Below are 45,669 nucleotides of genomic sequence, written 5' to 3' on the forward strand. Positions count from 1 at the left end.
TCTGCCGCGCAGATCGTCCGATCAAGCAGGCGCCGGCACGAAAGTCGCAAAAGCCGACCTTCAACCAGGCGATCTGGTGTTCTTCGACACTAGCGGTAAAAACAACGGCGGAATCTCCCATGTAGGCATCTACGTTGGAGACGGTAACTTCGCTCACGCTTCCACAAGCAAAGGCGTAATTATCGAGAAGCTGGATTCTTCCTACTACAAGCCGCGCTACGTAACGGCTGCACGCGTACTGGACGAGTCGCAATTTGAGAAATTTATCGTTGCTGCTGAGAAGTAATGATTAGAATAAAGAGGTTGCTCCTAGGAGGGGGCAACCTCTTTTTCGTTCATTCGATTCGACTGCTTGCGTCCTGCCATCACGAGCACGATTAATACGGCAAGCAGTGCAATCACCAAAGCCGAGAGATAGTAGAGCGTCGTTCCCGTCGAATAGCGATCCATGAACCAGCCTGTCACCCGAGGGAATACAGCCCCTCCGACTCCGCCAAGTGCAACCAGCAAGCTTGTTGTCCGTTCCGTCATGCCTGGCAGCAAGCCATTCGCATACACGAGCGCAATGCCGAACACACCGGAGAAGCATAATCCGCTTAGGGCAATCAAGATAAGCAGCAGACCTTGCTGCTGGAAGACGATCATTCCGATAAATACGACAGCTGCAGCCGCAGTCGTGATGAACAAGTAGCTTGCATAGCCGATACGGTCCGCGATAATGCCCGCGAACAGCCTTCCCAGCACCATCGTTCCCCAGAATAGGCTTAGCGCAGCCGTAGCTGTTGAATCGGACATGCCTGTCCGCGATATGAGAATCGAAGGCAAATAGTTCGAAAAGCTCATCTCCATGCCTACATAGATCATGAAAAAAGCCGCGCTCAGCGCGAGAAAAGGAATCGACTTTGGCGCATATCCGAGCCAGCCAGCATGGTTCTTATTCCTCTTTAATGCCGTCGCTTGCTGACGCTCTTCCCCCTGTCCAGGAACAGAACGCTGCGGCGGACTTAAGCTGTCATCCAAGCTGCCGAACGACATCGTCAGCCACAGCACAAAGGTAATGCCCGCCATCGCAGATAGAATCGGAAAGGAAAGCTGCCATACATGCTGCTGTATAAGAAACGCCGCCGTAATCGGAATGAGCAGCGCCCCAATGCCGAAGAAGGTCTCCAGCCTGCTCATGGCCGAAGCCTTACCCTTCATATGATCGATAATGGTCGCCCCAACAATCGCTTCCGTCATCCCGAAGCCAATGCCGGCAATCGGGGCAAAGGCAAGCATCCAGCCCCATGGCAGCAGCAGGCTGTATGCCGCCTCGCTTAAGGTAAGCAGCGCCATGGCGATCAGAACCGCCCCCCGCTTCCCGACCCGGCTGGTCAGAGCCGGCGCCAGCAGTACACCGAACAGAAATCCGATGAATTGATTCATGATCCATTGCCCGCCGTCTTTATAGGTAATGCCGTAATGGGCAATCAATTGCTCCAGCAACGCTCCGCCGACCACATGCGCAATGCCAATAACCAAATATGAGAGGCAGCCCATCCACAGCAGCTTCTTCATTCTAACCGACTCCCTGTCCTTACGCCCGATCGACGCCATCTGCTATAATCAAGTTTATGATATACGATAACCACAACACCTTCTATTATAAACCAAACCAGTCGTTAATGACCATTCAAGCCATGTCCGAAGAGCATGCCCGCTCCCTATGCGATTGGCGCTATGAGCCGCCTTGGGACAGCTACAACTGGCCTGCATGGGAAAACATGAAAAAGGACGGAATCGAATTCGGCGATCCCGTCCTCCGTGCCTCCCAATATGCCGTTGTAATGGACGAACAGAAGTCTCTTATCGGCTTCGTGCAATTTTTCCCGATGGGTCATGTAACCCGATTGGGCCTTGGACTGCATCCTGAACGAATAGGCAAAGGATTAGGCGCTCGCTTCGCCCACACTCTGGCCAGAGAAGCGCTCCGCCGCTGGCCGGAGCACGAGATTGATCTGGAGGTTGCGAGTTGGAATACACGCGCTATCCGCGCATACGAACGTGCTGGCTTCCGAATCGAAGATACGTATCTACGTCCCGCTCCAAGCGGTGAAGTTGAATGCCATTGCATGGTATTCCATCCAGACGGTTTGTCCGATGAGCAAGACTAGCTCTGCTCATTCGAATCTCCTCATCCAGGATACGAAGAACGGCCCCAAACTTCGGAAGGGGCCGCTCGCGACCTTTCGTCCAAGACTTCATACTCCGCGAATGCGTCTCGTATTCAGTACAGTAATCGGCTGAAAACAGGCGCTTTTCTCCGTGTCATATGCGTATCCAAATCACTGGCCTCCATTTGCTCTCATTGAGCTGGAGGTGTCCGGCCTTGTAGTGGTCTCACCTTGGAATCAGATGAGCCTAATAATTTGAATCACATTGTCGCCTTGCGACACTTCAATAACATGGTGTTTGCTATTATACGTAATCGCTCCGCCTCCGATGGCAATAACGGGATCTTCACCCAGGCCAAAAAACACATCGTCGGCCAGGGCCTCTAACACCTCTTGACGTTCCTCCGCAGCCAGCGCCTCCCATTCCTCCGGCTCCATCTCGAAGAACGAATAACTATTTTCGATTTCACCCACAGCAACTGTCAATTCCTTCAATATATCTGCATATTCGCGCGCGTGACGAACTCCCATTTGACAAACAGCTCCTTAAATTTAGTGAACACTTTTGTTTACTATAATCTCAGAATACCCTTTTGACGATATAAATAGAAGTAGACCAGCGTAAACGGCCAAGCCATTTATAATGGCGAAGGCTCGTTTCGCGTAGAAATCTAGGTAACTTTATAAGGGACTGCGTCCTTAAAAGCCTGGATTTACAGCGTAAACGGCCAAGCCATTTCTAATGGCGAAGGCTCGTTTCGCGTAGAAATCCAGGTAACTTTATAAGGGACTGCGTCCTTAGAAGCCTGGATTTACAGCCTAAACGGCTGAGCTATTTCTAATAGCGCAAGCTCGTTTTCGCACAACGAATGAATATGAGACGGGCATACGCTTCGTGCTAATGTCTGCTTATACCATAAACTATTGATAACATGGACGGGGTGTATGATGAAGAACTCAACTATTATTGGTATCGTGGTAGGTCTAATCGCTGTGCTTGGCGGGATGGTAATCAAGGGCGCAAGTCTGACATCTTTGTTAAATCCCGCAGCCTTTATGATCATTATTCTCGGTACGGTCGCCTCGGTTTTGATTGCGTTCCCGATGGAAGAGCTGAAGAAGCTTGGGTCTCTGTTCAAAATTGTATTCTCCGAACAGAAGCTGACATCGCGAGAGGAGCTCATTAGCAAATTTATGGAATGGGCCTCCATTACACGCCGCGAAGGCTTGCTGGCGCTTGAAGCCCGTGTCGAAGAAATCGAAGATTCCTTCCTGCGCAACGGTATGCGCATGATTATTGACGGCAACGACCAGGATCTGGTCCGTGATGTACTGCTGGAGGATATTGCCGCAACAGAAGAGCGCCATAAAGCAGGCGCCCTGATCTTCACTCAAGCTGGTACATACGCACCTACCCTCGGTGTACTTGGTGCCGTAGTAGGTCTCGTAGCTGCATTGTCCGACATGAGCGAGATGGAGAAGCTAGCTCACGCCATTGCCGGCGCATTCATCGCGACGCTGCTTGGTATCTTTACAGGTTATGTTCTGTGGCATCCGATTGCCAATAAGCTAAAACGAATTTCCAAGCAAGAAATTCAAATCCGTCTCATGATGCTGGAGGGCTTATTGTCCATCCAGTCTGGCGTCTCTACAATCGCCATTAACCAGAAGCTGTCCGTCTTCCTAACACCGACAGAGCGGAAGAAGCTGAGAGAGAAGGAGGAAGGGGCCGTTGAGCAAAAAGCGCAAGCATGAGGAACATGAAGAGCATGTAGACGAATCCTGGCTAATTCCTTACGCCGACCTGCTGACCCTTCTGCTCGCTTTGTTCATCGTTCTGTATTCCATGAACTCCGTGGACGTGAAGAAGTTCGAGGATATGTCCCGGGCCTTCAGCATAGCGCTGAGCACGGGAAGCGGCGTTCTGGATATGCCTGCCGTCACCGAGCAAGGAACCGATCCGGACAAGAGCGATAAGGACGCGGATGAGAAGGAAAACGAGCAAAACAAAGAAGATGAAGGCAAGCTCTCCGAAGCAGAGCTGCAAGAGCTCATTAAGCACGAGGAAGCAGAGCTTGAGGATCTGAAGAAGAAGATCGATGACTATATCGATAAAAATGGCCTTATGAGCGATTTGGAGACCAAGCTCAATATGTCTCAGCTGCTGATTACGATTAGCGACAACGCGCTGTTCGCGCCAGGTCAAGCAACGGTCAAGCCGGAAGCGAAGGAGCTAGCGACAGCGATCGCAACGATGCTTCAGCAGTATCCGAAGTATGATATCGTTGTGGCCGGCCATACGGACGACACGCCGGTGAACCGTGCCGAATTCCGTTCCAACTGGGATCTAAGCTCCATGCGCGCCGTTCGCTTCATGGATATTATGCTGGAGAACAAAGAGCTGGAGCCGAAGCGATTCAGCGCCATCGGTTATGGCGAGTACCATCCGGTTGCGGAGAATACATCGACCGAAAACAAAGCCAAAAACCGCCGCGTCGAAGTTTCCATTATTCACACCTATGTGAATGCTTCAAATCCGCAGCAGTTAAAGGTCGAATAGCGAAGTCAGACACACTTCGCATCCATACAGAAAGCCGCCGGGCTTAATCCCTCGGCGGCTTCTCTCTTTTGTACGACACGTTAAACGTACTATTGCGGCGTATATTGAAGCGTATCGAACAGTTCTCGGCGCTCGCCTTCCGTCAAATCCCGCCACTTGCCGACCGGCAGCTCATCCAATCGAATGTTCATGACACGAATTCGCTTCAGACGGCGGACATGAAAGCCGAGCGTCTCGCACATTCTGCGAATTTGCCGATTGCGTCCCTCCGTCAGGATAATTCGGAATGTTCGTTCCGCCACTCTAGTCACTTTGCACGGGAGCGTCATGCTGCCTAATATCTTAACCCCTTGGGACATTCCCCTCACAAAAGCTTCCGTAAGCGGCTTGTCTACCGTTACAATATATTCTTTCTCATGCTTTCCCTCGGAACGCAGGATCGGATTCACGACATCGCCGTCATTCGTCAGCAGAATCAGCCCTTCCGAATCCTTGTCCAACCGGCCAATAGGAAAGATCCGCTCCGCATGCCCTACGAAATCGACGATATTTCCTCTAATATGACGCTCAGTTGTACTGGTTATGCCTACTGGCTTATGAAGAGCAATGTACACATGCCGTTTATGTGCGCCAATGCGTTTGCCGTTCACCCGGACATCATCACCCTGCTCAGCCTGGCTGCCCAACTCGGCTCTAACGCCGTTAATCGTAACTTTACCGCTCTCGACAAGCTTATCGGCTTCTCGCCGGGAGCAATACCCCGTCTCGCTTATAAACTTATTGATTCTCAATTGTGACTCACCCCGCTGTAGCGTATCCTACATGATCAAGTTCTTTCGCGCAACCGTCTAGCCTTCTCTGCGATGATATGCGATGGAATGATGCGCTCTGACGCATCTTCAGTCAACGCCATACTCAGCATCCCCTCGGCTATCTCACGTGCAGTTATGGGCCTATATTTGCTCTTTGTCCCCCCGAACAAGAAAGGAAACTTGGCATACAGCTTAGCAGCAGCCGCTTCCCCGAACCGATGCTCCTGCCTGTCTCCCAGAATAAGTGAAGGCCTGAAGATATGCAATCGGCGCAACTGCAACTGCTGCAATTCCTTCTCCACTTTTCCTTTGACCTTGCTGTAAAAGAAGATGGAAGCTTCGTCCGAGCCCATGGCCGTTACGATCAGCATCCGGGCTGCATCATAACGCTTCGCCAAGCGTCCTAGCGCCATCGGGTAACCATAGTCCACCCTCTCGAACTGCTCCTTGGAGCCAGCTTTCTTCCTCGTCGTCCCAAGCGCGCAATACACATCGCTGTTCTCAAACAGATGATTCGGCAGCTCTTCCAGCCGTTCATAATCCACAACCAGCTGCTCCAGTCGCTCATGCTCCATCGGCAGCTTGCGCCGGACCAGCACGGTTACGCAGCTATAATCCTCGCGGCCCAGCAGCAGCTTGACCAATTCTCCTCCCACCAAGCCCGTCGCGCCTCCGATGACTGCTCTTCGTTCCACTCGCTCTTCTCAGCTCCCCTCACGTTAAGTGTCTCACTCCAGTATATCTCCCTTCCCTTCCCCTTTCAAAGCTGGCAATGTAACTTTTACAGAGGTGCCTACATTGACCTGGCTCTGAATATCAAGCGTGCCTTGATGGCTGCTAATGATCCTCTGGCTCACCATAATGCCGAGTCCCGTTCCTGTCTCCTTGCCCGTAAAAAAAGGATCGCCGATCTTCGAGATCATCTCCTCCGGTATGCCGACACCTTCATCCGTAATCGAGATGGCAATGCTGCCGCCTTTCTTCTGTATCGAGATATGGATCGGCCCTCCCTGAGGCATCGCTTCTATACCGTTCTTCAATAAATTGATAAACACTTGCTTCAACTGGTTCTCCTCGCAGGAGATTAAGCAGTGCTCTTCGGTAATCACGGTACGGAACACGATATTATGCAGATGAGCCTCGCTATCCAGGAAGCGCAGCACGTCCTGAAGCACGTCCCGGACATCCTTCGTTACGAATTTGGTCGCCTGCGGCTTGGCCAATATGAGAAACTCGCCTACGATCAGATTAATTCGATCCAGCTCCGACAGCATCAGAGTAACATGGGATAAGTTCAATGACTTGCTCTGGAGCTGCAGCTGCAGGAAACCTCTAAGCGTCGTGAGCGGATTGCGAATTTCATGGGCGACACCGGCAGCCAGCTGCCCGACTGTCGTCAGCTTCTCAGAGCGTCTAAGCAGCTCTTCCATGCGGTTACGGCTGCGCATATCCCTGCAGGTGCTGGCAAAGGCTCGGATCGTACCGTCCGAATCCCGGATAGGCGATACGGTTACGCTGACAGGGAGGATTTCGCCCGTTCTTGTCACGCGGACTGTCTCTTGCGCCGGAAGCTTCTTACCTGCCAGCAGCAGACCGATCATCTGACGCTTCTCCATGCGATGCGTCTCGGGGATCGTCGGATACTTCTTGCCCAGCACCTCGGCCTCCTCGTAGCCGAACAACTGCTCGAACGCACGATTGACCTGAATAACCTTGCCTTCCAGATCCATCAGATGAATAGCATCGTTCGAATGGTTAATGAAGGATTCCAAGTGCTCCTTCATTCTGCGGTTTTCTTCAAAGGCCTTGCGCAGCTTGTTCATATAGATGCTCAGGTTCTGCGACATGGCGTTAATCTTAAGTGCAAGCAAGCCGAACTCGTCCTTGCGCTTAATCTGGATCGGCTTATGGAAACGTACGGATGAAACCTCGTTAACTTTCCACAAAATATCTTTCAGCGGACGAATCATGATGCCGACCAGCCAGTAGATCACCACAATCATCAGCAGGAGGAAGAGGCCGGTGTACATAAGCGTATAGTCCCGCTTCATCTCGACCAAGGTCGTAATGCTGGCGCGATCATATATGATGCTTACCACATAATTGCTCAGCTTCTCACTCATATAGAAGCTTCTTAAATATTCATGTCCTTCGAACGTCAAATCACGCAGGGCATAACTGCCCGGCTCCGATGCTTGCACATACTGCTGATCATTGTTAGCATCAAGATACATATAAGAACCGTAGACAACCTCTCCGGTTTCCTTGTCGAATACTGTAGTTTCCTTAATATAGGGATTGATGGTATGAAGCATATGGAAGAGAAATGCCGGCGCATGCGACGAGCCGCTTACATTCTCGGCTCCCGATTCCTCGTAAGTCAAAATATACTCGGCAGCCTGGACAGACGTACTCTCCATGGAATCGACCATCAAGCTCTTTATTCCATTGACCATCGAATATTCGCTTAATAGATGGTATAGAATGACTACAGCGAACAACATGAGCGAAATAACAAGGGACAGCTTCGTCTTAATCGACAATGAACGACACACCCTTTTGGCGAGATGATCGGTTGGACATAGATCCAAATGACTATTCACATTCCATACACACAGTCAACAGAAGTTATACACAACAGTGGATGAATTGTGAGTAATTATGTGAATATCGAAAAAGTTATCCACAATTTTATCAACAGTATGTTAACAACGGAATATTTGTTCGTTGAATAAATCACAAAGTAGAACAAGGAGTCTAGTTCATCATGAAGAGAGAAGAAGAAGATCGTCGTTGGATGCTGGAAGCGATCGCCGAAGCCAGAAAAGCCGAACAGATTGGAGAAGTACCGATTGGAGCCGTCATTGTACGCGGCGATGAGATCATTGGCCGCGGCCATAATTTGCGCGAAACCCGTCTTGATCCTACCGCGCATGCCGAACTGGTAGCCATCAGAGATGCCTGTGACCGGATCGAAGCCTGGCGCCTGCTGGATTGCACCCTCTATGTCACCTTGGAGCCTTGTCCTATGTGCGCCGGGGCAATCGTACAGTCTCGGGTGAAACGGGTTGTATATGGCACGACAGACCCCAAGGCAGGGTGTGCCGGAACGCTCATGAACCTACTACAAGAGCCCCGTTTCAATCACGAAACGGAGCTCACAAGCGGCGTCCTTCAATCGGAATGCGCTGGGCTGCTTACCCAGTTCTTTCGTCGACTCCGCGGCCGATAACGCTTATCTATGTTTTTCTCGATGTGCGGCAGTTAATTCGAATTCTGTCCGCTGAATATGTTGGAGCGCAACAATTAGCTGATCTGCTTCCTCGCTGATCGCCAGGACGGCCGGATCGGTCAAACTGCCTCGCACTTCGGCGATCTCATGAAGCTTTTGCCGAAGCGATTGCAACTGTCTAAGCAAGTGATTTTTATCCATGGTCGCTTCGAGGCACACTCCTTATCTAGTAATCATGTGGCAATAGTTCCATTATACTCCGCGAAAATCGAAGTGTTTGTAAAAACATGTCGACGGATGACTACAATTTTTAGGCATTATTCGACAAATAAAGGCTAATGGTTCCATTTTATAGTACTGTAGTCCCAGTGGGGGTGCAAGCCCTCTTTCACCAGCTGGCTTCCAATTGTAATCTAGAAAGCGATACAGTAAAATGACTTCATACCACTATAGAATAGCGGGATGATTATTATGTGCGCAAAAGCAGTTATTCTTGGGTGCAATTATTATATCGGCTTAAGTGCCCTCCGCTGTTTGGGCCAATTCGGCATACATACCGTAGCTGTAGATTATTCAGAGGAACGCGCCTATGGCGCGCTGTCCAAATATACGTCGGAACGCTTGATTGCACCGCATTATAAGAAGGAGAAAGATGCCTTCCTTACTTTTTTGAAGGATTATGGGCGCAGGCAGCAAGAGCCTCCTGTCCTTATTCCTTGCCACGACTCCTATGTAGAGGTCATTGACGAACATCTGGAGGAGCTTCGCGAGCTGTATCGGATTCCTCAGACCGAGCAAGGACTCTATACGAAAGTAATGAACAAAGAGTCGCTTCACCGTATGGCGCAGCAGTATGGCGTGAACGTCCCCGAGACTCTGAGTCCAAGCGACGACCGCTTTCTAGAGCGAGTCGGGTCCGAGCTGGGGTACCCTTGCATCGTCAAGCCGACGGATTCGCCATCTTTTGTCGCTGTATTCCGCCGCAAGATATTTAAGGTGAATAACCAGGCTGAGCTGCAAGAGGCGCTGTCCAAGGTACATGAGGCAGAACTTGAGGTTGTCGTGCAACGGATTATACCCGGATTCGATGATCATATGTATACCTTTGACGCTTATCTGAATCAGGAGTCCAAAATAACTCACTGGGTCACCTGTCAGAAATATCGGCAATTCCCCATTAACTTCGGCGCATCGGTCTACACCGGTCAAAAATATGTGCCAGAGCTTCGACAAACTGGCGGAGCGTTTCTGGAGAATATCGGCTGGAAGGGCTTTGCGGAAATTGAATTCAAGAAGGATGCCCACACCGGCGCCTTTTACTTAATTGAAGTGAATGTGCGGATGACTAACCTGAATGAGCTGTTGCGGCAAGTCGGCATCAACTTCCCTTATGTGACTTATCGGGAGCTGACAGGCACCCCCGTAGAACCGCATGCCGTTACGAAGGATATGAACCGGGTCTTCTGGTACGGCTATGAGGATATGCTGGCTATTCGTGACTATATAAGAAGCAAACAATTAACCATATGGCAAGTACTCCGGTCGCTGCTGAGGCCAAAAGCTTATGCGATCTGGTCCTGGAGCGATCCCAGGCCGGGTCTGGCCTTCGCGTCGATGACGCTGGGCAAGCTGTGGAGCAGATTTCGAAGAAGATAGTTTATAAGAATGGGGCGGATAGCATGCTGCTGGCTTCCTTGATAGAAAAACTTGATTGCACCACCCTGCAAGGCGACTTGCATCTCGATATTACCGACATTGCGTTTGACTCGCGGGAAGTGACGACGGGCAGTCTGTTCGTTGCCGTGACCGGTTTTACGCAAGACGGGCATCACTATATACAAAAAGCCATTGAGCTTGGAGCCGCCGCAGTTCTCGTGGAGAATGATGTCGCGGCTGCAGGCTCGGTAACCGTACTGAAGACAGCAGACACCCGCAAGGCGCTGGCGCTGCTCTCGTCCCGATTCTACGGCCATCCATCCGAGAAGCTGAACCTGATTGGCATTACAGGAACCAATGGCAAGACGTCCACTACTTACTTCATTAAATCCATTCTGGAGCAAACCGGACATACAACTGGCGTCATCGGTACGATTGGCGCTATGGCCGGCAATCAATCGCTCAAGACAAAATCTACGACGCCGACAACGCCGGAATCGCTTCATCTTCAGCATATGTTCGCAGATATGGTGGAGCTGGGCGTACAGGATTGTGTCATGGAGGTATCCTCTCATGCGCTTAGCCTGCATCGCGCTACGGCCTCCAGGTTCAAGATTGGCGTCTTCACGAATCTGACGCCTGATCATCTGGAGCTTCACCGGACAATGGAAGAATATTTTGAAGCCAAATCGATGCTCTTCGATCTGACGACCGACTATAACATCATTAATCTGGATGACGAATTCGGACGCAAGCTCGCCAGAAAGGTAGCCGGATATGACACCAAGCTCGTGACATACGGAGTAACGGATGAAGCTACAATCTATGCGGCAGACATCCGTTATGGTCCTGACTCTACAACCTATGTCGCCCATACGCCTGCAGGCCGCGTCGATATACGTGTGAATCTGCCGGGGCTTATCTATGTCTATAACAGCTTGGCAGCCGTAGCCTGCGCGTATTGCAGCGGTATCGACTTGGAGCAGGCTGCTGCAGGCATTCGCGCCGTGGAGAGCATCAAAGGCCGGCTGGAAGTCGTCTATCAGGATGAGGACCGGAAGATCATCGTAGACTTCGCGCATACGGAAGACAGTCTGGAGAAGGCATTGTCTACGCTCCGCCCGTTCACCAAGGGACGCCTGATCCTCGTATTTGGCGTCTACGCAGCCCCTGGCCAGCTTGGCAGCGGCAAGCGCGAGTCGATGGGCAAGATTGCCGCCGAACACGCCGACTTCTGCGTTGTGACAACCGATAATCCGAAGGACCAGGACCCTGATGCGATCATCGCAGAAGTATCCGCCGCGGTGAAAGCCGCTGGAGGGCCATATACCGGCATTGTAGACCGCAAAGAAGCGATCCGCTATGCCATTGAGATGAGTGGGAAGGACGATGTCATTCTGATTGCGGGCAAAGGCCATGAGACGACGCAAATCATCGGCAAGACGGAGATCCCGTTCAATGAAGGCGAGATCGTACGCGAGATTATGGCTGAACATACTAATTCAACTTCAAAGAAGGTTTGATCATGGATCAGAAAAGCTTAGGCGTAATCGGCGGCATGGGTCCAAAAGCGACGGCGGTCTTCTTCGATAAGGTCATCGAAAATACCGTCGCGCAGTGCGATCAAGAGCATGTCGATATGTTGATACTGAATCACGCGACCATTCCGGACCGCACCACGGTCATTATGGAGGGTACAGAACAACGATTCCTTACTGAGGTCGCCAAGGATTTGAAGCTGATGGAGCATGCGGGCGTGGCGCATATCGCCATTCCGTGCAATACGTCCCATTATTTCTACGACGATATGCAGGCCATGACCACGATCCCGATCATCAACATGGTAGACGAGACGCTCCGTTTGATTCGTGATCGGTACGGAGCTGGTATTAAGGTCGGTGTACTGGCGACATCCGGCACCATGAAGACCGGAGTCTATGCCAAGGCCTGTCAGAAATACGGCCTCGATCTGCATATCCCGAATGAAGCGATGCAAGCGCAGACGATGAAGATTATCTACTCCAACGTCAAACGCGACATGGACTTCTCACCGGAAGAGCTTCAGGTGCAAATTGACGAGCTGCGTACGGAGCATGGCTGCGCTTGCGTCATTCTGGCCTGCACGGAGCTCTCTTGCATTGAGCTTGGCCCGGATTATGCAGAGGGCGTAGTCGACGCGATGCAAGTGCTCGTCGAGCGCTCCATTGTATTATCCGGTCGTACTCCTAAATCAGCGAATTAATTCATACGAGGCACAGCCTCTGCAATCTGTCTTCAACACCTTCAAAGAACGCCCCCATGTCGTAAGCTATGGAGGACAACTTGAAGGTGTTTTTGGCATTACCAACAAGAGTGAATTGCCCCGTGAAAACAAAGATGAAAGCCACTGAAATGAGATTAACAGACGTCCCTGTAAGTGAGATCAGGGATCATTACCGGCCTAACCTTCCAGAGCCGCGGCTACTCCCCCTCCTTACCCATCTTTTCCCTTCGGTAGTCGTTCGGCGTCGTATGGGTCAGCTTCTTGAATACGCGGCTGAAATACTTTTCGTCGTGGTAACCAATCATCTGGGCGATTTGCGTCATGCGAAGATGCGGGTTTAAGAGCAGGATCATAGCTTTCTCAACCCGGATGCGATTAACGTAATCGATCAATGTCTCCCCAAATTCCATTTTGAACTTGCGGGAGATGTACTCCCGGTTCAAATGGAAGCTCGCCGAAATATCCTGCAGCCTAATGTCCTGCGTATAATGCGCCTCGATATAGCGGGCAATTTCGCGCATAGGGCTAATGCTCAGTGTCTGCATGGAGATGAACGTTTTGGACAGCTCGACCAGGTTGTCCGTAAGCAGCCGCTGCATCTCGGGCAGGGACAACCGTCCGGACTCATCCAAGGGAACGATAAACGGGCAATTCTCTAATGACTGCTGCTGCGACCCGTCGTTCTCGCGGAAAAACTCCTCAACCCAGCCGGCTCTCGCCGCATTATATTCGTCCCACCACATCTTTAATTGCTCCAATGAGATATGATTCATCTCGCCGATGACTTGGAACCATTCGCTCAGAACATGCCGGATTTGGTCCGGATTGCCGCTTCGGACAGCCAGACGGGCCTTCTCTTCATATTTGCCGAAGCGAATGGTGCTGACTCGTCCGGACACCTGACTGTATTCGTGAATGGTCTTGCTCGGTTCGAGCAGATTGCGTTTGTACAGTGCATCGGCCGCTTCCATATACGCCTTGTGAAGCCCGTCCGGGAATGCGCCGGAGGTGCTTAAGCCGAATTCCACCGAGCCTCTCAGCGTCCGGTTGATCCCCGCTGCGATCTTCCGCAGCCAATCCGAAGCTTCATCGGGATCTTTGCAGAGAAGTACGACGATTTCATACGGCCGATTCCAATTGCGGAAGGCGAGGCCTCGCTCGGCTGGCTGAAGAAACTCGTTGCAAATATTAAGCAGAGTAAAGAAAAGCAAATCCAGGCTGGCCGCGTATTTGTCGCGGATTGGCTGCTGCAGCGTATGAAGATCGAACACGGCAACCCGGCACGAATCGACGCCGGTCAGATACGGAAATTCGCGCAAATAGGACTCTCCGGCAGCCGGGGCGTTCCCCGAAGCCGCATCCGTAAGCAGCCCCGACAACAGCTTATCCCGGTATAGAGGCTTCAGCTCGTTAACTTCTTTGTTTTTTTCGTGATACTGAAGCCGCTCCCGTTTCGTTTCATTCCAGCTGGCCACCGCTTTGCTAACGGCGTCTTGCAGCTGCTTGCGGTCAATCGGCTTCAGCAAGTAGTCGATCCCTCCGAATTTGACGGTATGACGCACGAACTCAAAGTCGTTGAAGCCGCTGATCACGATTTTTTTGCAATCGAACGCGTTTTTATCCATCCATTCCATAAGCTCGATCCCCGATTTAATGGGCATCATCATATCCGTAATGACAAGCTGGGGGCGATGCTCCTCGATTAACACGGCAGCTTCGGCGCCGTCTTCGGCTTCCAGCACCGTCTGGAAACCGAATCCTTCCCAATCGACCAACTTCAGAACCGTATTGCGAACATGCTTTTCATCGTCAACGATCAATGCTTTCATGGTGTCATGTCCTCCTGCTTAGGAATTGGCAACGTCATCGTAATTTTGAGTCCGCGAGGTTCGTTTTGCGAAAGTTGGAGAGCGGCTTGTTCGCCGTAGTACAAGTGAAGACGGTACATCACGTTCATTAAGCCGATCCGATCGCCGCTGTCGGCGGTAGCCTCGTGCCGAATGTCCGACAGATCAGTCTGGATGGCAGCAAGCCGATCATCAGAGATGCCGATGCCGTTATCTGCAACCGTGATGCGCAGCTTGCCGCCCGCAACGGCTGTGGTGATGTTTACAATGCCGGTATTTTGTGAAATATGAAATCCATGCTTAAAGTAGTTCTCGACGAGCGGCTGAATAATCATCTTCGGAATAGGAATTGCTCCCGCGCCTTCATCCAGATCATATTCGATCTTTAATTTCTCGTCGAACCGCTGCTGCTGAAGCAGCAAATAATGATGGACGTAGTCGAGCTCCTGAGATAAGGGAACAATCATTTCCTTCGTATTCATGCTGTAATGCATCATCTGCCCGAGTGAAGACACAAGCCCGTATACTTCCGGAGCGTCGTTGTCCAAGGCGGAGGCGCCAATGGATTGCAGCGCATTGTTAATGAAATGCGGATTGATCTGCGCTTGCAGCATTTTGAGCTGCGTCGTCTTATTGGCGAGATTCAGCTTGTACTCCCGGAAGATCAGATCATTAATCGTATGCATCATCGTACGGAACCGCGTGGCCAAGATGCCGAATTCATCGTTCCGGACAATGTCGATCGGCTCTTCCAACTGACCGGATTGGATTTTGTTAATGCTTCGGATCAATTGCTTGATCGGATTCGTGAACCGAATCGACACAATGAGTACGGCGACGGTCGCCACGGACAGGAACAGTACAGCAATGACGGTGTTGATCATTGTCAGCTTATGCGCCTCGATATAGAGGTACTGGTCGGGAATACGCTTAACGATCGTCCAGTTCAAATAAGGCTTTTGGATCCGATCATACAAAATAATGCCGTCATATCCAGATTTATTTTTTTCCATGCTGCCGGAAGGCGACGTCCCTTCCAATATGCTGTCGATCCACGCATGTTCCGGCCGGTCGCCGATATCTTGCTCGTCAGAGGCGAAGATGATGGTGCCGCTGCCATCCATGATGTAGATGTCTTCCTGCTCCGGATCGTACAGCTGCGCCGTCATCTCGCGAAGAGCGTCTACTTGCACATCAATGGCGAGCAGCCCGAGCCGCTCTGCAGTTGGAACCTTATACAGCGGACGATAAATAGAAAATACGAGCTCCGGTTTATTCGCCCGAATCGCACGAACGCCGTAATTATTGCTTAAATGAGTTGGCAGAGTGACGGAAGCGTAGGGGGGAATATCCGTTGCAATCGGCGGTGCTTCTACCTGTCCATAGGCGAAATTGTTGGCGTTCATCAAGAAGCCGCTTTGTCCTTTATCGAGGTACAAATAGACTTGATAGATGTTGTTTGCCGCATTCGATACGAGCTGGAGCGCCGTATAGACGTAGGATTGATCCTTATTGTCCGTTACACCTTTTACCAGGATTCTTTCCATCGTCGTATTGGAATACAGAATAAGCGAAGCGTTGTTCACGACGTCTAAGTTATTGGAGATGTTCGTTGTTCCTTCGGAAAGCAGACGAGTATTCTCCACAATCGACCGTTTTTTCACCGATTCCTTTGTATAGACATGGGTAACGATGATGGAAGCGACAATGGGAACTACGATAGAAATGAGCATAAGAGCGATGAGCTTGTAACGCACGCTTGTAGTCAGCAATCGCATGGATTTGTCTGCCCTCCCATTCTAAGCTGTTGTGAACGCCCCAATGTTAGCGTTTTCATATTCTAACACCGCCGGGTCAAAATCGTCCACCTATGTTCTCAAATTAGGGAGTGGGAATCGTTACATGCCCTCTATACAATGAAGGTACTTCACACATCCTAGATAGGAGGAACTAGCTATGAAAAGATGGTTGACCTCTCAGCCGATGCAGCAATCGGTGTTCTTAGGTCCTGCCCTGTTGGTATACGCCATCATCATGATACTGCCGTTTCTGCTCGGAATCTATTATTCGTTCTCCGATTGGAACGGCGTATCCAGCCAAATTAATGGGGTCGGCCTGCAAAATTATAAGACCATATTGACGGACGATCCCGACTTTGGCCGCTCCCTCTGGTTCACAGCCCGCTTTACCGTTACCGTCGTGCTTCTAAGCAATGTAATCGGATTTCTTATTGCCTATGTATTATCGAAGCCGCTGAAATCACGCAATGTGCTGCGCACGATCTTTTTTATGCCGAACGTGCTTGGCGGTTTGCTGTTAGGTTTCATATGGCAGTTTATTTTCACCCGAAGCTTCTCTGCTATCGGACAAGCAACCGACATCGGATTTTTTAATTTGTTCTGGCTCGGAACGGAGTCTACGGCCTTCTGGGGGCTCGTCATTGTCAGCGTGTGGCAAGGTGTCGGTTATCTGATGGTCATCTATATCGCCGGACTCACGAACGTGCCGAGCGATCTGATGGAGGCAGCCGCAATTGACGGCGCATCGGGACTGCAAGTTTTGCGTCATATTGTGCTTCCTCTCATCATGCCGGCGGTGACGATCTGTTTGTTCCTTAGTATCTCATGGGCGTTTAAGTCATTCGACCTGAATTTCTCGCTTACTCAGGGCGGACCGTATAAGTCGACCGAATCGGTGGCCATGAACATTTATTATGAGGCGTTTAAGAGCAACCGATATGGCCTCGGCACAGCAAAAGCGGTTATTTTCTTCATTATCGTGACCATTATTACAATGATTCAAGTCTCGATTACGAAGAAGAAGGAGGTGGAGATGTAATGAACAAACAATCATACGGCATAAAGTGGCTTTCGGTCGAAGTCGTCGTCATCCTTGTGGGACTGTTGTTCCTTGCTCCCTTTTACTTCGTGCTGACGAATTCGTTCAAAGGCTTCGCCGAGCTGCTGGTGGATACATCCGGCTTGCCGAAGAGCCTGAGCTGGGACAATTACGCAAGAGCATGGGAAGTGCTTCATTTCCCGCGCGCCTTTCTCAACTCGCTGCTCATCACTCTGTTCAGCGCTCTGTGCATGGTCGTCGCAGCGTCGATGGCAGCATACCGCTTGCTGAGGCATCCATCCCGCATGAATCGGATATTGTTCTCCTTGTTTGTAGCGGCAATGGTCGTTCCGTTCCAGGCCATCATGATTCCGCTTGTACAGGTCGGCAACTGGCTTAATTTCTTGAACAGCATTCCAGGCATTATTTTTTGTTATACCGGACTGGGCGTTTCGTTCTCGATCTTCCTGTATCACGGCTTCATGAAGTCGATTCCGCTGGAGGTGGAAGAGGCGGCCGTCATGGACGGATGCAACCCGTACGGCATCTTCTGGCGAATTGTATTCCCGCTGCTGAAGCCGATGACGATTACCGTGATTGTGCTGCAAAGCTTATGGATGTGGAACGACTTCCTGCTCCCGCTGCTTGTTCTGCAAAAGCCGGAGCTGCAGACGATTCAGCTCGCAACGAATACGTTGTTCGGACAATACCTGAAGCAGTGGGACTTGGCGCTTGCGGCACTGGTTATGGGCATCGTACCGATTTTGACTTTTTTCCTTGTGTTGCAAAAGCATGTCATTCAAGGCATTACTGCCGGAGCCGTGAAGGGATGACGGTGCTTACGCCAGGCAGAGCAAATTTGTCCACCTAAACAGTCAATGCGATGAGTGTTGAAGCCATGGACAGCTGAACTACAATGAGCTTGTAACCAAACAAACGATAAAGGGGAGGCAGACAGGATGAAAAAATGGTTAACGGTTATAAGCGCGATAATGCTGACAGGCTCCTTGCTGGCCGGCTGCGGCGGCGGAGAGCCCGGAACGGGCACGAGCAACGACAAGCAGCCGGCGGGCAAAGAAGTGACGATCAAGATCATGAACTACAAAGTCGAGATCGCCGAACAGTTCAACAAGCTGAAGGAAGAGTATGAGAAAGAGCATCCCGGCGTCAAGCTTCAAATCGATACCCTATTAGGCGGAGACGATTACAACACGCAACTGAAAGCGCGATTCGCCTCGGGCGAAATGCCGGATATATTCAATAACGAAGGCTACAATGTGATGGATGATTGGCTTGAATATTTGGAGGATTTGTCCGATCAGCCTTGGGTCGAGCATGAAGTCGATATTGCCAAAGAACCGACGCTGCGAGATGGCAAGGTGTACGGCATGCCGGTCGGTCTGGAAGGACTAGGCTTCCTGTACAACAAGGATTTGTTCGCCGAAGCGGGCATTACCGAGCTGCCCAAGACGCTGTCGGAGCTTGAAGCCGCTGCAGAGAAGCTTCAAGCGGCAGACATAGAGCCGTTCGTCAATCATTTCGATACGTGGTTCGGCCTTGGCTTCCATAATTTGAACAACGCGTTTGCGAAGCAGCCGGACCCCAATGCTTTCATCAGAGGGCTGGATGACGGAACGGCGTCGATTGCTGACAACGCCATCTTCCAGGATTGGACGAAGCTGTTCGATGTCGTCATCCAATACGGCAACAAAAACGCATTGACAACGGATTACAATACGCAATCCACCTTGTTCGCCACCGGTAAAGCAGCGATGAATATGGGCGGCAACTGGCTTCAGCCCGTTATCGATAAGCTGAACCCGGGGATGAATGTGGGCATCCTCCCAATGCCGATCAACGAGAACGGCGACTTGAACGACAGGCTGTTCGTGGGTCCAGCCAACAACTGGGTGATCTATAAGAATTCACCGGTCAAAGAGGAAGCGAAGGCATTCTTGAACTGGCTGGTCTCTTCGGAAACCGGACAGAAATATTTGACCAAGGAATTTAAGTTTATTCCTGCGTTCACGAATATTAAGCCGGACCCGGCGGATCTCGGCGCTATCGGAGCCGGAGTGCTGGAATATATCGAAGAAGGCAAAGTCCTTGGCTGGCACTGGTCCAAATATCCGAACGGGGCGGCGCCTGAATTCGGCGCTTCAATGCAGAAGTATGTTTCCGGCAAAATAGATGCCGCCGCGATGCTGAGCGAGTTCCAATCCGCTTGGGATAAGATGAAATCCAGAAAATAAACCGAAACTTATAACTTTTTATTAGGAGGAATTTCAATGAGCTTACAATTTGGACTGCAATTATATTCCGTAAGGGACGAGCTGAAGAAGGATTACTGGGGAACGCTGGAAAAGCTGGCCGCCATCGGCTATCGTAATTTGGAAATTGCCATTCATAATGCGGATGCGGGCCTGGAGCCGAATGCGACGGAGCTCCGCAAACGGTTGGATGATCTGGGCATGAGAGTGGTATCGAGTCATATTCAGCCTCTTGATCGTTACGAGGAAATCATTGCGTACAATAAAGAGCTTGGCAGCACGTCCATCGGACTCGGCATCGCTTTCTTCAAGAACAAACGCGAAGTGCTCGAATGCTGCGAGCTGCTGAACCGTCACGGCGAGGCTTATAAAAAAGGCGGGTTAGATTTCTACTATCATAACCACTTCCAAGAGTTCCAGAAGTTCGACGGCGAATACGTCATGGACATCATTCTGGACAATACGGACAAAGATCTGGTCAAAGTTGAGCTAGACACGTATTGGGCTGTCCGCGGCGGCGTCGATCCGATCGCTTATCTGAAGAAGCTGGGCGACCGCTGCGGTCTCGTTCATCAGAAAGACTTGCCTGCATCGGTAGCTCCGAAAAATTTGCTGGAAGTGACGGGCGAAGACGCCGACATTACGTTCGAGCGGTTCCTGGAGCTGAAGAATGTCGATCACTTCTCAGAAGTGGGCGAAGGATCGCTTGATATCGCGGGAATCATTAGCACTGTACGAGAGATCGGAGCGGCGAAGTATATATTCGTCGAGCAAGATCTTACTACCCGTAACCAGCTGGAAAGCGTAGAAATCAGCTATCGAAACATTTCAAAGTTGTTTGAAGTTTAAGCGGCTAGGAGGAGAGAAACATGAAAAAGGTGAAAGTTGGCATCATTGGTTGCGGTAACATCAGCTCGATTTATTTCGAAGCGGGGAGCAAATTCGACATTATCGAGATTGCAGCCTGCGCGGATCTTGATCTTGCGAAAGCGGTAGAGCAGGCGGAGCAATTCAGCGTGCCAAAAGCATGTACGGTCGACGAGCTGCTGGCCGACCCGGAAATCGAGATCGTTGTGAACCTGACGATTCCTCATGCTCATGCGGAGATTCATATGCGGGCGCTCGAAGCGGGCAAGCATACGTATGGGGAGAAGCCGCTTGCGGTCACGATGGAAGACGGACAGCGCATTCTGGCGCTTGCCAAGGAGAAGAACCTGCTTGTCGGCTCTGCGCCGGACACCTTTCTTGGCGGCGGCATCCAAACCTGCCGCAAGCTGATCGACGATGGCTGGATCGGCAAGCCGATCGCCGCAACCGCGTTCATGATGGGTTCGGGACCGGAGAGCTGGCATCCGAACCCGGGATTTCTATATGAAGTCGGCGCAGGACCGATGTTCGACATGGGGCCTTATTATTTGACAGCGCTGATCAACTTGATCGGACCGGTGCGCCGTGTATCGGGATCGGCACAGATGACGTATCCGGAACGGACAATCACGAATGACATCGATTACGGCAAAAAAATTCCGGTCGAAGTGCCGACCCATATCGCCGGAACGTTGGATTTCGAGAACGGTGCCGTCGGCACGATCATTACGAGCGTGGACGTGTGGGGCTCCAAGCTGCCGCATATGGAAATTTACGGATCGAAGGGTACCTTGGTTGTTCCCGATCCGAACACGTTTGAAGGACCGGTCTATGTGAAACGCCACAACCAAACCGAGTTTTCGGCGATTCCGCTGACACACGACTTCACGGAGAACAGCCGCGGACTCGGCCTCATGGATATGGCTTACGCGATCCGAAACGGGAGAGAGCATCGTGCAAACGGCGAGATGGCTTACCATGTGCTTGAACTGATGCACGGCTTCCATCTGTCATCAGAGCGGGGCATGCATTACACTGTTGAGAGCAGCTGCAAGCAACCAGCCGCGCTGCCGACCGACTTGCCGAGGAACGGGCTGGACGGTTAATCATAGCTCTTGAATGGAAAGGCAGGGTTTCGTTGGTTTACGGCGGAAACCCTGCCTTTTGCGTTAGATAGGAGGGGAAACGGTGGCTCGGAATTCCGCGATAACACTGGTCATAATCGCGTCCGTATGTTACGGACTGCTGGCAACCTTAACGAGAACAGGATTAGCGGACGGAATGAGTGTGGGCCAGATCAATGGCATACAGTTCATCGTAGGGACGATTCTGCTGTGGGGAACTGCCATATGGAAACGCAGGCAGTGGCATAAGCTGTCGTCTCAGGCGGTATTAAAGCTACTCGCGGTCGGTACGTTTATGGGGATGACCACCGCCTTTTTCAATGCGGCCATTCAGCTCTTGCCGGCTTCCATCGCTATCGTTCTTCTGTTTCAATTTGTATGGATCGGCGTATTGTACGAGTGGATCTTCCGCCGTGTGGCGCCTGACGGCAAGATGCTTGTTTCCATTATGATCTCGATCATTGGGGCCTTGCTCGCCGCCAATGTGTTTCACGGGCAGCTACTTCAGATTCCGCCTATGGGGATATTGCTTGGCCTCGGGGCAGCTTTCTCCTACGCAGGCACGTTATATACAAGCGGGAGAACTGCAATAGAAGTCAGCTCTTGGCTGCGCGGACCGATCATGGCGACAGGCGGACTGACAATAATTTTGCTTCTCTATCCGCCTGTAGATCTTCTCCAAGAAGCCGATTGGAACGGGTTCTGGCCGCTTGCCGCTTTGCTTGGCATTCTCGGCATGCTTGTGCCGACACTCTGCCTCATGTTCGGCACGCCGCCGCTCAGCGCTGGATTGACGACCGTGCTGGGATCATCCCAGCTGCCGGTATCGGTTTTTATGGCAGCGACGGTGCTTGCCGAGAAGGTATCCGGGCTGCAATGGATCGGGGTGGGATTGATTATTGCGGGTATTGTGGTAGCGCAGTGGAAGCGGGCCACTCACTCTTGATGCCCAATCAAAAACACCTCCAAGTTGACCTCCATATCTTGCGACATGGGGACGTTCCCTTGAAGGTGTTTTGATTTATCTTACGTTATGAGGTCAGTCCCCTATGAAAACAGATTACATAATGTTTTCTAACTCTCAATTTATTCGGATAAGCTCGAAATGATAGCCGGTATTAATGAATAACCAAAGCATGAGTGCCTAGTGCATCATAGGAAGCAAAAAACTCGTCCGCGTCGTACGTTACTTGGCCTTCCAGCGGATTCATAACATGAACCCGATTGCCCGGTCCGTAGCCGTTCAATACAACGCAATGCAGATTGACCGGCGCCTTGAACAGCTCGCCTGTGTCGCTGAAATACCAGGACGACGTAATCTTCGGCGGCGACAGATCAAGCGTCACCCAGATGACAACCGGATTACCGCGATCGAGCTCGGCATAGATCTCTTCCCGCGTACTGCCGCTAATATCGACAGGCGTATGATCGCCTCCGAATTCATCGAATACTTTGTTGGCCGCATCGATGATCGGCGGCGCATACGAAAACCATGCGATCTGATCACGCGGATTGCCGGCATAAGCCTTGTACGGATTAGCTCCGAACAGCTTGCCGTCCTTGCGATAGAAAGGTTCTTTTGGCAAATATTCGTCCGCCATCACTTCTTTCGTCAGATCGTAGCCCATGCCGTTCAGCACGCTGGTCAGCGATGTAATCTCGCAGCCGTTCGGCAGCTCAGGCTTCTGCATCACCAGCGGAACGTCGATGTAGATCTCGGATACATCCAGCTCTCCATTCTCCGTCCACTCATAGCCTTTTACATAAGCCGGTATCGTGCTGGAGAAGGTGACTTCCCGATTCTCCTGATTAACAGCGCCGCCCACCGCCTGGTTGTCCAGCTCGAACGGCTCCATAATATTGCTTTGCTTGATCAAATAATTAGTCCCGTAATTCAGCTTGGAAGATACGGCTCTTCCATCTGCATCTGTCGTCACCTTCTCGATGACAGCATCCGTCGTGCCGTTCACAATCGTAAATTCCGTGCCTTTGATCGGCAGGGTCGTTGTGCTGTCGGTATGCAAGATCGTGATGACCCCCTGCTTCACCTTCTCGACAACTGCCGGAGTGCTCTCCGCTTGCTTGCCGTCATTTGTGCCTGGTTTGCTGGCTCCATCGCTCCCCCATTGGAACCCGCTCTTCCCAATCAGGACGACCAGCGCCACCAATCCTGCCGTCATAGCAATCAATAAAAGCCTCTTCAATCGTCTGTACCTCCATGCTTCTGTCTATATTAAGTGGATATCATACTACTTGCTAATAAATGTCCGGTAAGCTTCCTCATCCAGCACACGATCAATCTCGCCCATATACTCGGAGTAACGGTCCGGGTAGCAGAAGCCTTCCTTGAACCGGTACAGCCCGTCTGATTGATCGAGCTTGAATACACCGCCAAAGTCATAACGCTTCTTGCCTTGCTCCACCGCCCACTTGATCATTTCCCATTGCAGCAAATGAGGAGCCATCAGATTGCGTTTTTCATTCGCGCTTGCGCCATAAATATACCAGGTTTTGTCGCCATAGCTAATCGCAACGGCCGCGGCAATCGTATCCCCTTCATGCTCAGCCAAATAGACGCGGGTGTAATCCTTGTACGCCTCAAGCATTCTAGCAAAATAGTTATACGGACGATACGAGATGCCATGACGGTTGCTCATGACCACATACAGCTGATGAAACAGCTCCAGATCGGAAGTCTCGGCGCTGTAACGGGTCGTCACGCCCTTGCGTTCCGACAGACGGATATTGTAGCGTGTTTTGGAATGGAAGCTCTCCAGCAGCTCCTGCTCCGTCTTGCCCTTTAGATCCAGCACCATGTTGTAGCGCGGCTGAGTCGTATCCTTGGAGGATACATTCCGGTTACGCAGCACGTAGCCGAGCTCCGCATATTGCTTATGCAGTTCTTCATCATAGGCAGTCTCTGGATCAATCCGCAGCACAAAGGCTTGATGATCGCGTGCGGCCGCCTCAGCTTCCTGAATCAGACGGTCTACGAGCGCCGTATCTCTCGGGTCACATACAGGCCCTTTGCAGCAATAAGCTAACTTCTGCTCGCCTACCGCATTCACCATCAGCACTGACATCGCAGCGATAATCTCTCCCGCTTCCTCCAGGTAGACGTATAGCGGAATCCAGTTGTTTTTGACCTCGGACCAGCCTGTATCCTGTGTGGTTGTCGCGAATGGAGATGTGCGCACGAAGTGCTCGTAACGTGACAAATCCGCTTCATTCGTGATGTCTACGATTGGCATTACAAATTTCCTTTCTGCTCGTAAAATTGTTTGTATCTGTCCTCGTAGCTTTTGTAATACTTGCGCACATGCCACCAGCGCTTAATGGCTTTATCGGCATCGTACTGAAGCGTCATGCAGTACTTCTTCTCCTTGATCAGCCGTTTCATATAGGCGACTGCTTCCTTGTCCTCCGTATACGTCAGCGCTACTTCCTTCGGCACGCCAAGCCACAGATGCTCAGTCTGTGCATACACTGCCGGCTCATCCTTGCCATAGACCAGGCTGTCTACGATAAACTTGGCCAGATTGTACCCGCTTCCTGTTGTGAAGAAGCTGCTTCGGCCTTGGCGAAGGTTAATCTCAAAGATTTTGTACTTGCCGTCTCGCGCATCATACTTCATGTCAAAGTTGGCTAACCCCGTATAACCGATGGCTTCCAGGAACTGCTGGTACTGCTTGTAGATGTCCTCGTTGTATTCGTTGACGATAGCCACGTAGTTGCCTACCAGTGATGGCGTGCAATCCTCCAGCAGCGGTCTGCCGAGACACATGAGGCGAACTTTGCCATTCTGATCCGAATAGGCGTTCAATACGCGCATATGAGAATCATCGCCCGGAATAAAGTCCTGTACAATCATCGTTCCCGTATACGACGAACTGTAGATCGACTTCAGCGTGCGTTCCAGCTCAGCTTGGTCTTTAATAATATAAGCCTTCTTCTTTCCTTCGAAGGATGCTTCCAGGTAAGCGATGCTGTCTGCTGGCTTCAAGGCAACCGGGAAGCCGAACGGCAGCTCCACCTTATCCTTGTTGTCTTTCGTTACCAGATACGTAGCCGGGAAGTCGAGACCGTACTGTTCACACATCGCGTAAAAACGGTCCTTGTAGAGCAGCTCATCAATCCACTTCTCCGCGACGAACGGCAGCTCGTAATGGGCGGCCAGCTTGTCCTGATTGCGGATGACCAGCTCTGCGTAGCTGTCGCTGCTGGCGATCAGCACAAGCTTCTCCGCCTCTTGCTTCAACTCGCTTGCAAAGTCGATCATCGCATCCGCGAATACGTCCGGCTCATCCAAGTTCTCGACGACCTTAATCGTCGTAATATCGGAGAAGTTCGTCATGAATAGACGACCCTTGCCGATGCAGCGACTCGTAACGCCGTATTCCATATGGAAGGAACGCGCCATCCCGTACGCGTTAATATCTGTGCCCAAGATTACCGGGATGAAATCCTGCTTTGCCACGAGATCAAACCCCATTTCCTACATATCAATGAAAAATCGCTTATACCATACCAAAAATACATACGTCGTCCACACATAACGAGCACGGTTCTTGCGGCCATGATAATGGTCATCCAGATAGCCGATTAATACTTCGGTATTAAAGAATGCCTTGGCATATTCCGCAGAGAAGGTTTCCTTCACCAGGTTGTAGTACCGCTCCTCGCGCAGCCAGTGACGGACCGGCACCGGGAAACCCAGCTTCGGACGATTCGCCCATTCCTCCGGCAGATCCTTGAGCGCTGCCTGACGAAGCGCATACTTCGTATCGATTGCATTGACTCGGTAGCGTGACGGCAGCTTCTTGCCGAGCTCCATCACCCGTTTGTCCAGGAATGGCACCCGCAGCTCGATGGAGTGGGCCATACTCATTTTGTCCGCCTTAAGCAAAATATCGCCCGGCAGCCACAGATGAAGATCGAGATACTGCATCTTCGTCACGTCGTCTGCGCCCTTCACCCGGTTGTACACCTTGCCGGTAATGCTGGATACAGAAGGTCCTTTGCGGAACTCCGGCGTCAAGACGCCCAGCGCATCCTCCTCGCTGAAGATAACCGCTTCGCCGATGAATCGCTCCTCCACCTTCTGGCCACCCTTGACCATGAATTCAGTAATCCGGTTTTTCGGGAGCTTCCTCCCGAGATGGTGAGCTGCACGGCGGATGCCGTACGGCAGCTTCTCGTACTTCTCCATCTTCGGCGAATTCTGATACCATGGGTAGCCGCCGAATATCTCATCGGCGCCCTCACCCGACAGCACGACCGTAACGTCCTTGCGCGCCAGCTCTGCCAGGAAGTAGAGCGGAAGAGACGACAGGTTCGAGTGAGGCTCGTCCATATGATATTGGATTGTCGGGAGCGCGTTAAAGCATTCCTCCGCCGTCACCATCTTACGCTCATTCTGTACATTCAGTTGTTCGGACAAGTCCTTGGCCAGATTCGTCTCGTTGAACATCGCTTCATAGTCGGCGAAGCCGACGGAGAACGACTTGTTCGGACGAAGCAGCGAGGTAATATAGCTGGAGTCGATACCGCCAGACAGGAAGGAGCCGACCTTCACGTCGCTAATTTTATGCGTCGCTACCGATTCCTTCATCGTCTCGTGGATTTCCTCTACGTAATGCTCCAGCGTATTCTCTTCCTCGCGGAACGCCTTGTCCCAATACTTCTCGATTTTGATCTCGTCGTTCTTAATGACCATATAATGCGCTGGCGGCAGCTTGTACACGCCCTTGAAGAACGTCTCGTCCATCGACGAATATTGGAATGTCAGGTACGGCCGAAGCGCGTCCTTGTTCAGTTCCTTCACGAAGGAAGGATGCGGCAGGAACGACTTGATCTCCGAACCGAAGATAAAGGTATTGTCCACGGTATGACGCGTATAGTAAAGCGGCTTGATACCGAACCCGTCGCGTGCGATAAACGTCGTATCGTTGCGCTTATCCCATATACAGAACGCGAACATGCCGCGCAGACGCTGCATCATCTCTGTACCGTAAGCGAGATAGCTATATATAAGCACTTCGCTATCCGAGGATGTGCGGAAGTTGTAGCCTTGCGCTATTAATTCCTCGCGAAGCTCCTGGAAGTTGTAGATCTCTCCATTGAAGACGAGCACAATATTGCCGTCTTCGCTATACAGAGGCTGGTTCGCAGCCGTAGACAGGTCAATAATGCTCAGTCTGCGAAAGCCGAGCACGACGCTCTCATCCTCATGCACGCCGCCGCTATCCGGCCCGCGATGGATAATCGTTTCAAGCATATGTTCCATTACAGATGAATGATCAATTGTATTTTTTCCTTTTATATATCCGACAAAACCGCACATATTATTTCACCTCTATGTTCATATCCATACCATTTTACCATAGGCGAACCTATTCCCCTACTATACCGACAGCAAAGGAAAACTATGCCTTTTCATAAGGCATTTAGCCCTCTTCCATGATACCTTCTGGGAGGGTGGTTGTCGACTTATGGCGGTTAGAATCCCCTCATTTCTAAACGAGCTTTAACCGCGTCAAATAATTTCTACTTTTTCTTCATAACCAAGCCTTAAGTCTAGTACCATTCACCGACGGAGGTCTGTTTTGCTGGAGGATGCTTTTCTCTATAATAAATAGCATGAGTTAAATTATGGATACGTTGGGGGCGAGCAAGCCCTCGTAGTGGTTATAAACAATTAGAGTGGAAATGGGGATCTACTATGAAAAGTTATCAAAAAATAAGTCTGCTAGTTACGGCCACCATGCTGGCCATTGCTCTGACCGCTTGCAGCAGCACTGTTAACAAGCTTACGGATAAAGTCGTTATTGGCGAAGGATCTGGCTCAGGGGAAGTCGTCTCCAAGGGCAAACATACATTTGAAGCTAATGAATTTGAGAGCATAAAAGTCGCTACAGAAGCCATGTTAATTGACATCGTGCGCAGCAAATCCGAGCAAGCCGAAGTTGAATTGATGGCTGACAGCAAGGTGGAGAAGGATATTACCTTTAATGTCGCGATCAAAAATAACGTGCTTGAAATTGAAACAAAGGAAAAGAACAGCAAAATCATCGGTGATAATCGCGGAGAGCGCCGGTTGATTATCTCTTTGCCTGAGAAACAGTATGACAAAGTCACCATCAACAATAACTTCGGTGCGATTGAGGGTTCGCAGCTGCATGTGAATTCGCTTAAAGTTAAAAACGATGTAGGCTCGATCCGATTGAGCAGCATTGTAGGGGCGATGCATCTCGAAACAGCTACCGGCGATATTCAAATCGATGATGTTAGCCTGAATAACGACCTTACTACCAAGACGGAGGTAGGATCCATTCGTGTTCAATTGAATGAATCTCCCGCTGCAGCTAACGTAAGCCTGAAGAGCGAGGTCGGCAACGTTACCAGCAATTTGGAGACGATTGAATACACCGCGAATACCAAGCGAGCAATAACGGGCACAATCGGCTCGAAAGGACCTCGGTTGGAAGCATCCGTATCTGTCGGCTCCGTTACAGTAGAAGCATAAAACCTATCAAAAAGGGGTTGGCCGAATTATGGCCAACCCCTTAACTTTATTCTTGTAGTATACGGCAACACTGGCGGCCCCGAGATGAATCGAACATCCGACACCACGTTTAGGAAACGTGTGCTCTATCCGCTGAGCTACGGGGCCACAGCAATTTTTATTATAGCATAAGTATCGGCTACAGCAAAAAGGGATTTATGCGATTGTTACGCCAGCAGCATCCGTAAATTTTTTTAAAGAGAAGAAGATCGTATCGCCGACTAGGAAAATATGGTATTATTTATAGCAAATACATAGTACTGCGCTATCCCTCATAACGAAGCCACGAGGTGTACAAGATGAGAGACGAGTCCATGCATGTAACTCCCCAACCTTCTTTGCATTTCGGAACAGTCCAACGGCAGTCCAACTATGATCGGAAGTACCAGGAGAGCTTATTGAACTGGCCCATTCCTTATACCTCCTCTTTTGTGGCTACCCGCTTCGGGTCAACCCATGTTATTTCATGTGGTCCGAAGGATGGGGAACCTCTTATCCTGTTGCACGCGATGGGATTCAGCTCTACGGTCTGGTTCCCGAACATTGAAGTGCTGGCAAAAAAACAACGCGTCTATGCGATTGATTATATTGGCGACTTGAACAAAAGTGTCCCAACCTCAATACCTTCCAACCTGGAAGAGTGTGGGGAGTGGCTGGATGATGTTCTTCGTGAGCTGCGGCTGGAAACCTTCTTGCTAGGCGGTATTTCGTATGGCGGTTTTCTAGCCTTGAATTATACAATATATGCTCCGCATCGAGTCCGAAAGCTTTTTTTGCTCAGCCCCGCCGCCACTTTTGTACCGCTTCATCAAACATTTATTAACCGAATCATAGCTATGGCTGCCATTCCAATGAAGTGGAATGTGCGAAGATTTATGAATTGGCTTTCCAAGCATAAGCTGGACGTAGCATTGGTCAATCAGTTTCATGCTGCTTTCCGTTATGGCTCGCTCTCGCTGAAAGTACCGCCGGGTGTTTATAGCGACGATGAGCTGTGTAAGCTGCAGCTCCCGGTTCTGCTGCTTCTTGGCGACCAAGAAGTGATCAGCGACGCCGACCAAGCTTATGTGCGAGCGACGCAGATCTGCAAGAATATTCATGCCGAAATGCTGCCGGGTGTAGGGCATATGATGAACTTGGAGAATCCGGCCGAAGTGAATAAACGGTTGGAACGGTTTTTATATAGTTAACAAAGCTTCATTTCTCAAACGTATACCTAACAGCTATATTTAATTCTCCATTCCTTTTTTGAGGAAACAGCCCATTCCCATCCCTATCCAAAAGAAAAAAAGGACCTCGCGGTCCTTCTATTCGCCTAGCGCAACGGGTCGCCATAAGCTACATGCCAATGAAGATGCTTGGAGTCCTGATAGTGTCCAAGGTTGGTCAATACTCTGCACGCCCCATGCTCTTCCGTCACCTGGGCAGCCACTTGCTGAATGACACGGATCAGTTCAAGCAGCAGATCATCATCATTCTTCTCCAAGGTAAGCAGAGATGGAATATGCCGCTTCGGAATGACGACAATATGGACCGGATAAAAGGGCCTCGTATGATGATATGCCAGCACGCGATCCGTCTCCATTACTCTGCGCACCTCAGTTCGACCGCTCAATACCTCTTCGCAATAAAAGTCTTCAGACATAGCACCCTCCAAATGATGGAATATTCCCTGATTAGATAAGATTCGACATTTCCTCCCTGTTCCCTGCAAAAAAAAGCAGCCCCTGCGACAAATGCCGCATTCGGACTGCCGATTATTGAAAGATGGCGAATTTTAAGTCTTGTTTCTTCAAATATTCGATAATGTCAGGCAATGCCTCAAGCGTTGCTTTCTTCTCATGCAGGACATAGATGCCGCCCGACGGATCGGTTTGCTCAAAATACTGCATAATATCTTGCGCGGCATTCGTGCGCCAATCTTCAGGATCACGATTCCACATCAGCATCTTCATTCCCATATCCTCGACGGTATCGGATAAGCGGTCATTCAATGACCCGTACGGAGGGCGGAACAGGGTGACGGGTTGTTCGATGAATGGCTCCAGCTTCTCATTGGCCCCTGTAATATTGTCCGCCATTTTTTCCTTCTTCAGTGTAGCCAGATTGCTATGATCCCAGGAATGATTGCCTACAGCCATACCTTGTTCAGCTGCATAAGCAACGGATTCCGCTTCTTTGCTTACATTTCTACCGACAAACAGAAACGTCGCCGCCACCTCATGCTTGATCAATTGCTCCACGATATCCTTCGTATAAATAGAAGGGCCATCGTCAAAGGTCAAAGCGACGTATCCCTTTGGCAGGCTGTAATAGGGCTTACCGACAGTAAGCTCTATGACTTCAGCAACGGCGGGATTTTCTGCATCTTCTTCCGATTGCTCTGGCTCTACAGAGAGGTTAGCCGCAATGACGGTTCCGCTTCCTTCTTCGCCTTGTGCCTGTACGAAATGATCATTCAGTCGCGAGACCAACTGTTCCTGAGCCGTCTCCATGGTTGCCGCAACTGGAACCTGAAACTCCCTTAGCGCATCCCCTTGATTCGCCAAAAAGCTGCCCTCCAGCTCGAACCAGGCTATATATAGCACGAAGGTCAATACAACCAGACGCAGGGAGGCCGTCATCAATCGTGTGATTTTCGTTATGTATGTATTAGGGCTTGCAACAGAAGTCTTCTGCTCTATCGGCCATGCATGCAGTGCGGGATCACCCTCCGCCACTTCAGGGCATTCACCTAACCGAAGCTGCTCGATAAGATCCGCATACAGCTTGGAGCATATGAAATAATGCGTCTCGCTCCGCTCACGGTTCGACTTGATGATAGAGCTGTATTGTACTTGCCGATAAGGATCCCAGCTGGTGTACAGCGATAATCTGGCCCGCTCCCCCTCGCTCGGTCCCAATGGAAGCAACTGCTGACCGGTGCTCTCATCGACTTCAAGTGTGGTTAAACTACGCTGGCCATCCCGTTCAATTGCTAGCTGCAGCTCATGGCGGCCATGCTTAACTTCCAGCGACAACAGCTCGATCGTCTGCAAGGCTTCCGTTTTCATCATTAGTTATCTCTTCCTAAAGGAGCAGACATACGATTAGTGAAGTCACTGATCATATTGGCCAGATAAACCTTCTCCTGATGCGTCGCCTCGTACTTCTGCTTTAGATGCTGATTCTCAACTTCCTGTCTGCCAATCTTCTCTTCAAGCTCATGAATGCGCTTATTTTTCTCCCCAAGCGTATCATTGTGCTTTTGAAGCAAGCCGTTGTATTTTTGCTGCTCCAACTCGATGACACTCTTGAGTTCTTCAATTTCCGCTGACATCTTCCGTTGCAGCTCGCGGTAATCCTCTACAACTTGATCAACCTTCATGTTTTTGTCCACAATCTTCTGTTCCAGCTCAAGAATACTCTTCTCACGCTCTTCAATGACTTTGTTCAAGTGGCGTGCATCGCGATTCAGCCGCTCGATATTGCCGCCGGCATGAGTCAGACGATCCTGAAGCTCATTCACTTGAAGCTCCGTATGCTGCTTGGCCTGAATCATTTGTTCTACTGCAAAGATCAGATCCAGCGACTTTTTATCCATTTTTGACTTGTCTGGAACATTAGCCCCATACGCCTTATTCTCATCTCCCGCTTCTGCAGCAGGATCTGCTTGATCAGGCGCGGGTCCCGGAGCTAGGTCCTGCGGCTGGTCGCTCGGCTTCTCCGATGTTTCTTTTTTCTTGAAAAAGGGAGAAATCATATTCTTTGTCACCTCTTATCGGTTCATGTAAAATTTTGTCGAAGTTAATTAGTTCTATTATAAATAAAATTTCTGCAATTTAAGTGGGACTTTATGTCTATCAAATAAAAACGATTCTTTGGTACTAGATTTGAGCAGATAGGACTATAGATGGCAAAATGGAGCATATATTGCAAGTGGAGTGCTTCCATTAAGATAAATGATTTTAGGAGGAGGAATGTGGGTTGTACGATTCCAATCCAGTCTCAAAGGATGATCAAACCTTCGGTATGTTATGCCATCTGCTGGCTTTCAGCACCTTTATCATTCCGTTTGGTTCCATAATCGGCCCGCTTATTGTTTGGCTAATGAAGAAAGACCAGTCCCCTTATGTAAACGAACAAGGCAAAGAATCGCTCAACTTTCAAATCAGCATCATGATCTATTGCATCGTCTCCTCTATTCTCATTATTGTATTTATCGGCATACTACTCCTAATTGCAATAGGCATCGCTTGGTTCATCCTGGTCATTATCGCTTCGATTAAAGCCAATGAAGGCAGCATCTACCGTTATCCGCTGACGATTCGCTTCATAAAGTAAAAAAATCCCCTCCTGGCGGCATTTAAGCCACTAGGAGGAGATTTCATTATGTGTGAGGCATTACAGCCCAGCCATACCGCCGAATTGTTCAGCCAGCTGATCAGGTGTCAGCGCATCTGTTGGAAGTGCAGGGAACTCGATTTTCTTATTCAGCTCCGAATACTGAGCAGTGAAGCTGCCGCCGAGCTTCCCGTCAAGACCGCTCTCAGAATCCTTCATTTGAACAGAAATTTTGCCGCCTTGGTATACCAGGTATTTGTCTTTGATGCCGCCTGTAATTTCCAGAACATTAAACTTCAAGTCATTTTGCAAGAAGTTCAGCAGTTCGGTCTTGTTGGTATCCAGATTCGTTTTCACTTCTTCCAGATCTGCCTTCTCGATGCCGGCTGTCTCCAGATAAGCTTCATTGTTCATCAGGATATCCAAAATTTCCGGAAGCGCCTTGTTCACGATTGTCTCTACCGTCTGAGGATAGTTTTCCACGTCAATCGCGAATTTCACCACTTGATCGACTTTCAGACCTTCAGGCAGTCCCGCTTCCTCCGCCTTCACATTGCTGAAATACGTCTTCTCGTCAAAGTGCTTCAGCAGCGCCGCAGACAAATCCTGCGCCATCTTCTGCTGCTCGGCAACATTCAGGTTCAGGCTATCTACGCCTTCCTGCTTCGCCAGCTCTTCCAGGTCAAATTGAATGTACTTGCCTACGATAGACTCCGGAATACCGAACATCGGGAGCGAAGGCACTTGAATGTACATGACTTTCTCCGTCAAAATCATCGGTACCGCCAGCTTCATATCCATCATGCCTGGCAAAATTACTTCAAGGTTAACGTCTGCCCGCATAGGTTCCGACGAATAAGATACGTCTGCTTTAATGGTTGCGTCCTTCACGATGCCTGCGACTTGAGCCGGCGAGAAGAGTGATGCATCAACGCCGCCTGCTTCAGGCAATTCCAGCTCGTCGAGCTGCATGGTCATGGACACTTTGTAGGATTCGGCCGCCACAGTCTTGGCCGTAGCCGCTTCAAGCGCCGCCTTCGGCGGTGTAGAACTGCTGCATCCTGCGATAATCATCGTCAGAATAATCATGGTGATAATTGCTGCTTGCTTTACTTGCTTCATCAATTGGTTTTCCTCCACTTTCTGTTTTGTAAGCAACTCCATTCTATACTATATTTAGGTGGTTGGATAGACGATGGTCAAAAAATACTCCCCGTGTCATGGGACACGGGGAGCATCTTAACCTTCTGGATTGTTATGGGACACATGGTTCTGCTTCTTAGTCTTCTTGGAGCCGGATAGCGGCTCCTGCAGGCCGTTGTCGTGATCCTGCCGCTTCCTCTCGTTATGCGGCACGCTCTCGGGAACGGGTACGCTCTTCGGCTTACTCATCACGTGTTCCTCCTGTCTATGCTGATTCACCGTTATTGAGCCTAATAGCCTAACGCTGATTCTTCATATCCACAGGCTGGTCGAAGTTCAGCGAGTCCTGATGACGACGGTCGTTCTTGTCTTGCTGAAGCTGCTGGGCATGATGGCTGTTGACCGGCTCATTGTCCAGCGCTTCTACGACATTAGACAAGTTCTTATCCGCTGTTCCTTTGGCTTTCGACATGCTCGTCACCCCTTACGCATGAGTCAGCTGCTGCAGCGCTTGAGCGCATTCATGCAGATGCCTCTTATAATCTTGGATCAATTGTTGAATAATATCCGTACGCTCGTCCACGGCAATGTTGTCCTTCTCCACATCGACCAGTTCCACAGCCACTTCACGACTGCCGGTATAGGTAACCTTAAAATCAAATTCATACATTTGATGCCCTGCGGAATGTATCGTGACACGCAGCGCCTTGTCATCCGCCTCATCCTGCTGCACCACGCATCGATCGGAGCTGTTGATGGTCTCCGGCAGCGTACGCTGCCATGCGTCTGCAAGCTGCTGCGGATCAATTCGAAGCTCATCAGATTTCGCCATAAGTAGTAGCACCTCCACAACGTTAAGATGCGATGTGGAGGTGCTTTTTATACGAATATCATTCCGCTTGCGTCTACTGTGTTTCCAGGATGAACGTCTCCCAGCCCGAAGCGGTTGCCCGGTTCGCTATTAATGGACTTGCACCCGCATCCTCCGCCGAGACAAACAGATTGTTTGCCCCTGAGCGCAGCGTAACACCGCCGCTTACGTTCGACAGCTGGAAGGTCTCCCAGGTACCAATTGTATCGCTTCTGGCAATTAACGGGCTGCTGCCAGCGTTCTCCGCGGTGACATACTTGCCGTTCGCCAGGGAGCGAAACGCTACATTGTTGTTGCCGAGATTAATTCTTTCGAATTTCTCCCACGTGCCTACAGCAGTACGATTGGCTATCAGGGACGCGCTGCCGCCGTTCTCAGCCGCTACATAGCGCTGATTGATCTGTGCTTTGATTGCGATTACCGGATTGGCGCCAGCCACTGTGCCATGCCACTTGAACGTAACAGCGGTTTTGGCCGGGACATTATAAGTGAAGCTCTGGTTGCCCCATTTCACCTTAACAGTCTGCGAATAGGTCTGGTTGTTATAAGCGACAACGACCTTGGAGCCATCCGGGTTTTTGAACGCGACATTCTGCATATTATTATAGGTTGGGGAAGCGATTCTGAATGCGCCCGGTACGACAAACTTGCTGAATTGTCCGATGGCATAATATTGGTTGCGATACGTCACTTGATCGGTTCCATCGCTGCGAATAAGCAGCATGCCATGATTAATGCTGTTCGTGAGCACGGTCGGACCATTGTTCTGATCAAGTGCCAGATTCCAGGCGATGAACGACTTGGACCAATTTCTCGGGATGGTGATGAGCTCCCACATCATGTTGTCAAAGGATGGATTCCAAGTGCCGAAGCCGCCCTCCGTGAACCAAATATCCTTTGTGGGATATTTATCCCGAATCGTAGACATCGCGGACGGATTGCCGCCGTAATGATGGTAGGCTGTTCCAGCTATATAGTTATTGGCTGCAGGATCGGCAAGCAGTTGATCCGGAAAGGAAGTATTGTCCCAGTTAAAGTCGTAGCCCATTATTTTCGTATTAAGCCCCGCCTGCTGAATGGATGGGCCCAGGTTATTTTTAATAAAATTGATTTGGTCGGTAACAGACATATAAGTGGTAGGATAATGATTGAGTTGAAGGCCAGGCTCATTAAGCGGGCTTATCGCATAGATCGGAATGCCTTGCGCCTGATAAGCCTGGATAAACTTCACCAGATAGTTGGCGTAGCTTCCATAGTATTGGGGTTGCAAATATCCGGTATTCATCGGATGCGTGGCACTTGGGTTTTGGCCGGCTTTCATCCATCCCGGCGGGCTCCATGCGGCTGCCATGACCTTTAATTGCGGATTAACGGTTAGCGCTTGCTGCACCCTTGGAACGATATAGGGCATATCCCGGGCGATGGAGAAGCTATTGAGGTTAGGGTCGTTCGCGGTATCATTATAGCTGTAGATTTCCCAGTTGAAGTCGGAGGCTCCGATGGTCTGGCGCAGGAGACTGAGACCGATGCCCGTGCTGCCGAATAACCGTTCATACACTTCTGCTCGCTTGGCATTGCTAAGCTGGTATGTCAGCAGCCACGCCGAAGCATCTGTGATGGACACGCCGAACCCGTCCATTTGTTGGTAAGCGATATTCTCGCTCACGTCAATCGTAAGCGGCACGGAGCCGCTGTCTGGACCGAAACTCACATTCGCCTCTCTTGTCAAAGCTTTGCTAAGTGATTCGTTTGTTGTCCATACCTCGACCGACTCTCCGGCTGCGGATACCGAAGGCATTAATAAAAGCATAATAAGCGAAAAACTTAAGGCTAATTTGATGAATCTAAGCATGACACCACTCCTCTTCATAAGAATGATCATGACTTTCCCATCAAGCCTAATTAGCATATCACCGCTATGTTTAGGAAAGTAGGCATCATTCTTTAGATGGAGTGTTCATTTTTTGTGAGTATAATTCTCGCGACAAACCAAAAGCGCCCGGGCGCTGCTGCGCTCGGGCGTTGAATTGACCTATAGTTAAGCTGGCGGAGAGGATGGGATTCGAACCCATGTGGGCTTGCACCCTAACGGTTTTCAAGACCGCCCCGTTATGACCGCTTCGGTACCTCTCCACATATCAATGCGTCACAGAGTCGTGACAAAGCTCATTGTACCACAGGTCGAAAACGATTATCAAGCTATTTTCGACCTGTGGCATATACTTGCATGGGAAGCGAAGGGTCGCTGCGAGTTACGAATTATCGCACTGCAATCTTCTCAACGCCGCCCATGTATGGACGCAGAACCTCTGGAATGACAACCGATCCGTCCTCTTGCTGGAAGTTCTCCAGAATAGCAGCTACTGTACGGCCTACAGCGAGCCCTGAGCCGTTCAGCGTATGCACGAATTCCGGCTTGCTCTTCGGCTCTCTGCGGAAGCGGATGCCTGCACGGCGTGCCTGGAAGTCCTCGAAGTTGGAGCATGAGGAGATCTCGCGGTACGTATTAGCGCTTGGGATCCATACTTCCAGATCGTAGGTCTTCGCCGATGTGAAGCCCATGTCGCCTGTGCAAAGCGTCAGGACACGGTAAGGCAGCCCCAGTAATTGAAGTACCTTCTCGGCATCAGCCGTCAGCTTCTCCAGCTCATCGTAAGAGTCTTCCGGCTTTACAACCTTGACTAATTCAACCTTGTTGAATTGATGCTGGCGAATAAGACCGCGTGTATCACGGCCGGCCGAACCCGCCTCGGAGCGGAAGCAAGCGCTGTAGGCTACGAAGTTAACCGGCAGCTGCTCATGATCCAGAATCTCATCGCGATGGATATTCGTCACCGGTACTTCTGCAGTCGGGATCAGATAATAATCGGTATCTTTGATCTTGAACAGATCTTCTTCAAACTTCGGAAGCTGGCCTGTGCCGATCAGACTATCACGATTGACGATATATGGCGGCAGAACCTCTTCATAGCCATGCTGGTCGCTGTGCAAGTCCATCATGAAGCTAATCAGTGCGCGCTCGAGTCTTGCACCCAATCCACGATAGAAGGTAAAGCGAGAACCCGTTACCTTCGCCGCGCGTTCAAAATCCAGAATGCCAAGCTCATGGGCGACATCATAATGCGCCTTTGGCTCGAAATCGAATGTCGGCACTTCTCCAATTCGGCGGATCTCAACATTCTCTTCCTCCGAAGCGCCTACAGGTACGCTTTCGCTCGGAATGTTAGGGATATTGAGCGTTAGCTCTTCAACTTGAACGTCCATCTCGCGCAATTGGTCATCCAACTCTTTGATTCGGTCGCCTACCTCACGCATCTCCACAATGAGGCTATCTGCGTCGCCGCCAGATCTCTTCAGCTTCGCTACCTCTTGGGACACCGTATTGCGGCGGTTTTTCAATGTTTCGGTTTCTTGAATGAGCTCACGGCGCTTTTGATCAAGCTCCGGGAAGCCGGCAATGAGGTCCAGCGATGCGCCGCGATTGCGCAGCGCCTGCTCCACCTTTTCAAATTCGGTACGCAGCAATTTTACGTCTAACACGTTTCTATGGGCCCCTCTCTCGTGAGAGTATTAGTTGATTTTTTGTTCAAGTGCGCTGTGCTAAGCTTATGCTTTCGCAGCAGCGGCTTCTTTCACCATCTCCAGGAAATAAGCGTGCAGTCGGAAGTCATCTGTCAGCTCCGGATGGTAGGATGCTGCAAGCAGCGTTCCCTGTCTAGCGGTAACGATCTCATCGTTGTACGTCGACAATACCTCTACACCAGCGCCAACTTCTTTGATAAGCGGCGCACGGATAAATACCGCACGGATTGGCTCGTTAATTCCTTTTACGTCCAAATCCGTCTCAAAGCTCTCGCGCTGACGTCCGAAGGCATTGCGCGCCACGGTCATGTCCATCAGCTTCAGATGAGCTTCCTCATCTCCTTCAATACGTTCAGCTAGGACGATTAGACCAGCGCAGGTACCGAATAAAGGCTTGCCTTTAGCCGAAAATTGACGGATCGCATCCATAAACCCGTACTTCCGCATCAGCTTGCCAATCGTCGTACTCTCGCCGCCTGGGATGACCAGGCCGTGCAGCTCATCCAGCTGCTCTACACGCTTAATAGCGACCGCTTCCGCGCCCGCCGCTTCCAAGCTTCGAATATGCTCTGCTACCGCGCCTTGTAGCGCAAGTACGCCTATCTTCATCGTTATATTCGCCATCCTTTTAAAAGACCGGCCTCCCCCGAAGGCTTGGCCGGCTCATCTGATCTCTTAAATTCCGCGATCTTGCATACGCTCTGATGCGTTCAGCTTCGAAATTTCGATGCCTTTCATCGGCGTGCCCAGGTTTTTGGACACTTCAGCAATCAGCTTGTAATCTTGGTAATGAGTGGTCGCTTCCACGATCGCACGAGCAAACTTCTCAGGGCTGTCGGACTTGAAAATACCGGAGCCTACGAATACGCCGTCAGCGCCAAGATGCATCATCAGAGCTGCGTCGGAAGGTGTTGCTACGCCGCCTGCCGCGAAGTTAACGACTGGCAGTTTGCCTGTTTGGTGTACATCAAGCAGCAGATCATAAGGAACGCCTAGAAGCTTCGCTTCATTATACAGCTCGTCTTTCGACAAGCCTTGGATTTTACGGATTTGGCCGTTGATCAGACGAAGGTGGCGTACCGCTTCCACGATGTTGCCTGTGCCTGGCTCGCCTTTCGTACGCAGCATCGCTGCGCCTTCTTGGATACGACGAAGAGCTTCGCCCAGATCCTTCGCGCCGCATACGAATGGGATCGTAAATTCGTTTTTGCTAATATGGAAAATTTCATCCGCTGGCGTCAATACTTCGCTCTCATCGATGTAGTCTACGCCCATGGACTCCAATACTTTAGCTTCTACATAGTGGCCGATACGGGCTTTCGCCATTACCGGAATGGAAACGACTTTCATAACTTCCTCTACGATTGTCGGGTCAGCCATACGGGCTACGCCGCCTGCCGCGCGAATATCCGAAGGAACGCGCTCAAGGGCCATAACTGCTGTAGCGCCTGCCGCTTCTGCTACTTTTGCTTGCTCGGCGTTCATAACGTCCATGATAACGCCGCCTTTTTGCATCTCTGCCATACCGCGTTTTACGCGCGATGTACCTGTTTCCATCGTTTAGTTCCTCCTATTATTCATCCCTTGGAATGTTGATCCTACCGTAGTGTTCTAACCATTGATTTTACAGGAACGGCGTGTAATCGACAAGCCTAGAATCCCTGTAAATTGCTCGGAATTAGAATAAATCGAGAATGCTATTAAATAAGTTCGAGAAGAAGTCCCCAATGGCACGGAAGAACAAGCGGAACCAGCCCGCTTTCTCCGCTTCTTCAGTCGTTACAAGATTAACGGTATAGTCCAGATCCTTGCCCGTAGCTTCGTCCGCATACGTATACGTCACGGTTCCGACCTTCGTACCGGCTTCGATCGGCGCTACGAGCTCGGTCTCAGGTACAAGCTCGAAGCCTTTCATTTCGATTTTAGGCTCTGCGCCCTTCATCACCATGAACGTGATATCCTTGTCTGTCATGACAGGAACGCTCTTCTGCTTGCTCTTCTTAATCTTCACCGTTTTCACGGTTTCTACCACGGATTTTGGCGGCAATACGGTCTTTTTCTCAAATGTGGCATATGCATAGTTGTACAGCTTCGCCGTTTCATAGAAGCGCTGAACCGTTGAGGACGTATCCATAACAACGCTTATGAAGCGTAAATCGCCTCTCTTGACCGTGCCCGTGAAGTTATAGCCGGCCGCATTGATAAAACCGGTTTTCATGCCGTCTACACCTTCATATGCCAGATGCTTAAGCGAAATCTTGTTCACGTTCGAGCCAAGCATATAGTTGAAGTTAATCATCGGAGCAGTGTCGCGCTCACGGAACTTATAATCCTGAATGCTGGAGAACTCCAGGAATTCGGGATGCTCAAGCAAGATATGACGTGATAGCCTTACCACATCTCCTGCCGACATCACGGTCGTATCCTCAAATCCGGTTACACTTGTGAATACAGCTGTTTTCAAACCCAGTTCATCAGCCGTAGCGTTCATTTTGTCGATAAAAGCTTCCAGACTGCCGGATACTTCAATTGCCAATGCCTTTGTTGCATCGTTGGCTGAGCCAACTGCCATTGCTATATATAAGTCACGGACAGTATGCTGATCGCCAGCTGCGAGAAAAATTTGCGATTCCGAACGATCGGTATCGGCCGCCACAGGATGTACCGTTACGACATCTTCCCATTTCATCCGTCCATTTTTGATTTCCTTAAGTACGATATACTCTGTCATCAACTTGGTCATGCTTGCAATCGGCAGCGGCTGATCCGGATTAACCTCGAATAGCACCTGTCCCGATTCTGCTTCGATGAGGATGGCGGATTTCACTTCCAAGCCTAGCGAATTTGTTGTACTAGGCCGATTATCGAAACCGACTGCCAGAGCGCCCGTAGCGCCAAACGACAACACAGCCAACCACAATGCCATACTAGCGGCTATGACCGACAACAACCGAACCGGTCTTCCCATTACCTTCAATGTCGTTTCCCCTTTTCCGAGTGATTTGTCCAAGCCTAATTGTAACATAGGAGAACACTACAATTAAACCTCTTTCAGGCTGCCGGGAAATGAGAGATCCTTCATAGAAATAATCGTATTTGAACCTTGTTGGAGATCGTATCGACATGCTTAAAAAGTCAGTGTGTACCTGCACCAGAATCAACTGTGACAGCTGATTTATCACGGATCATTTTAGCGAATCTATCCTCAACCTGACTCGAACACTGCTGATCTGAAAATATTACCATTTTCACTTTAAACCAAAATAAGCATTAAGACAGCTGTATGGACGTTCGATCATGATCACTGCATCAAAACATCAAAAAACCAGACAGTGACGGCCACTGTCGGCCGATCACTGTCTGGCATATATCCCGTTGTCGGGTCTACATCTATATTATAGAGAGTAGTTTGGAGCTTCTTTCGTAATTTGCACATCATGCGGGTGGCTCTCCCGAAGACCGGAGCCTGTGATGCGAACAAATTGTGTGTCGTTCTTCAGTTCTTCAAGCGAGGAAGTACCGCAATAGCCCATGCCGGCACGCAAGCCGCCAAGCAACTGGTGAACCGTGTCAGCCAGCGGGCCTTTGTAAGGAACGCGGCCTTCGATACCTTCTGGAACAAGCTTGTTCTCGTTCTCTTGGAAGTAACGGTCCTTACTGCCTTCCTTCATTGCGCCAAGGGAACCCATGCCGCGGTATACCTTAAAGCTGCGGCCTTGGAAAATTTCCGTCTCGCCTGGGCTCTCCGCTGTACCAGCGAACAAGCTGCCGATCATAATCGCGCTTGCGCCGGAAGCGATAGCTTTTGTAATATCACCGGAGTATTTGATGCCGCCATCTGCAATAATAGGCACATTGTATTCTCTGGCAACCGATGCACAGTCGTAGATCGCTGTAATTTGCGGTACGCCGATACCGGCGATGACGCGAGTCGTACAGATCGAGCCTGGTCCGATACCCACTTTGATAACGGATGCTCCAGCTTCGATCAGATCACGAGCGGCTTCCCCTGTCGCTACGTTACCAGCGATAATCGTCAGCTCAGGATAAGAGTTCCGCAGCTTGCGAACCGCCTCAAGAATATTGATATGATGGCCATGCGCGGAATCCACGACAAGCACGTCGATGCCTGCGTTCACGAGCGCTTCGGCGCGGTCCATCGTATCCTTGGAGATGCCTACCGCAGCACCGCAAAGCAGCCTGCCTTGCGAATCCTTTGCTGCATTCGGGAACTGGATTGCTTTCTCGATATCCTTAATGGTAATGAGGCCCTTCAGCGTGTTCTCTTCGTCCACGAGAGGGAGCTTCTCGATCTTGTGCTGTTGAAGCAATCCTTCTGCTTCCTGCAGCGTCGTGCCGACCGGAGCCGTTACGAGATTGTCACGTGTCATGACTTCATGGATCTTAATGGAGAAATCGTGTACAAAACGAAGGTCGCGGTTCGTCAGAATGCCTACCAGCTTCTTGTTCTCATCTACAATAGGCACACCGGAGATGCGGTACTTGCCCATAAGCTCTTCCGCGTCATACACATGATGAGCTGGCGTAAGCGAGAACGGATTTGTAATAACGCCGCTTTCCGAACGCTTCACGCGGTCTACTTCTTCAGCTTGCTGTGCGATGGACATGTTCTTATGGATAATGCCGATACCGCCTTCACGAGCAATTGCGATCGCCAAAGCAGCTTCTGTAACGGTGTCCATGCCTGCGCTAATTAACGGAATGTTGAGCTTGATGCTGTCGCTTAACCGAGTAGAGATATTGACCTCTCTTGGAAGCACTTCTGATTTGCGCGGAACAAGCAGTACATCGTCGAATGTAAGCCCTTCTTTAGCGAATTTCGTTTCCCACACGAGTATGTTCCTCCCTTATTTTCATGGCCTCAGTCGTATATTATTGCAATATTAGCAGAGGGGGTAGGGGCTGTCAAGGCTAGTCCCATGCCTATAAATACCGTGTTTTCCTGCATTTAAGCTGCCTGAAATTTGCCAATCTTCAGAAAAAATCAGGAAGGTACGTCGTTCGTTCGGGAATACGGAGATGTAAGCGATTCATATTGTCAAGCGGACCATGAATGCGATCCAAAGACGATAATTGAGCTGCCGACCGGTATCCCAGCATAAGAGTGGTTAAATCGCCAATCTCGATATGAAGCGCGTGCTCCTGTTTAAATATTTGCGGATCACGGCTTATGCTTGCCTCGCCGTTCTCTTCAATGCGGAGTGTAAAGCCATCCTGATTCCATGGTGCATGTGCATCTGTTACTTGAAGATACAACGTATCTGCGCCGCCTGCGGCAAATGGATACAGCTTCAAAAACGCTTCCACATCTACGATCCGCCCCATAAAATAGGGTTCAATCTCTTGCTTGATTCTGGGATTTGGCAGCAAGTCAGGCAAAATATCGTCAGCAGGCACATTCACGATTACACGCTCAATCATGGAGTCATGCTGGCCGATGAAGCTCCATAGTGCAGACCGGGCTTCCTCGTTCATGAATACAAACTCATGGATATTAAGCTCTTTTTTCGCCACCTCATAAATGATATAACCCTGCCCATTACCTGCTGCATCGGTATATAGAGCGATCTGCCCGGGCTTGCGCTTCGCTACTCTTCGCTCCCACCAACTCGGCGTACGCTGGAGCGATCCGTTAAATTGACTAGCATAAGCTTCATATATATTCTGTACATGGTCATAACCTGTTACTCGTCTTATTTTGCCTGGATAGCTCGATCTCGGAGGCAGCTGATTGGCTTGTAAGGTATAGGTTTTGATATCCGTATAAGTTCCCCAGCCGAACTTGCGGTAGAACCCGAAGGCAAACGGGGCCAGGAACGATAAGGTTTGCCCCTTGGCTCTCATTTCCTGCAAGGAATGAACGAGCAGCTTCCCGACCAGACCTTGCCGGCGGTACTCCGGCCAAGTCGCCACTCCGGCAACTCCGCCCATGCGAAATGGACGTCCCGCGATATACGTCTGCAAATCAAGCACTACAGCCTGTGCCGCGAATTGACCATCTATAAGTACGGCCCAGCGATCGCCCGGCTCATGAATGAAGTTATCTTTAATGTCTTCTAATTCCGCTGGTGTCCGTTTATATTGAAACGCGAATTGAGACAATTCCATGCTTTCATTGAACCTGTCCAGGGTTAAGCTTACTATCCGTTCATCTGCCGCCATTACTTATCGCCTCCACATTCGAAATTTCATATCTATGGCAACCATAACACGATCAAAGTACTGGTGCAAATCGCTACAGTTTGAGTTACTTTAAGAAGATTTACCACACTCTCCACAGGAGAGTGATCTTTTGACTTTAGTTTTTTATATTTGATCTTTATCTATTGCCCTTTAAAAGTAATAAGCCTACCGTATCCTATGGTAGGCTCCTGTGCTTGGCGATGTCCATTCCGCACCGGATGAATAGGCTTCGCAGCTATCGCATCACGTTCGGCGTCTGAACCTACCTCTAAGGCCGGGCCCACATCACCGAGTTGCTTCGATGAAGAGGTTCGGACACTCTCCCAGCCAGGGAGAGGAACGTCGCCGTGGACTTTGGGA

Annotated in this window: 44 protein-coding genes and 2 tRNA genes (1 of these 46 running past the window's edge); 17 read left to right on the forward strand and 29 right to left on the reverse strand. The window is 50.3% G+C overall.

Features of this window, described 5'->3' with window-relative positions:
- Positions 1–286: the 3' portion of a C40 family peptidase gene (locus AC0YNW_RS25035; protein WP_475834225.1), read on the forward strand. Its footprint begins 203 nt before the window's first position; 286 of the gene's 489 nt are visible here — the last part of the coding sequence; the start codon falls outside the window, past its left edge; the stop codon is at positions 284–286.
- 23 nt (positions 287–309) lie between these two features.
- On the opposite strand, the gene AC0YNW_RS25040 is transcribed toward AC0YNW_RS25035, so the two are convergent.
- Complete coding sequence (locus tag AC0YNW_RS25040) at positions 310–1,557, reverse strand: MFS transporter (RefSeq protein WP_475834226.1); 1,248 nt, start codon at positions 1,555–1,557, stop codon at positions 310–312.
- A gap of 107 nt (positions 1,558–1,664) precedes the next feature.
- Here AC0YNW_RS25040 and AC0YNW_RS25045 point away from each other — a divergent pair, with 107 nt between their 5' ends.
- Entirely contained in the window at positions 1,665–2,153 is a 489-nt protein-coding gene (locus tag AC0YNW_RS25045; RefSeq protein WP_475834227.1) for a GNAT family N-acetyltransferase, read from the forward strand.
- Positions 2,154–2,390: 237 nt separating this feature from the next.
- On the opposite strand, the gene AC0YNW_RS25050 is transcribed toward AC0YNW_RS25045, so the two are convergent.
- On the reverse strand, positions 2,391–2,684 hold the full coding sequence (locus AC0YNW_RS25050; protein ID WP_387478527.1) for a hypothetical protein: 294 nt from the start codon (positions 2,682–2,684) through the stop codon (positions 2,391–2,393).
- Between the two features lie 417 nt (positions 2,685–3,101).
- Here AC0YNW_RS25050 and motA point away from each other — a divergent pair, with 417 nt between their 5' ends.
- Together motA and AC0YNW_RS25060 are read left to right on the forward strand one after the other, a co-directional pair.
- Positions 3,102–3,908, forward strand: a complete 807-nt coding sequence (motA, locus tag AC0YNW_RS25055) for a flagellar motor stator protein MotA (protein ID WP_387478889.1) — start codon at positions 3,102–3,104, stop codon at positions 3,906–3,908.
- Positions 3,886–4,713: a flagellar motor protein MotB gene (locus tag AC0YNW_RS25060; RefSeq protein ID WP_387478524.1), complete on the forward strand. Its 828-nt coding sequence runs from the start codon at positions 3,886–3,888 to the stop codon at positions 4,711–4,713. Before motA ends, AC0YNW_RS25060 begins: the two co-directional genes overlap by 23 nt.
- Positions 4,714–4,802: 89 nt before the next feature.
- Here AC0YNW_RS25060 and rluF read toward each other — a convergent pair whose 3' ends face one another.
- The 3 genes from rluF to AC0YNW_RS25075 are packed head-to-tail and all read right to left on the reverse strand — an operon-like array spanning position 4,803 to position 8,068.
- A complete protein-coding gene (gene rluF, locus AC0YNW_RS25065) occupies positions 4,803–5,504 on the reverse strand; it encodes a 23S rRNA pseudouridine(2604) synthase RluF (protein ID WP_387478521.1) in 702 nt (233 codons plus the stop codon).
- Positions 5,505–5,539: 35 nt separating this feature from the next.
- Positions 5,540–6,220, reverse strand: coding sequence for an NAD(P)H-binding protein (locus AC0YNW_RS25070; RefSeq protein ID WP_475834228.1), 681 nt, complete (start codon positions 6,218–6,220; stop codon positions 5,540–5,542).
- Positions 6,221–6,253: 33 nt separating this feature from the next.
- Positions 6,254–8,068, reverse strand: coding sequence for a PAS domain S-box protein (locus AC0YNW_RS25075; protein WP_387478515.1), 1,815 nt, complete (start codon positions 8,066–8,068; stop codon positions 6,254–6,256).
- Between the two features lie 224 nt (positions 8,069–8,292).
- Between AC0YNW_RS25075 and tadA the strand changes: the two genes are divergently transcribed.
- Positions 8,293–8,757, forward strand: a complete 465-nt coding sequence (tadA, locus tag AC0YNW_RS25080; RefSeq protein WP_387478512.1) for a tRNA adenosine(34) deaminase TadA — start codon at positions 8,293–8,295, stop codon at positions 8,755–8,757.
- Positions 8,758–8,760: 3 nt separating this feature from the next.
- Here the strand turns inward: tadA and AC0YNW_RS25085 are convergent, their stop codons facing one another.
- Positions 8,761–8,943 carry a Spo0E family sporulation regulatory protein-aspartic acid phosphatase gene (locus AC0YNW_RS25085; protein ID WP_387478509.1) on the reverse strand — a complete coding sequence of 61 codons (183 nt, stop codon included), beginning with the start codon at positions 8,941–8,943 and terminating at the stop codon, positions 8,761–8,763.
- Between the two features lie 285 nt (positions 8,944–9,228).
- Between AC0YNW_RS25085 and AC0YNW_RS25090 the strand changes: the two genes are divergently transcribed.
- Genes AC0YNW_RS25090 through cuyB form a run of 3 tightly spaced genes read left to right on the forward strand, consistent with a single transcriptional unit; the run spans position 9,229 to position 12,655 of the window.
- Positions 9,229–10,413 carry a carboxylate--amine ligase gene (locus AC0YNW_RS25090; protein ID WP_475834229.1) on the forward strand — a complete coding sequence of 395 codons (1,185 nt, stop codon included), beginning with the start codon at positions 9,229–9,231 and terminating at the stop codon, positions 10,411–10,413.
- Between the two features lie 23 nt (positions 10,414–10,436).
- Positions 10,437–11,936, forward strand: coding sequence for a UDP-N-acetylmuramoyl-L-alanyl-D-glutamate--2,6-diaminopimelate ligase (locus AC0YNW_RS25095; protein WP_475834264.1), 1,500 nt, complete (start codon positions 10,437–10,439; stop codon positions 11,934–11,936).
- Between the two features lie 2 nt (positions 11,937–11,938).
- Positions 11,939–12,655: a cysteate racemase gene (gene cuyB / locus AC0YNW_RS25100; protein WP_475834230.1), complete on the forward strand. Its 717-nt coding sequence runs from the start codon at positions 11,939–11,941 to the stop codon at positions 12,653–12,655.
- A gap of 218 nt (positions 12,656–12,873) precedes the next feature.
- On the opposite strand, the gene AC0YNW_RS25105 is transcribed toward cuyB, so the two are convergent.
- On the reverse strand, positions 12,874–14,505 hold the full coding sequence (locus AC0YNW_RS25105) for a response regulator transcription factor (RefSeq protein ID WP_475834231.1): 1,632 nt from the start codon (positions 14,503–14,505) through the stop codon (positions 12,874–12,876).
- Positions 14,502–16,301 (reverse strand): cache domain-containing sensor histidine kinase, encoded by a 1,800-nt coding sequence (locus AC0YNW_RS25110; RefSeq protein WP_475834232.1) that lies wholly within the window; start codon positions 16,299–16,301, stop codon positions 14,502–14,504. Before AC0YNW_RS25110 ends, AC0YNW_RS25105 begins: the two co-directional genes overlap by 4 nt.
- Before the next feature lie 178 nt (positions 16,302–16,479).
- Here AC0YNW_RS25110 and AC0YNW_RS25115 point away from each other — a divergent pair, with 178 nt between their 5' ends.
- The 6 genes from AC0YNW_RS25115 to AC0YNW_RS25140 all read left to right on the forward strand — a co-directional run bounded on the left by AC0YNW_RS25115 (position 16,480) and on the right by AC0YNW_RS25140 (position 22,568).
- Positions 16,480–17,361, forward strand: coding sequence for a carbohydrate ABC transporter permease (locus AC0YNW_RS25115; RefSeq protein WP_475834233.1), 882 nt, complete (start codon positions 16,480–16,482; stop codon positions 17,359–17,361).
- Positions 17,361–18,194 carry a carbohydrate ABC transporter permease gene (locus AC0YNW_RS25120; protein WP_475834234.1) on the forward strand — a complete coding sequence of 278 codons (834 nt, stop codon included), beginning with the start codon at positions 17,361–17,363 and terminating at the stop codon, positions 18,192–18,194. Before AC0YNW_RS25115 ends, AC0YNW_RS25120 begins: the two co-directional genes overlap by 1 nt.
- A gap of 126 nt (positions 18,195–18,320) precedes the next feature.
- Positions 18,321–19,613: an ABC transporter substrate-binding protein gene (locus AC0YNW_RS25125; protein WP_475834235.1), complete on the forward strand. Its 1,293-nt coding sequence runs from the start codon at positions 18,321–18,323 to the stop codon at positions 19,611–19,613.
- Positions 19,614–19,649: 36 nt separating this feature from the next.
- On the forward strand, positions 19,650–20,480 hold the full coding sequence (locus AC0YNW_RS25130; RefSeq protein WP_387478492.1) for a sugar phosphate isomerase/epimerase family protein: 831 nt from the start codon (positions 19,650–19,652) through the stop codon (positions 20,478–20,480).
- Positions 20,481–20,500: 20 nt separating this feature from the next.
- The gene (locus AC0YNW_RS25135) at positions 20,501–21,604 is read left to right on the forward strand and encodes a Gfo/Idh/MocA family protein (RefSeq protein WP_475834236.1); all 1,104 of its coding nucleotides are present in this window, start codon (positions 20,501–20,503) and stop codon (positions 21,602–21,604) included.
- An 82-nt stretch (positions 21,605–21,686) separates the two neighbouring features.
- Entirely contained in the window at positions 21,687–22,568 is an 882-nt protein-coding gene (locus tag AC0YNW_RS25140; RefSeq protein WP_475834237.1) for an EamA family transporter, read from the forward strand.
- 172 nt (positions 22,569–22,740) lie between these two features.
- On the opposite strand, the gene AC0YNW_RS25145 is transcribed toward AC0YNW_RS25140, so the two are convergent.
- The 4 genes from AC0YNW_RS25145 to asnB are packed head-to-tail and all read right to left on the reverse strand — an operon-like array spanning position 22,741 to position 27,965.
- Positions 22,741–23,826 carry a C39 family peptidase gene (locus tag AC0YNW_RS25145; RefSeq protein ID WP_475834238.1) on the reverse strand — a complete coding sequence of 362 codons (1,086 nt, stop codon included), beginning with the start codon at positions 23,824–23,826 and terminating at the stop codon, positions 22,741–22,743.
- Positions 23,827–23,871: 45 nt separating this feature from the next.
- Positions 23,872–24,873 (reverse strand): lipid II:glycine glycyltransferase FemX, encoded by a 1,002-nt coding sequence (locus tag AC0YNW_RS25150; protein ID WP_475834239.1) that lies wholly within the window; start codon positions 24,871–24,873, stop codon positions 23,872–23,874.
- Positions 24,873–26,099 carry a carboxylate--amine ligase gene (locus tag AC0YNW_RS25155; protein ID WP_387478477.1) on the reverse strand — a complete coding sequence of 409 codons (1,227 nt, stop codon included), beginning with the start codon at positions 26,097–26,099 and terminating at the stop codon, positions 24,873–24,875. Before AC0YNW_RS25155 ends, AC0YNW_RS25150 begins: the two co-directional genes overlap by 1 nt.
- A gap of 18 nt (positions 26,100–26,117) precedes the next feature.
- Positions 26,118–27,965: an asparagine synthase (glutamine-hydrolyzing) gene (gene asnB, locus AC0YNW_RS25160; RefSeq protein ID WP_475834240.1), complete on the reverse strand. Its 1,848-nt coding sequence runs from the start codon at positions 27,963–27,965 to the stop codon at positions 26,118–26,120.
- Between the two features lie 378 nt (positions 27,966–28,343).
- Here asnB and AC0YNW_RS25165 point away from each other — a divergent pair, with 378 nt between their 5' ends.
- A complete protein-coding gene (locus AC0YNW_RS25165) occupies positions 28,344–29,147 on the forward strand; it encodes a DUF4097 family beta strand repeat-containing protein (protein WP_475834241.1) in 804 nt (267 codons plus the stop codon).
- A gap of 71 nt (positions 29,148–29,218) precedes the next feature.
- On the opposite strand, the gene AC0YNW_RS25170 is transcribed toward AC0YNW_RS25165, so the two are convergent.
- A tRNA-Arg gene (locus tag AC0YNW_RS25170) sits at positions 29,219–29,294 on the reverse strand.
- Between the two features lie 191 nt (positions 29,295–29,485).
- On the opposite strand from AC0YNW_RS25170, the gene AC0YNW_RS25175 reads away from it, so the two are divergent.
- Positions 29,486–30,376 carry an alpha/beta fold hydrolase gene (locus tag AC0YNW_RS25175; protein ID WP_475834242.1) on the forward strand — a complete coding sequence of 297 codons (891 nt, stop codon included), beginning with the start codon at positions 29,486–29,488 and terminating at the stop codon, positions 30,374–30,376.
- Positions 30,377–30,501: 125 nt separating this feature from the next.
- Here AC0YNW_RS25175 and AC0YNW_RS25180 read toward each other — a convergent pair whose 3' ends face one another.
- From AC0YNW_RS25180 to AC0YNW_RS25190, 3 genes are all read right to left on the reverse strand, one after another.
- Positions 30,502–30,831: an HIT family protein gene (locus AC0YNW_RS25180; RefSeq protein WP_387480096.1), complete on the reverse strand. Its 330-nt coding sequence runs from the start codon at positions 30,829–30,831 to the stop codon at positions 30,502–30,504.
- Between the two features lie 112 nt (positions 30,832–30,943).
- Positions 30,944–32,242 (reverse strand): polysaccharide deacetylase family protein, encoded by a 1,299-nt coding sequence (locus AC0YNW_RS25185; RefSeq protein WP_475834243.1) that lies wholly within the window; start codon positions 32,240–32,242, stop codon positions 30,944–30,946.
- A complete protein-coding gene (locus AC0YNW_RS25190; protein WP_475834244.1) occupies positions 32,242–32,928 on the reverse strand; it encodes a hypothetical protein in 687 nt (228 codons plus the stop codon). The genes AC0YNW_RS25185 and AC0YNW_RS25190 overlap by 1 nt, the downstream gene beginning before the upstream one ends.
- 224 nt (positions 32,929–33,152) lie before the next feature.
- Here AC0YNW_RS25190 and AC0YNW_RS25195 point away from each other — a divergent pair, with 224 nt between their 5' ends.
- Positions 33,153–33,509 carry a DUF4870 domain-containing protein gene (locus AC0YNW_RS25195; RefSeq protein WP_475834245.1) on the forward strand — a complete coding sequence of 119 codons (357 nt, stop codon included), beginning with the start codon at positions 33,153–33,155 and terminating at the stop codon, positions 33,507–33,509.
- Positions 33,510–33,569: 60 nt separating this feature from the next.
- Here the strand turns inward: AC0YNW_RS25195 and AC0YNW_RS25200 are convergent, their stop codons facing one another.
- From AC0YNW_RS25200 to AC0YNW_RS25260, 13 genes are all read right to left on the reverse strand, one after another.
- On the reverse strand, positions 33,570–34,634 hold the full coding sequence (locus AC0YNW_RS25200) for a hypothetical protein (RefSeq protein WP_475834246.1): 1,065 nt from the start codon (positions 34,632–34,634) through the stop codon (positions 33,570–33,572).
- 114 nt (positions 34,635–34,748) lie between these two features.
- On the reverse strand, positions 34,749–34,901 hold the full coding sequence (locus AC0YNW_RS25205) for a small acid-soluble spore protein P (RefSeq protein WP_387480101.1): 153 nt from the start codon (positions 34,899–34,901) through the stop codon (positions 34,749–34,751).
- A 49-nt stretch (positions 34,902–34,950) separates the two neighbouring features.
- Positions 34,951–35,124, reverse strand: a complete 174-nt coding sequence (locus AC0YNW_RS25210; protein ID WP_475834247.1) for a hypothetical protein — start codon at positions 35,122–35,124, stop codon at positions 34,951–34,953.
- 12 nt (positions 35,125–35,136) lie between these two features.
- Complete coding sequence (locus tag AC0YNW_RS25215; protein ID WP_387480103.1) at positions 35,137–35,484, reverse strand: hypothetical protein; 348 nt, start codon at positions 35,482–35,484, stop codon at positions 35,137–35,139.
- Positions 35,485–35,557: 73 nt separating this feature from the next.
- Positions 35,558–37,375, reverse strand: coding sequence for a glycoside hydrolase family 30 beta sandwich domain-containing protein (locus tag AC0YNW_RS25220; protein ID WP_475834248.1), 1,818 nt, complete (start codon positions 37,373–37,375; stop codon positions 35,558–35,560).
- A gap of 192 nt (positions 37,376–37,567) precedes the next feature.
- A tRNA-Ser gene (locus tag AC0YNW_RS25225) sits at positions 37,568–37,656 on the reverse strand.
- Positions 37,657–37,782: 126 nt separating this feature from the next.
- The gene (serS, locus tag AC0YNW_RS25230; RefSeq protein ID WP_475834249.1) at positions 37,783–39,063 is read right to left on the reverse strand and encodes a serine--tRNA ligase; all 1,281 of its coding nucleotides are present in this window, start codon (positions 39,061–39,063) and stop codon (positions 37,783–37,785) included.
- Positions 39,064–39,129: 66 nt separating this feature from the next.
- Positions 39,130–39,714 (reverse strand): pyridoxal 5'-phosphate synthase glutaminase subunit PdxT, encoded by a 585-nt coding sequence (gene pdxT / locus AC0YNW_RS25235; RefSeq protein WP_475834250.1) that lies wholly within the window; start codon positions 39,712–39,714, stop codon positions 39,130–39,132.
- A 66-nt stretch (positions 39,715–39,780) separates the two neighbouring features.
- Complete coding sequence (gene pdxS / locus AC0YNW_RS25240) at positions 39,781–40,662, reverse strand: pyridoxal 5'-phosphate synthase lyase subunit PdxS (RefSeq protein ID WP_387480107.1); 882 nt, start codon at positions 40,660–40,662, stop codon at positions 39,781–39,783.
- Positions 40,663–40,783: 121 nt separating this feature from the next.
- A complete protein-coding gene (locus tag AC0YNW_RS25245; protein ID WP_475834265.1) occupies positions 40,784–42,073 on the reverse strand; it encodes a D-alanyl-D-alanine carboxypeptidase family protein in 1,290 nt (429 codons plus the stop codon).
- 427 nt (positions 42,074–42,500) lie between these two features.
- On the reverse strand, positions 42,501–43,958 hold the full coding sequence (gene guaB, locus AC0YNW_RS25250; protein ID WP_475834251.1) for an IMP dehydrogenase: 1,458 nt from the start codon (positions 43,956–43,958) through the stop codon (positions 42,501–42,503).
- Between the two features lie 142 nt (positions 43,959–44,100).
- Positions 44,101–45,288 (reverse strand): GNAT family N-acetyltransferase, encoded by a 1,188-nt coding sequence (locus AC0YNW_RS25255; protein WP_475834252.1) that lies wholly within the window; start codon positions 45,286–45,288, stop codon positions 44,101–44,103.
- 161 nt (positions 45,289–45,449) lie between these two features.
- Positions 45,450–45,669: hypothetical protein (locus AC0YNW_RS25260; protein WP_475834253.1), on the reverse strand; the 220-nt coding region annotated here is incomplete at its 5' end.

Source organism: Paenibacillus sp. J31R120 (assembly GCF_056269225.1).

Bases quoted from the DNA above. Each gene is read 5' to 3' on its own strand.
- motA (WP_387478889.1), top strand. From the start codon at position 3,102: ATGAAGAACTCAACTATTATTGGTATCGTGGTAGGTCTAATCGCTGTG.
- asnB (WP_475834240.1), bottom strand. From the start codon at position 27,965: ATGTGCGGTTTTGTCGGATATATAAAAGGAAAAAATACAATTGATCAT.
- pdxS (WP_387480107.1), bottom strand. From the start codon at position 40,662: ATGGAAACAGGTACATCGCGCGTAAAACGCGGTATGGCAGAGATGCAA.
- tadA (WP_387478512.1), top strand. From the start codon at position 8,293: ATGAAGAGAGAAGAAGAAGATCGTCGTTGGATGCTGGAAGCGATCGCC.
- AC0YNW_RS25090 (WP_475834229.1), top strand. From the start codon at position 9,229: ATGTGCGCAAAAGCAGTTATTCTTGGGTGCAATTATTATATCGGCTTA.
- AC0YNW_RS25130 (WP_387478492.1), top strand. From the start codon at position 19,650: ATGAGCTTACAATTTGGACTGCAATTATATTCCGTAAGGGACGAGCTG.
- AC0YNW_RS25125 (WP_475834235.1), top strand. From the start codon at position 18,321: ATGAAAAAATGGTTAACGGTTATAAGCGCGATAATGCTGACAGGCTCC.
- AC0YNW_RS25175 (WP_475834242.1), top strand. From the start codon at position 29,486: ATGAGAGACGAGTCCATGCATGTAACTCCCCAACCTTCTTTGCATTTC.
- AC0YNW_RS25215 (WP_387480103.1), bottom strand. From the start codon at position 35,484: ATGGCGAAATCTGATGAGCTTCGAATTGATCCGCAGCAGCTTGCAGAC.
- AC0YNW_RS25190 (WP_475834244.1), bottom strand. From the start codon at position 32,928: ATGATTTCTCCCTTTTTCAAGAAAAAAGAAACATCGGAGAAGCCGAGC.
- AC0YNW_RS25105 (WP_475834231.1), bottom strand. From the start codon at position 14,505: ATGAAAGCATTGATCGTTGACGATGAAAAGCATGTTCGCAATACGGTT.
- AC0YNW_RS25205 (WP_387480101.1), bottom strand. From the start codon at position 34,901: ATGAGTAAGCCGAAGAGCGTACCCGTTCCCGAGAGCGTGCCGCATAAC.
- pdxT (WP_475834250.1), bottom strand. From the start codon at position 39,714: ATGAAGATAGGCGTACTTGCGCTACAAGGCGCGGTAGCAGAGCATATT.
- cuyB (WP_475834230.1), top strand. From the start codon at position 11,939: ATGGATCAGAAAAGCTTAGGCGTAATCGGCGGCATGGGTCCAAAAGCG.
- AC0YNW_RS25185 (WP_475834243.1), bottom strand. From the start codon at position 32,242: ATGATGAAAACGGAAGCCTTGCAGACGATCGAGCTGTTGTCGCTGGAA.
- AC0YNW_RS25255 (WP_475834252.1), bottom strand. From the start codon at position 45,288: ATGGCGGCAGATGAACGGATAGTAAGCTTAACCCTGGACAGGTTCAAT.
- AC0YNW_RS25165 (WP_475834241.1), top strand. From the start codon at position 28,344: ATGAAAAGTTATCAAAAAATAAGTCTGCTAGTTACGGCCACCATGCTG.
- AC0YNW_RS25120 (WP_475834234.1), top strand. From the start codon at position 17,361: ATGAACAAACAATCATACGGCATAAAGTGGCTTTCGGTCGAAGTCGTC.
- AC0YNW_RS25115 (WP_475834233.1), top strand. From the start codon at position 16,480: ATGAAAAGATGGTTGACCTCTCAGCCGATGCAGCAATCGGTGTTCTTA.
- AC0YNW_RS25110 (WP_475834232.1), bottom strand. From the start codon at position 16,301: ATGCGATTGCTGACTACAAGCGTGCGTTACAAGCTCATCGCTCTTATG.
- AC0YNW_RS25150 (WP_475834239.1), bottom strand. From the start codon at position 24,873: ATGCCAATCGTAGACATCACGAATGAAGCGGATTTGTCACGTTACGAG.
- AC0YNW_RS25180 (WP_387480096.1), bottom strand. From the start codon at position 30,831: ATGTCTGAAGACTTTTATTGCGAAGAGGTATTGAGCGGTCGAACTGAG.
- AC0YNW_RS25245 (WP_475834265.1), bottom strand. From the start codon at position 42,073: ATGGGAAGACCGGTTCGGTTGTTGTCGGTCATAGCCGCTAGTATGGCA.
- AC0YNW_RS25220 (WP_475834248.1), bottom strand. From the start codon at position 37,375: ATGCTTAGATTCATCAAATTAGCCTTAAGTTTTTCGCTTATTATGCTT.
- AC0YNW_RS25095 (WP_475834264.1), top strand. From the start codon at position 10,437: ATGCTGCTGGCTTCCTTGATAGAAAAACTTGATTGCACCACCCTGCAA.
- AC0YNW_RS25040 (WP_475834226.1), bottom strand. From the start codon at position 1,557: ATGAAGAAGCTGCTGTGGATGGGCTGCCTCTCATATTTGGTTATTGGC.
- AC0YNW_RS25135 (WP_475834236.1), top strand. From the start codon at position 20,501: ATGAAAAAGGTGAAAGTTGGCATCATTGGTTGCGGTAACATCAGCTCG.
- AC0YNW_RS25050 (WP_387478527.1), bottom strand. From the start codon at position 2,684: ATGGGAGTTCGTCACGCGCGCGAATATGCAGATATATTGAAGGAATTG.
- AC0YNW_RS25045 (WP_475834227.1), top strand. From the start codon at position 1,665: ATGACCATTCAAGCCATGTCCGAAGAGCATGCCCGCTCCCTATGCGAT.
- AC0YNW_RS25210 (WP_475834247.1), bottom strand. From the start codon at position 35,124: ATGTCGAAAGCCAAAGGAACAGCGGATAAGAACTTGTCTAATGTCGTA.